This window comes from Kitasatospora sp. SC0581 (assembly GCF_048159585.1).
Taxonomy (GTDB): domain Bacteria; phylum Actinomycetota; class Actinomycetes; order Streptomycetales; family Streptomycetaceae; genus Kitasatospora.
This window is the reverse complement of sequence record NZ_JBLRWA010000044.1, coordinates 1-42,873: the sequence shown is the minus strand read 5'-3', so window position 1 is coordinate 42,873 and position 42,873 is coordinate 1. Positions and strand designations below refer to the sequence as shown.

The following is a 42,873-nucleotide window of genomic DNA, read 5'->3' as shown; positions in this document are numbered from 1 at the left end:
GACCCTCCGGGCTTCGTTCTTTCGTGTTTCCAGCTTATCAGATGTTTTCCGCTCCGTTTTCCGGAGTTTCATTCATCCGATTTGCTTTCGCCTTTCGGCGCTCCCGAACTCTATCAGAGTCTTTCGGTCCGTTTTCCCCGGTCGTTCTCGAATTCGAATCCGAATTCGAGCCCGTTTCCGAGGGGCCGTCCCGTGGGGCAACCCGGAGAACATTACGCACCGGGTCGCCCCACGTCAAACCGGCCTCAGCCGGTCTTGAGCGAGCCTCAGACCTCGACGACGACCGGCAGGATCATCGGCCGGCGGCGGTAGTTGTCCGCGACCCACTTGCCGATGGTCCGGCGGACCAGCTGCTGCACCTGACGGGGCTCCAGCACGCCGTCGCTCGCCGAGCGGTCCAGGCCCTCCTGGAGCTTGGCGACGACCGGGCCGAAGGCGTTGTCGTCGATGCCGGAGCCGCGGGCCTGGATGGTCGGGCCACCGACGATCTTGCCGTTGGTCGAGTCGACCGCGACGAAGACCGAGATGAAGCCCTCCTCGCCGAGGATCCTGCGGTCCTTGAGCGAGGCCTCGGTGATGTCGCCGACCGAGGAGCCGTCCACGTAGACGTACCCGGCCTGCACCTTGCCGACGATCCGGGCGACGCCCTTCTCCAGGTCGACGCAGACGCCGTCCTCCGCGATGACCACGCGGTTGCGCGGCACCCCGGTGGCGATGCCCAGCTCGGCGGCCGCGCGCAGGTGGCGCCACTCGCCGTGGACCGGCATCAGGTTGCGCGGCTTGCAGATGTTGAAGAAGTAGAGCAGCTCGCCGGCCGAGGCGTGGCCGGAGACGTGCACCTTGGCGTTGCCCTTGTGCACGACCTTGGCGCCCCAGCGGGTCAGGCCGTTGATCACCCGGTAGACCGCGTTCTCGTTGCCCGGGATGAGCGAGGAGGCCAGCACGACGGTGTCGCCCTCGACGATGCGGATCTGGTGGTCGCGGTTGGCCATCCGGGACAGCGCCGCCATCGGCTCGCCCTGCGAACCGGTGCAGATCAGCACGACCTCCTTGTCCGGCAGGTCGTCCAGCTGCTTGACGTCCACGACCATGTTGCCGGGGACCTTCAGGTAGCCGAGGTCGCGGGCGATGCCCATGTTGCGGACCATCGAGCGGCCGACGAAGGCGACCTTGCGCTTGTACTCGTGCGCGGCGTCCAGCACCTGCTGGATGCGGTGCACGTGGCTCGCGAAGGAGGCCACGATGATGCGCTTGTCGGCGTTCGCGAAGACGTTGCGCAGCGCCGCCGAGATGTCCCGCTCGTGCGGGATGAAGCCGGGGACCTCGGCGTTGGTGGAGTCCACCAGCAGCAGGTCCATGCCCTCCTCCGCCAGCTTGGCGAAGGTCGGCAGGTCGGTCAGGCGACCGTCCAGCGGGAGCTGGTCCATCTTGAAGTCACCGGTGGCCACGACCATGCCGGCGGGGGTGCGGACCGCGACCGCCAGGGCGTCCGGGATGGAGTGGTTGACGGCGATGAACTCGCAGTCGAAGGGGCCGATGCGCTCGCGCTCGCCCTCCTTGACCTCCAGCACGTACGGCCGGATGCGGTGTTCGGCGAGCTTGGCCTCGATCAGGGCGAGGGTCAGCTTGGAGCCGATCAGCGGGATGTCCGGGTTCTCCCGCAGGAGGAAGGGGACGGCGCCGATGTGGTCCTCGTGCCCGTGGGTGAGGACGATGCCGTCGACCTTGTCGAGACGGTCCCGGATGTAGCTGAAGTCCGGGAGGATCAGGTCCACGCCGGGCTGCTCGTCCTCGGGGAAGAGGACGCCGCAGTCGATGATCAGGATGCGGTCGCCGTACTCGAGGACCGTCATGTTGCGGCCGATCTCGCCGAGGCCGCCGAGCGGAGTGATGCGGAGGGCGCCCTCCTTCAGTGCCGGGGGCGCGCCGAGCTCGGGGTGCGGGTGGCTCAAAAGACTCTCCTCACGACGCGCGCCATATGTCCGGGGTCCTCCCCCTGGAGACATATGGCGCGCGTACTCAGTGTCGTTTTCCTACTGGGTCTGTGCTCTCGCGCCTACGGTCCGGTCCAGCGGCGGACCCGGGGAGGTCCGGCGAGCCGGGGGCGCGCACGTCCGTGTCTGCTAAAGGTGTACCCCGCCGGAGGCGAGATCCTGCTTCAACCGCTCGATCTCCTCGGGCGTCGCTCCGACCAGCGGGAGTCGCAGCGGGCCGGCGGGCAGGCCCTGGAGTTCCAGCGCGGCCTTGGCGAGGATCACGCCCTGGGTGCGGAACATACCGCTGAACACCGGCAGCAGGCGCTGGTGGATGCTCGTGGCCTTGACCACATCGCCCGCCAGGAAGGCCTCGACCATCGCCCGCAGGTCCGCCGCCACCACGTGCCCGACGACGCTGACCACACCGACGGCTCCGACGGACAGCAGCGGCAGGTTGAGGATGTCGTCGCCGGAGTACCAGGCGAGGTCGGCGCGGGCGATGGCCCAGGCCGCGGCGCCGAGGTCGCCCTTGGCGTCCTTGTTGGCGACGATCCGCGGGTGCTCGCCGAGGCGGACCAGCGTCTCGTGGCTCAGCGCGACCCCGCTGCGGCCCGGGATGTCGTACGCCATGACCGGCAGGCCGGTGGCGTCGGCGACCTCGGTGAAGTGCCGGTACAGGCCCTCCTGCGGGGGCTTGTTGTAGTACGGCGTGACGACCAGCAGGCCGTGCGCCCCGGCCGCCTCGGCCTGGCGGGCCAGCTCCACGCTGTGGTGGGTGTCGTTGGTGCCGACGCCGGCCACCACGTGGGCGCGGTCCCCGACCGCCTCGACCACGGCGCGGACCAGCTGGGCCTTCTCGGCGTCGCTGGTGGTCGGGGACTCACCGGTGGTGCCGTTGACGACGAGGCCGTCGTTGCCGGAGTCCACGAGGTGCGTGGCGAGGCGCTGGGCGCCGTCGAGGTCGAGCGCGCCGTCGGCGGTGAACGGGGTGACCATGGCGGTCAGGACCCGGCCGAACGGCGTCTGGGGGGTGGAGGTCGGAGCCATGCGTCCAAAGCTACTCGTAGGCGGTGGGGCGGTACCCATGCCGGTCCGGTGTTCGGACAGGTGCAGCGCGTCGGTGGCGCGGACGTGGGATTCCGGTGCTGCCCGCTCGGGGGTTCGGGCAGCACCGGAATCCGTGTTCACGAATGTAGGGAGCGGCTAGAAAAGCCGCAATCCAGACATGCCAGACACTCTGCCCGTATGCCTGTCGTCCCAGGTCAGGGGGCGACCCGGCCGTGCTTCTCGAAGGCCGCATGGGTGAGCGGCATGAGCCGGGCCCACTGCTCCTCCATCTGCTCGGCGACCATCTCGATCTCGCGCTGCGGGAAGGACGGCACCGCCGAGTTCTCCCGCCGGGTGCGCAGCGACAGGAAGTGCATCAGCGAACGCGAGTTGCAGGTCGCGTACATCGAGGAGAACAGGCCCACCGGCAGCACCGCGCGGGCCACCTCGCGGGCCACCCCGGCGGCCAGCATCTCTTGGTAGCGGGCGTAGGACTCGACGTACGCGGCCTCCATCGCCGCGGTCGTGGTCCGGTGCTGCTCCGGCGTGCCCTCGTGGAACTCGTACTTGCCGGGGCGGCCCTCCTGGACCAGCTTGCGCTCCTCGCCCGGGACGTAGAAGACCGGCTGGAGCTCGCGGTAGCGGCCGGACTCCTCGTTGTACGACCAGCCGCTGCGGTGCCGGTGGAACTCCCGGAACACGAAGATCGGCGCGCTGATGAAGAAGGTCATCGAGTTGTGCTCGAAGGGCGTGCCGTGCCGGTCGCGCATCAGGAAGTTGATCAGGCCCTTGGACTTCTCCGGGTCCTGCTGGAGGGCCTCCAGGGACTGCTCGCCCGCGGTCGAGACCCGGGCCGCCCAGATGACGTCCGAGTCGGCGGCGGCGCTGCGGACCAGCTCCACCGTCACGTCGCTGCGGAAGCTGGGGGCCGTCGGTTCGTCGCTCACGCGTTACTCCTTGCGGGTTCGGTGCTGTGCAGCTTGATGGCGTGCTGCATGGTCTTGCGGGCGCGCGGGGTGTCGCCGGCGTCGGCGTAGGCCACGGCGAGGCGGAACCAGACCCGCCAGTCGCCCGGCGCGTCCTGTGCCTCGGCCTGGCGGCGGGCGAACACCGCGTCGGCCGAGGCCCGGTCGATCCGCCCGCCCTTGCTGCGCTCCAGCTCGTCCACCGGCAGGCCGCCCTCGGCCTCCAGCTCGCGGGCCAGCCGCTCGCTGTCCCGGCCGAAGCGGACGGTCTGGCGCAGGAACCAGACCCCGATCACCGGGATCACGAAGGCGCAGACCCCGATGCCGATGCCGAGCGGCTTGCCGGTGGCGATCAGCTGGACGCCCTCGCCCACGCAGACCAGGGCGACCAGCAGCAGCACGCCGGACAGGACGAAGAAACCGGTACGGGAGGTCATCGGGCCCCTCCGGGGATCGGCGCGGTCCGGTTCGGCGTGCTCTGGTACGGCACGGTCTGGTTCGACACTGTCACAGGTCCAGGAAGTGTTCGAGGCCGAAAGTCAGCCCCGGCGTCCCGACGACCTTGCGCACGCCCAGCAGGATGCCCGGCATGAAGCTGCTGTGGTGCAGCGAGTCGTGCCGGATGGTGAGCGTCTCGCCGGTGTCGCCGAACATCACCTGCTGGTGCGCGAGCAGGCCGCGCAGCCGCACCGCGTGCACCGGCACCCCGTCCACGTCGGCGCCGCGCGCGCCGGGCAGGCTGTGGGTGGTCGGGTCCTGCTGCGGCGGCCGGCCGGCCTCGGCCCGGGCGGCGGCGATCAGCTGGGCGGTGCGGGTGGCCGTCCCGCTGGGGGCGTCGGCCTTGCGGTCGTGGTGCAGCTCGACCACCTCGACCGACTCGAAGTACCGGGCGGCGATCTGGGAGAACTTCATGCCGAGGATGGCGCCGATGGAGAAGTTCGGCGCGATCAGCAGGCCGAGCTCCGGGGCCTCGTCCAGCCAGCCGCGGACGGTGGCGAGCCGCTCGTCCGTCCAGCCGGTGGTGCCGGTGACCACGTGGATGCCGTGGTGCAGGCAAAAGTCCAGGTTGCCCATCACCGAGTCGGGGTGGGTCAGCTCGACGACCGCCTGGGCGCCGGCCTCGGTCAGCTCCTCCAGGTCCGACCCGCGGCCGAGGGTGGCGACCAGCTCCAGGTCCGGCGCGGCCTCCACGGCCTTGACCGCCTCGGAGCCGATCCTTCCCCTGGCGCCGATCACGGCGACACGCAGCGTCATGGCAAAAGTTCCTCTCACCTGGGATTCAGCGGATCCGGAAAAGCGGATCAGACCAGCAGATCGGCGAGCTTGGCGGCCCGCTTGTCGTTGACCGGGCCGATCAGGGCGAGCGACGGCCGGTACGCGCCCAGCACATCACGGGCCACCGCGTGGACGTCCTCCAGGGTCACCGCTGCGATGCGCTCCAGCATCTCGTTCACCGACAGGTGGTGCCCGTAGCTGAGCTCGGCCTTGCCGATCCGGTTCATCAGCGAGCCGGTGTCCTCCATGCCGAGCACGGTGGAGCCGGAGATCTGGCCGATCGCCCGGCCCAGCTCCTCCTCGGTGATGCCCTCCTCGACCACCTTGGCCAGCTCGGCGCGGCAGATCCGCAGCACCTCCTCGACCCGCTTGGGCTGGCAGCCGGCGTAGATGCCGAACAGGCCGCTGTCCGCGTAGGACGAGGAGTACGAGTAGACCGAGTACGCCAGGCCCCGCTTCTCGCGGACCTCCTGGAACAGCCGGGAGCTCATCCCACCGCCGAGGGCCGCGTTGAGCACGCCCATCGCCCAGCGGCGCTCGTCGTGCCGGGGCACCCCGGGCACGCCCAGCACCAGGTGGGCCTGCTCGGTGGAGCGGTTGAGCACCTCGACCCGGCCGGCCGTGCGCAGCGCCTTGACGCCGCGGCGGGCCTCGGCCGGCGCCGCGGTGGACGCCGCCAGCAGCGGCGCGAAGGCCTGCTCGACCTGCTTGACCACCTTGCGGTGGTCGAGGTTGCCGGCCGCGGCGACGACCAGCTGCTCGGGCCGGTAGCGGCGGCGGTAGAAGCCGGCGATCTGGTCCCGGGTGAGCGTCCTGATGGTCTCCTGGGTGCCGAGGATCGGGCGGCCGAGCGGGCCGCTGCCGAAGATCACCTTGGCGAACAGGTCGTGCACCACGTCGCCCGGGTCGTCCTCGGCCATCGCCATCTCCTCGAGGATGACGCCGCGCTCGGACTCCACGTCCTCGGTGCGGATCAGCGAGCCGGTGAGCATGTCGCAGACCACGTCGATGGCCAGCGGCAGGTCGGTGTCCAGGACCCGGGCGTAGTAGCAGGTGTTCTCCTTCGCGGTGAAGGCGTTCATCTCGCCGCCGACCGCGTCCAGGGCCGCCGAGATGTCCAGCGCGCTGCGCCGCTCGGTGCCCTTGAAGAGCAGGTGCTCCAGGTAGTGGGTGGCGCCGTTGAGCTGCGGGGTCTCGTCCCGCGAGCCGACGCCGACCCAGATGCCGAAGGTCGCGGAGCGCACCGTCGGCAGGGTCTCGGTGACGACCCGAAGGCCGCCGGGGAGCACGGTGCGGCGCACCGTGCCGGCGCCGTCGACGCCCTTGAGCAGGGTCCGGGTCGTGCCGGGACGCTGCGTTACCGCCGGGGCCTGCGCCACGGGGGGTACCTCCAGAGGAAACGCACGTGCGGATGGGCACGTACGGACGAACGCGTGGACAACGGGGTGCGGCCCGCACGCCGTGAGGCGTACGGGCCGCGGGGGTCAGCTAGCGGCGCTTCACTCGGAAGCGGCCTCGCCGCCCTCCTCGCCCTCGATGACCGGGATCAGCGAGAGCTTGCCGCGCGGGTCGATCTCGGCGATCTCGACCTGGACCTTGGCGCCGACGCCGAGGACGTCCTCGACGTTCTCGACGCGCTTGCCGCCGGCCAGCTTGCGGATCTGCGAGATGTGCAGCAGGCCGTCCTTGCCCGGCATCAGCGACACGAACGCGCCGAACGTCGTGGTCTTGACCACGGTGCCCAGGTAGCGCTCGCCGACCTCCGGCATGGTCGGGTTGGCGATCTGGTTGATCGTGGTGCGGGCGGCCTCGGCGGCCGGGCCGTCGGCGGCACCGATGTAGATGGTGCCGTCGTCCTCGATCGTGATCTCGGCGCCGGTGTCCTCCTGGATCTGGTTGATCATCTTGCCCTTGGGGCCGATGACCTCACCGATCTTGTCCACCGGGATCTTGATGGTGATGATGCGCGGCGCGTTCGGGGACATCTCGTCGGGCGAGTCGATGGCCTCGTTCATCACGTCGAGGATGTGCAGGCGGGCGTCCTTGGCCTGCTTCAGCGCGGCGGCGAGCACCGACGCCGGGATGCCGTTCAGCTTGGTGTCCAGCTGGAGGGCGGTGATGAAGTTGCGGGTACCGGCGACCTTGAAGTCCATGTCGCCGTACGCGTCCTCGGCGCCGAGGATGTCGGTCAGCGTGACGTAGTGGGTCTCGCCGTCGATCTCCTGGGAGATCAGGCCCATCGCGATACCGGCGACGGCGGCCTTCAGCGGCACACCGGCGTTCAGCAGCGACATGGTCGAGGCGCAGACCGAGCCCATCGAGGTGGAGCCGTTGGAGCTCAGCGCCTCGGAGACCTGGCGGATGGCGTACGGGAACTCCTCGCGGGTCGGCAGCACCGGCAGCAGGGCGCGCTCGGCCAGCGCGCCGTGGCCGATCTCGCGGCGCTTGGGCGAGCCCACGCGGCCGGTCTCACCGACGGAGTACGGCGGGAAGTTGTAGTTGTGCATGTAGCGGCGGCGCGTCTCCGGGGAGAGCGTGTCCAGCTGCTGCTCCATGCGCAGCATGTTCAGCGTGGTGACGCCCAGGATCTGGGTCTCGCCGCGCTCGAACAGGGCCGAGCCGTGCACCCGCGGGATGGCCTCGACCTCGGCGGCCAGGGTGCGGATGTCGGTGACGCCGCGGCCGTCGATGCGGACCTTGTCCTTGATGACGCGCTCTCGGACGACCTTCTTGGTCAGCGCGTTGTAGGCGGCGCTGATCTCCTTCTCGCGGCCCTCGAACTCGGGCAGCAGCTTCTCGGCGGCCAGCGCCTTGACGCGGTCCAGCTCGTTGTTGCGCTCCTGCTTGCCGGCGATGGTCAGCGCCTGGGCGAGCTCGTCCTTGACGGCGGCGGACAGCGCGGCGAGGACGTCGTCCTGGTAGTCCAGGAAGACCGGGAACTCGCCGGTCGGCTTGGCGGCCTGGGCGGCCAGCTGCGACTGCGCGGCGCACAGGACCTTGATGAACGGCTTCGCGGCGTCCAGGCCCGAGGCGACGATCTCCTCGGTCGGCGCCTCGGCGCCGCCCTCGACGAGCTTGATGGTCTTGTCGGTGGCCTCGGCCTCGACCATCATGATCGCGACGTCGCCGTCCGGCAGGACGCGACCGGCGACGACCATGTCGAAGACGGCCGACTCCAGCTCGCTGTGGGTCGGGAAGGCGACCCACTGGCCGTTGATCAGCGCGACGCGGACGCCACCGATCGGGCCGGAGAACGGCAGGCCCGCCAGCTGGGTGGAGGCGGAGGCGGCGTTGATCGCGACCACGTCGTACAGGTGGTCGGGGTTGAGCGCCATCACGGTGACGACGACCTGGACCTCGTTGCGCAGGCCCTTGACGAAGGACGGGCGCAGCGGGCGGTCGATCAGGCGGCAGGTGAGGATCGCGTCCTCGGAGGGCCGGCCCTCGCGACGGAAGAACGAGCCGGGGATGCGGCCCGCGGCGTACATCCGCTCCTCGACGTCCACGGTCAGCGGGAAGAAGTCGAAGTGCTCCTTCGGCTGCTTGGACGCGCTGGTGGCCGACAGCACCATGGTGTCGTCGTCCAGGTAGGCCACGGCGGAGCCGGCGGCCTGACGGGCCAGACGGCCGGTCTCGAAGCGGATGGTACGGGTGCCGAAGGAACCGTTGTCGATCACGGCCTCGGCGTAGAACACGTTCTCTTCCACCTGGAAGATCTCCTCTTTCGTACGTCTCCGGGAGAGCGTCCCCGCGTACTGCCTGCGGTGGGCCCCGGGCCCTCCTCGGGGAGGGCGGCAGTCGGGCCGGTCTTCGATCGAAGCCTCCGGAGTGCCCCGCTCGGTCTGCGGGGGTTCCGACGGCCACTACCGAGGACCGGCGCCTCACGGCTGCCGGGCCCGGAAGGGCGGTCCGCGTCTGGACGCTCTCTCGGATGCGGGCGGCTTCCGTTTGAAGCCTTCGTCCCGCGGGGGGGTTGGGTCCTTCTGCCCGGGTGGCGCGCTGGTGCGCCATCACCCGGCATGCCCACAACCCTACGGTGCAATCCTCGGCCACCTGGGGAGGTGCGCGCGAGTTGTTATCTGCGGGCGCCGCGGCTCAACGGCCGCGGCATACGCGCGAGGGGCGGCTCCCCGGTGTGGGGAGCCGCCCCCGAGCGGCGGTCTTAGCGGGCGCCACCGGCGGCACCGCGGCGGATGCCCAGGCGGTCGACGAGCGTACGGAAGCGCTCGATGTCCTTCTTGGCCAGGTACTGCAGCAGGCGGCGGCGCTGGCCGACCAGGATCAGCAGGCCACGACGCGAGTGGTGGTCGTGCTTGTGGGTCTTGAGGTGCTCGGTCAGGTCCGAGATACGACGGGAGAGCATGGCCACCTGGACCTCGGGGGAACCGGTGTCGCCCTCCTTCTGGCCGAACTCGGCGAAGATCTGCTTCTTGACGTCAGAGGCGAGAGCCACTGCAACTCCTTCAGGGTCTACCGAGCGGTCCTGGTCGACAACACAGGACTCATCGAGAACTCGGTGTCGCGGGCGCGGCCGGCGGTCGTCGACCCACGGGGGGGCGGACACACGGCTGCGCTCGAAGGCCAAGCGTACCAGTGCCGCCCACCCGGCCGTTCGGCGGTCGGGCGGGCGGCTCCGGGGACGGTTCCGGGGCCTCCGCGGGCGGCTCCGGGGGGCCTGCGGTCAGCTGGTGGCGCCGCGGACCAGCCGGTAGACGTCCAGGACGGCGAGCGCCAGCGGGACGAGCGAGATCAGGGTGAGGCTGTCCACCAGGTCCAGGATGCGCCCCCAGAACGGGGAGACCCCGAGCCGCGGCACCACCAGGGCGATCGCGGTGAGCAGCGCGGCGCCGAAGGCGATCGAGGCGGTCAGCCAGATCGTGCGCAGGTCGAGTTCGGTGGTGGAGCCGGCCGCCCGCAGGAAGAACTGCGGCGTGTGCAGGGAGAGCCCGACGATCAGCAGGCTCAGGCCGAGCAGGCCGGCCACCGTGAGGCTGAGCACCTGCGCGGTGTAGCGGAACAGCCGGGCGCGCAGCATGGTGGTCAGGCCCAGGGCGAGCGCGAGCACCTCGGGGAAGGTCTCGTCGGTGAAGCCGAGGACGGCGCAGGCGCCGACCACGACCGCGGCGCAGCCGCCGACCAGGCCGACCAGCACCTCGTGCCCGCGGCGGGCCTGGTGCGCGATCCGCTCGTACTGGACGGCCTCGGCGCGCTCGGCCTCCTCGTCGTAGTCGCGGCTGCGGGTGCGGGTCTGGCCGGGGGCGCTGAAGCCGACCGGCAGCCGGGCGAACCGGGCGGAGAGGCTGGGCAGGAAGCCGACCACGGCGACGGCGGCGACGCCGGTGACGGCGGCGATGTGCCCGGCCGGGGTCTCCGGGAGCAGGACGGCCGCGAAGGTGGCGAGCGCGCCGGCGGTGGAGACCAGGGCGGCGGCGACGAACACCGCGTCCTTCTCCGGCAGCAGGCCGGCCAGCAGTACGGAGACCACCAGGGCGGCGACGCAGCCGACCAGGAACTGGAGCCGGCCGGGGCCGTCCCCGAGGTGGGCGACGGCGATCACGCCGCTGCCGCCGATCATGGCGTGCGGCAGCGCGCCGAGGCCGAGCGCGACGGCCGCGTGGGCGTCCTGGTAGACCCGGGCGCGGACCCCGGCGAGCGCGGTGAGCACGACGGCGGTGACGCCGGCCAGCACGCCGGGCAGGCCGTGCATGTCGTGGCGCAGGTCGGAGAACCAGAGCGCGAAGCCGAGCAGGGTGAGCAGCACCCCGGCGCCGATCAGGCCGAAGCCGCGCATCAGCTCGGCGGTCCAGAACCGGCGGTCGGCCTCGACGGCGCTGGCGATCGCGTCGGCGACGTCGTCGTAGACGGCCGGCGGGAGCGACTCGGCGAAGGGGCGCAGCGCCAGCAGGTCGCCGTCGCGGACCTGCTGGGCGGCCAGCGGCAGCCCGCTGTCGAGCACCGTGCCGTCCCGGCGGACCAGGTGGAAGCCGGTGGGGGTGCCGTCGGGCTGGCTCTGGTTGGCCAGCCGCAGCACCTCGGGGTAGACGTCCGCGAGCGGGACGTCCTCGGGCAGGGCGACGTCGATCCGGCGGTCCGGGGCGACGACGGTCACCCGGCAGTAGCCGGTGGCGGCCGCGGTGCTCACGCTCCCACCCCGCTTCGCCCGGCAGGCGCTCCGCCCACTGCGCGGTGTTCGATGATGAGCTCGCTCCGCTCACTCATGCCCGCACCTCGATCCTTCGACGCACGTGGCGCTCCCCCTTGTTGACGGTGCCGAGGCCCGGCGGCGCTCGGTGTTGCTGTGGAACCGGCCCGACCGGGCCGCGAGTTGGCGCGGCGTTACCCTACCCGTTCGGTTCGTGTCCGGTGCCGGTGCGTACCGGGCCCTGGCGGGCGGTGCGGGGGCGACCGTTAGGATCGGCGCCTGCGCAGAGGTACGGGGGCTGCGCTGGGTGGGGCGTCCCCAGTCACCGGATTCCCGTACGGAGCGTGCGCAAGTCACGTGAGGGCTGATGCCGAAGTGATCGATCGACGCCGCGGGGTGGATGACACATGGGTGTGATCACGGTCAAGCGACCGGCCAGGGCGTATCCGCCCACCGTGCCGGACGAACCGGTGGAGCTGGTGAGCCCGCCCGAACTGCCCCGGCAGGGCGGCGAGGACTGGCTGATGAGCATCCTGCCGATGCTGGGCATGGGCGGATCGGCGGTGTTCTTCTTCTCGCCGGGGGCCGCCGCACCCATGAAGATCATGGGCGGTCTGATGATCGCCTCGACGGTCGGCATGGTGCTGGCGCAGATCGTCCGGGCCCGCAAGGGCGGCTCGACCGCGATGGCGGACGAGCGGCGCGACTACCTGAAGTACCTCCAGCAGACCCGCCGCCAGGTGCGCCGCACGGCGGAGCGCCAGCGCGGCGCGCTGCTGTTCCTGAACCCGGCCCCGGACCAGCTCTGGTCGATCGTCGAGGACGGCCGCCGGCTGTGGGAACGGCGCACCGGGGACGGCGACTTCGCGCAGATCCGGGTGGGCCTCGGGCCGGTGCAGCTGTCCACGCCGCTGGTGGCGCCGCAGACCGCGCCGATGGACGAGCTGGAGCCGCTGTCGGCGGCCGCGATGCACTCCTTCCTGAAGGCCCACGGCACCCTCCAGGACCTGCCGCTGGCGGTCTCGCTGCGGGCGTTCTACCACATCACGGTGTGCGGGGACCCGGACTCGGTGTACGGGAACGTGCGCGCGATGATCGCCCAACTGACCACCCTGCACTCGCCGGACGACCTGATGGTGGCGGTCGCGGCCGCGCCCGGCGCGGCCGAGGAGTGGGAGTGGACCAAGTGGCTCCCGCACAACCAGCACCGCAAGGAGGCCGACGGCGCGGGCTCGCGCCGGCTGTTCGCCGCCGACCTGGGCGACCTGGAGTACCTGCTCCAGGACGAGCTGGCCGGCCGCCAGCGCTTCGTGCGGGAGGTGGCCCCGCCGGCCGACCAGCCGCACCTGGTGGTCGTCATGGACGGCGCCGGGGTGCCGCACGACTCGCTGCTGGCGAGCCCGGAGGGCGTGCAGGGCGTGACGGTCATCGAGGTGGTGCCGGGCGAGGTCGACGAGCCCAGCGGGCACCTGATGGTGACGGTCAACGCCGAGGAGCTGGTGCTGCGCTCGGCCTCCGGCGCGACGTACACCGGCAAGCCGGACCTGCTCTCGGTGTGGCAGTCCGAGGCGCTGGCGCGGCAGTTGGCGCCGTACCGGATCTCGGCCGGCGGGGACGACGAGCCGCTGCTGTCCAACCTCGACTTCACCGACATGATGAGCTCGGGCGACCCGGGCTCCTTCGACGTGGCCCGCAGCTGGCGCCCGCGCGCCCAGCACGAGCGGATGCGGGTGCCGATCGGCGTCGGCGCCAACGGCGAGCACGTCTACCTGGACATCAAGGAGGCCGCGCTGGAGGGCATGGGCCCGCACGGCCTGTGCGTCGGCGCGACCGGCTCCGGCAAGTCGGAGCTGCTGCGCACGCTGGTGCTGGCGCTGGCGATGACCCACTCCTCGGAGATCCTGAACTTCGTCCTCGCCGACTTCAAGGGCGGTGCGACCTTCTCCGGCATGGCGGACATGCCGCACACCTCCGCGGTGATCACCAACCTGGAGGGCGAGCTCACCCTGGTCGACCGCATGCGCGACGCGATCGAGGGCGAGCTGCACCGCCGCCAGGAGCTGCTGCGCTCGGCGGGCAACTACGCCAACATCCACGAGTACGAGCGGGCCCGGGCGGCCGGCGCGGCGCTGGACCCGCTGCCCTCGCTGGTGCTGATCATCGACGAGTTCTCCGAACTCCTCAGCGCCAAGCCCGACTTCATCGAGATGTTCATCCAGATCGGCCGGATCGGCCGCTCGCTGGGCGTGCACCTGCTGCTGGCCTCGCAGCGCCTGGAGGAGGGCAAGCTGCGCGGCCTGGACACCTATCTGTCGTACCGGATCGGTCTGCGCACCTTCTCGGCCGCGGAGTCCCGGGCGGCGATCGGCGTGCCGGACGCGTACCACCTGCCGCCGGTGCCGGGTGTCGGCTACCTGAAGTTCGGCGAGGACGTGATGGACCGGTTCAAGGCCGCCTACGTCTCGGGGCCGTACCGGGCGCCGGGGCAGCAGCGGTCGACCGGCGGGCGGCGGGTCGACACCCGCCCGGTGGAGTTCACCGCCGCCTTCGTGGACCTCCCGGACCCGGTGGAGGTGGAGCTCGTCCCGCAGGCCCCGGAGCAGGACGACGCGCTGGTGGACACCGTCCTGGACGTCTTCGTCCAGCGGATGGCCGGCCAGGGCCCGGCCGCGCACCAGGTGTGGCTGCCGCCGCTGGAGGAGGCGCCGAGCATGGACCACCTGCTGCCGCCGCTGCAGGTCGTGCCGGAGCGCGGGCTGACCGCGCCCGGCTACCCGGCGGGTCGGCTGCGGGCGCCGATCGGCATCGTCGACCGGCCGCGCGAGCAGAAGACGGACATCCTGGAGGTCGACTACGCGGGGGCGGCCGGCCACGGTCTGATCGTGGGCGGCCCGCGCTCCGGCAAGTCGACCGTGGTGCGCACCATGGTGGCCTCGTTCGGCCTCACCCACACCCCGCTGGAGGTGCAGTTCTACCTGCTCGACTTCGGCGCGGGCAGCTTCCAGTCGCTGGGCGGGCTGCCGCACGTCGGCGGGGTGGCCGGGCGCCTGGACGTGGACAAGGTGCGCCGGATGGTCTCCGAGGTGCACGGGGTGCTCAACCGGCGCGAGGAGCTGTTCCGGGCCGCCGGGATCGACACCATCGCCACCTACCGGGCCCGCCGGGCGGCCGGCCGGCTGCCGGACGAGGCCTTCGGCGACGTCTTCCTGGTGATCGACGGCTGGAACACCTTCAAGCAGGAGTTCGAGGGCCTGGAGCCGGTGATCGGCGACATCGCCCAGCGCGGCCTCGGCTACGGCGTGCACCTGGTGATCACCGCGGCCCGGTACGCCGAGGTGCGCCCGGCCCTGAAGGACCTGCTGCAGAACCGGACCGAGCTGAAGCTCGGTGACGCGATGGAGTCCGAGGTCGACCGCCGGGTGGCGCAGAACGTCCCGTCGCTGGCCGGGCGCGGCATCACCCCGGAGCGGCTGCACTTCCTGTCCGGTCTGCCCCGGCTGGACGGCTCCTCCTCGGTGGAGGACCTCCAGAACGGCGTGGCCGGGCTGGTCGCCGCCGTCGACGGGGCCTGGACCGGCCCGCGCGCCCCGCAGGTGCGGATGCTGCCGGCCGTCCTGGACGGCCACGCGCTGCCGAAGGGCTTCGAGCACCCGGAGCGCGGCGTCGCCTTCGGCGTGGACGAGGCGGAGCTGGCACCGGTCTTCGTCAACTTCGAGACCGACCCGCTGTTCATCGTCTTCGGCGACACCGAGTCCGGGAAGTCGGCGGTGCTGCGGATGCTGATCAAGCAGATCACCGAGCGGTACACCCCGGACCAGGCCGGCATCGTGGTCGGCGACTACCGGCGCGCGCTGCTCGGCACCGTGCCGCCGGAGTACCTGGTGGAGTACGCGGCCGCGCAGCCGGCCATGGCGGCCATCGTGGACATGCTGCGCGGCGCCTGCTCGCGCCGCCTGCCGGGCCCGGACGTGACCGCCGAGCAGCTGCGCAACCGCAGCTGGTACAGCGGCAAGGACATGTTCGTGATCGTCGACGACTACGAGCTGGTCGCGACGAGCTCGGGCAACCCGCTGGCCCCGCTGGCCGAGTTCCTGCCGTTCGCCCGCGACATCGGCCTGCGGGTGATCGTGGCCCGCAGCGCGGGCGGCGCCGGCCGCTCGCTGTACGAACCGGTGCTGCAGCGGATGCGCGAGCTCGGCGGCCAGGGCGTGATCCTCTCCGGCAACCGGGACGAGGGCGCGCTGCTGGGGACGGTCAAGCCGCAGGCGCTGCCGCCGGGCCGCGCCGTCTTCGTGTCACGCCGCGTGACCAGCGGGCAGATGGTCCAGACGGGCTGGCTGCCGGTGGCGTAGCCGCGCCGGCCGTCACGGACGGTGAGCGAAGGGGTCGGACTCGTGGAGTCCGGCCCCTTCGGCGTCCCGGGTTCCGAAACGTTACCTAGATCTTTCCGGGCGGGGGCTGCGGTTCCCGTACCCCGCCGGGGAGTTGCCGGGCGTCTCAGGGGCACCTGGGCGTATCACCGCTCACTCGAAGTACGACCTTGGAATCGCGGTCCGCCCTCTTTGTTCACCTTCGATTCAATTGCCATGTGGCCAAAGTAACAAGTCGGACAAAGCTGGCAATGACCGAACGTGATCATCGGATCGTATGTCTATGCCGTTCACCGCAACGGATTCCGAAGCAGTTCCGGCGTTGACGCGATCAATACGCCCAAGGTTCCATGGCGGCCAGGGAGCGCCTGGAACCGGACACCGAGCAACCAGCCAGCGGAGGCGATACCGCTCCCACCCCAGCACCGCACAGAGCCGATCGGAAGCCACATGACCGACACGCTTCGCCCGCCACAGACCGTAGCCGCCCCCGCGGCCGAGGCGGCAGCGCCCCAGCAGCTCAAGCGCTCGATCGGCGTCGTGGGCGGCACCCTGCTCACGCTGTCCTGCGTCACCCCCGCCTCGACGCTCTTCGTGATCGTGCCGGAGCTGTTCTCCAGCATCGGCAGCGCCACCGCGCTGGCCATCGCGATCGGCACCGTGCTCTGCGTCGCGGTCGCGTTCTGCTACTCCGAACTCGGCACCCTGATCCCCAGCGCCGGCGGCGAGTACGCGATGGTCGGCACCCTGGCCGGGCGGCTGATGGGCTGGCTGGTCTTCGTGCTCTCCCTGATCGTGGTGATGATCGTCCCCTCGGTCATCGCCCTCGGCACCGCCGACTACCTCGCGCCCGTCCTGCACCTCGACAAGGCCATGACCGGCGCCGCCGTGATGCTGGCCGCCACCCTGGCCGGCCTGCTCGACCTGCGCGCCAACGCCTGGATCACCGGCGTCTTCCTGGTCCTGGAGGTCATCGCGGCCGGCGTGGTCTCGGTGCTCGGCTTCGCCCACACCAACAGCGACGCCCCCAGCCTGCTGCACGGCGTGGTCACCGGGGACGGCGGCGCCACCACCACGGTGAGCGTCGGCGCCATCGTCGGCGCGCTCGGCATCGCCCTGTTCATCACCCAGGGCTTCTCCACCGCCGTCTACCTGTCCGAGGAGCTGGAGAACCCGCGCCGCAACGTCTCGCGCACCGTGCTGTGGACGCTCGGCATCTCCTCCGCGATCATCCTGGTCCCGGTCGTCGCGATCACCGTGGGCGCCCCCGACCTCCAGACCTTGGCCTCCGGCGACATCTCCGGCATGGTCACCGCCTGGAGCAACTCCGCGGTCGGCACCTTCATCAGCCTCTGCGTCGCGCTGGCCATCATCAACGCCGGCATCGTCATGGTCATCCAGAACTCCCGGGTGCTGTTCGCCTCCGCCCGCGACAAGGCCTGGCCGGAGCCGGTCAACAAGGCCTTCGGCACCCTCGGCCGGTTCGGCTCGCCGTGGATCGCCACCCTGGCGGTCGGCCTGCCCGGCGCCGCGCTCTGCTTCGTCAAGGGCGAGCTGCTGAGCAACATCACCGGCGTCGCCGTCACCGGGATGTACCTGCTGGTCGCGATCGCCGCGCTGCTCTCCCGCCGCGGCCACCACAAGCACGCCTCCGCCTGGCGGATGCCGCTGTGGCCGGCCGTCCCGATCGTGCTGATCGCCGTCCTGGTCTACGTGATGACCAAGCTGGACACCGAGCCCCTGCTGTGGACCGGCGGCATCACCGCCGCCGCCACCCTCTACTGGCTGTTCTACCTGCGCCCCCGGCAGGACACCCGCTGGGTGATCAGCCTCCCCGAGGACCAGCAGGACTGACCCCCACCCCTCCCCCACACGGCGGTGCCCCGGGCCTCCCCCAGGCCCGGGGCACCGCCGTCTCCCGCGCTACTTCTTCGGCGTCCACTGCGGGCTGGTGGCGACCGCCCGCAGCTCCGCCTCGGTCAGCAGCGGATCGCCCTTCGACACCAGCGTGACCAGGACCTCCACGCCGTCCGGCCGCATCGCGTCCACGACCTGCACCCCCTTCGGGACCTTGGCCGCCGCGCCGCGTGCCAGGAGCCTCGTCCCGTCCGGCAGGGTCTCCGCGCCCTGGTACGCCTCCGGCCCCGGCCGGTCGTCGGGGGCCTTCGCCCAGTTCTCGACCGTCAGCGTCAGGGTCCCGGTCCGCCCGCCCCCGGCCAGCTCGAAGTCCGCCCGCAGGTCCCGGCTCCTGCGGTCGGTCACGGTCACCCCGGCGGGCAGCAGCCCGGTCAGGACGGACTCGCGGTCCTGCAGCGACAGGCCCGGGTCGATCGCCTCGGTGTCGACGCCGTCGAACCGGAGGGCCGCGACGACCCGGTTCCAGGACGGGTCCGTGACGACGGCCTTCAGCTGGTCCGGCGTGAGCGGCGGGTTGGGCCGACTGTCGGGCGCGTCCTTCTCCTGGGGGGAGTTCCACTCGCTGAGGCCGATCAGCCCGCCGTCCGGACGGGCCACCGAGGCGCGCCACTCCTTGGTGGTGGCCCGGTGGTCCGGGTACTCGTAGCCCTGGGTGAGCATGAGCTTCGACCCGTCCGGCAGCACGGTGACGGCGCAGGAGTCCAGCGAGGCGAGCTCGAGGTCCGTCGGGCAGGTCTGCGGCTGGACGTCCTTGGGGCGGTGCTTCTGGATGCTGAGGCCCATCAGCGACCGGCCCTGGCCGTCGTCGAACACCAGGTTGGCGTCCGCGTACATCCCCTTGTTCTCGTCGGTTCCGTGCCCCTTCGCGTCGGACACCTGGCCCTTGGGCAGCAGGGCCTGGAAGGTGGCGACCACCTCGTCCCCGGTGATCACCACCGGGGCGGAGGACTTCACCGAGGTCGGGGTGGCCGAGGCGGTGGCGCCGTCGCCGCCGGCGGTGGCCGCCGGGGCGGAGGCCGCGCTCACCGTGCCCGCGCCCCTCGCCCCCGGGAAGCCCAGGTACACCGCGCCGGTGCCCACCAGGGCCAGCGCCGCCGCCCCGCCCACCACGGCGGCGGTCGAACGGCGGCGCCAGCGGCCGCGGCCGCGCCGGTAGCCGCCCGTGACCAGGTCGGCCCGGCCGGGGCGGAAGCCTTCGCCCGTACGGGTGAGGGCATAGAGAAGATCGTCCTCGAACTTGTCCGGTTCGGACATGGGTGTTCACCGTCTCCTTGCGTCGCGGGTGGTGGTGAGAGGTACCGGGCGGTCGGCGGCCGGCCTCAGCGGGCGGCGAGCTCGGCCAGCGAGTCGCCGAGCAGGGCGCGCAGCCGGGCCAGGGCCCGGGTGGTGCGGGTACGGACGGCCCCGGAGGAGACCCGCATGGCCTCGGCGGTCTCCTCGACGCTGCGGTCCTCCCAGTAGCGCAGCACCAGGACCGCGCGGTCCTTGGGCGGCATCCGGCCGAGCGCGTCGAGGAGGGTCAGCCGCAGCGTGCGGTCGGCGTCCTGCCCCTCCGGCTCCGGCAGGGCGTCGCTGGGGCGCTCGCCGCTGGAACGGCGGCGCTGCTGGGCGAGGAAGGTGCGCACCATCACGGTGTGGGTGTAGGCCGCCGGGTTGTCGATCCGGCCGCGGCCGGTGAAGGCGCTGCGCCGCCACAGCACGTACATCCGGCTGAGGGCCTCCTGCACGAGGTCCTCGGCGTAGTGGGTGTCGCCGCTGGTGAGCAGGCAGGCCGAGCGGTACAGGTGGCCGGTCCGGCCGGAGACGAGTTCCAGGAACTCCGCGTCCTTGGCCTCCCGGCCCGCCCCGATCCACCCCATGCGCCCTGCCCCCCGCGGTCCGCCGTCCCTGACACTTCATCGATGCGGCGGGCGGGCTGCGGTGTTACAGGGGTTCCAGCGGTTCTTCGACGCGCCGGCCCGGTCGGGCCCCGAGCTGGCGGGGGTCGGGCGGGCGGGGGTCGGGCGTGAGTCGGGCGTCAGTCGGCGGACTTGCGCCGGTGGTCGCGCAGCACCGTGCCGCCGCCGATCAGCAGGGCGACCAGCAGCGCGCCGACGCCGAGGACGTACGTCGCGGTGCGGCCGTCCCGGTCGGCCTGGGTCTCGCCGAGACCCACCGGGCGCGGCACGATCGGCGCGGCGGCGAGCTGCACCGGGGCGTCCGGGGTGGGCGCGAAGGGCGCGTCGTCGGGGGCCTTGGTGACGGCCCTGACCGGGTCCACCACGCCCCAGCCGGTGAAGTTGTCCGGCTCGCGCTGGGTGCGCTGCGCGGTCTGCTCGATCCAGGCCCGCACCTGGGCCGCCTTCCAGTTCGGGTGGGCGCTCCACAGCAGCGCGGCGAGCCCGGAGACGTACGGGGCGGCGAAGCTGGTGCCGTTGTCCACGCACTGGCCGCTCCCGGGCACGGTGGACAGCATGTCGACACCGGGCGCGGCGACCTTCACGAAGCCGCCGTACTGGGAGAACGGCGCGCGCTCGTTGTTGCGGTCGGAGGCGCCGACGGCCAGCACGGTCGGGAAGGCGCCCGGGTAGGTGTCGCCCTCCTTGCCGTCGTTCCCGGTGGAGGCGACCACCACGATGTTCTTCGCCTCGGCGTAGTCGACGGCGGCCTTCAGCTCCTGGTACCCGCCGAAGCGGGCGTCGCCCGCGCCGCGCACGTCCTGGGAGATGTTGATGACCTTGACGCCGGGCTGGTCGGCCGCCTTCCTGATCGCCGTGACCAGGGTGGAGACGTCGCCGTTGCCGTCGCTGTCGTTCTGCCGGATCGAGAAGATCCTGGCGTCGGGGGCCAGTCCGACGAAACCGGTGGTCTTCCTGGGGCCGGCCGCGATGATCCCGGCCACCTTGGTGCCGTGGCCGACCGGGTCCTCGATGGACTTGCCCGGGATCGCCTCCTTGGTCTCCCGGTTGACCAGCAGGTTGGGGCCCTCGTCGACCTTTCCGCTCAGCTGCGGGTTGTTGACGTCCACTCCGGTGTCGATGACCGCGACCGTCACGCCCGCGCCGGTGGTCTTCCCGCCCTGCCACAACTCGTCCAGCAGCAGGCGCTGCAGCGACCACGGCACGGTCGGCACGTCGGGCGCCGGCTTGGGGCAGTCGCCGGCCGCGGCCAGTCCGGGCCCGCCCTCGGCGTACGCCGGGGCGGCGAGCGGGCCGCCCAGCACCGCGAGCGCGGCGAGCGCCGCGGCCGCCTTCCGGTACCCGTGTCGGGACACCCTGCCACCCCTCATGTCGTCCACCCGTGTCGCGCGTCGGGGGCGGGTGCCCGGAATCCGGGTACCCGCCCCCTGCTGTTCCCTACGGAACCCGAACGTCAGCCCCAGAGCTTGGCGTTGGCGTCCTCGGTCGTCCGGTAGCTCTGCGCGGCCTGGTCCAGCGAGGTCGCGATCTGCGTGCAGGTCTTCTGCAGGTCGGCGGCGCGGGCGTCCCACTGGGCCTGGTGGGCCTGGTAGCCCTCCTGGGCCGCACCCTGCCAGCTGGAGGCGATGCGGGTGACGTTGCCCTTGAGGTCGTTCAGCAGGTGGTCGATGCGGCTCGCCGAGGCCTTGACCTCCTCGGACGCGTGGTGAACGGTCTCGAAGTTGACGAGAATGTGGTCGGACACGTTGTCTCCCTAGACGAGGGTGCGGAGCGCCACGCGGTCAGTGGCGGGCGCTCCGCGGAGCGGTGGATCGGGACAGAACGGCGGTCGGCGCGGGTGCGACGATCAACGCGGAAGCGGTGATCAGCCCTGGGCCGAGGAGAACATCGCCTTCTGCTCCTCTTCGGTGCTCGCGTAGTGCTTGGTGGTCAGCTCGATCGCGTGCTTGATCGCGGTCAGCGACTCCTTCAGCTTCGCGATGTCCTCGTTGACCCGGTTCTGCAGGGTCGTGTAGGCGCTCGCGGCCTGGCCCTGCCAGCCGCCGGTGATGCCGGAGACCGTGCTGATCAGCTTGGTCCGCTCGGCCTCGATCTTGCCGATGGCCTCTTCGATCTGCTTGGCGAACGCCAGCATCTCCTGCGCCGTCATCGTGAACTGACCCTGAGCCATGCTCCACCGTCCCCCATGAGACAACATTTTGCGTGCACGGAGGGCCCGCGAGGGGCCCCACCGTGCCATCACCCGTGTGATGTCCAGCAGCACTGTAGTCGGCACACGCAGCTCGCCCAACACCGAGCACAGAGTAGTTACCAGACCATGACACTGCGGCCAATTCGGTTGCCGCGCTTGGCCGGTCAGGCGTTCTGCGGCTGGGCGGCGCTCTTCGCGGTCAGCGGCGGACCGGCCGGAACCAGGTTCGACCACTCCTTCGGCACCGGCAGCGGCTGGACCCCCTGGTAGCCCAACCGGGCCTGGTTGCCGCCCGGTTCCTCCTGCTGGCCGGGCTCCTGGGACGGCGCCCCGGGGGCCGGCGTGGCCGTCGGCTGCGGCGTCGGCTGCTTCGGCGGGGCGCTCTGGCCGGGCTGTGGCGAGGCCGTGGGACGCTGGCCGCCGTCACCGTTGGACGGGACGGAGTAGCGCAACCCGGTCTCGGTGATCAGGAAGTCGGTCCCGGAGCCGGCCGCCGCGTGGTCCAGCGAGCGGTAGAACAGCCCGTGACCGGGGGTCACGTACGCGGCCCCGGCGCCGTTGTTGTACGGCGCGGGGTACGTCGTCCCGGCCCAGACGCTGCGCTTGGCGGTGGCCCCGTCCGCGGCGACGCCGTCGTAGGTGCTGCACACGACCATCCGGGCGTCCTGGCGGTCCTGCCAGTTGTTCACCGGCGCACCGGTCTTCAGCGGCCAGTCCGGCGCGGTGCCCTTCAGCGCGACGTCGCCGCCCCACTGGGCGTTGTCGGCCGGGATCATCTCGTCGCTGCGCGGCTTCTTGTCCTGGTCGTACTTGTAGAGCATCTGGTACGCCGGGTTCTGCCGGATCAGCTCCGCCTGGAACGGGGTGACCAGGAACAGCTGCTCCTTGCCGACCACGTAGTGGCGGTCCTGGTAGTGCACCAGCCGGCCGACCCGGCGGTCGGCCTGGTTGCCCAGCTCCACCTTGGAGTTGGCGCCCTGGCTGTCGGCCACGCCCTCGACCTGCGGGAAGGTGATCGGGGTGGCGGTCACCAGGGTGTCCAGCCAGTCCCGCTTGACCCGCTGCGGCACCGCGTTGGGCCCGAACACCGCGGTGATCAGCGCCTTGCGCTCCTTGTCGTCCGACTGCGGGGTGCCGATCTCGTGCTTGCGGCCCTGCGCGTCGACCAGGAACACCGCCGCACCCGAGGCGGCCGGCTGACCCGCCGCCGGCGCGGCCGAGATCTGCTGCTCGTCGGCCTGCTGCACCAGCATCAGCTGGTCCGGGCCGAGCATCCGGTCCTTGGCCGCCAGCGCCGCCGCGTCCGCCCCGGCCGCCACAAACACCGCCTGGTTGACGGTCTCCTGCTTGTCGTCCGAGCCCGGGCGGTCGCACACCGCCCACTTCATCGGCTTGTTCGCGTTGTCCGTGGTCGGCAGCTTGTCCGGCGCGTACGGGATGCCGATCGTCGGCCCGTGGTTGGGGTAGCGGTCGAGCACCCCGTCGTCCACCACCACGACCTTGGCGCCCGCGGGCAGCACCAGCCGCGCCGAGGACATGTTGAGGACCTGGTGCAGCCGCTTGGTCTTGTTGTCCTGGTCGGTGAGCACCACGTACCGGGTCGTCGACTGCTTGCCCTGGATGATGTTCTTGCCGTCGTCCCACTTCACCGGCGCACTCGGCTTGAAGACCCCCCAGAGCCCGAAGCCGGCCACCACCACCGCCCCGGCCAGCACACTCGGCAGCACCGCCTTCACCGGACGCGGCGCGTCCTCGTCGCTGCCGCCGCCGGCGGGCAGCAGGAAGGCGCCCACCGTGCGCTTGCGGGCGAAGGTGTACGCGTTCAGCTCGTCCCGGCGCGATGCCATACCTCGTCGTCCCCCTAGTCAGACGTTGTCGGGCGTTGTCAGACCGACCTGCCCCGTGGTCACCCGCCGGGCACGAACCGGCGCGAACCCTCTACGATGCGGCAGCAGACGGTGAGTACGGTACGGGTACGGTCCGCGACACAGCCAGCCGGGCCGCGAGAACGGATCAGAGAGGGCCACCGGGGGATGCCAAGCCAGACCGCTCCAGGACGCCGCCGCAGTGCGGGCGGCGGGAGGGCGCGCCGGGCCGGCCGGGCGCAGCACAGCACGCCGACGGCCGAGACCGGGACGGGGACAGGACCGGGGACGGGGCCCGACCGGCCGCAGTCGACCGGCACCGGGGGCGGCGCCGCCGTCCAGGTCCGGATCAACCCCCGACCGGGGCTGCTCGGCGGGCGGTTGAAGCTCCAGCAGCTCGTCCTGGTCGAGGTCGCGGCGGCCCTGGTCGCCGTCGGCTGGACGATCAGCCGGACGGTCGCGGCCGGCTTCGGCGCCGTCGCGCTGGTGCTGCTCGTACTCGCCCTCCTCCCGGTGCGCGGCCGCACCGTCCCGGACCTGCTGCGGGTCCGCGCCGCCCTCAAGTCCCGCCGCAGGCAGGCCCGGACGCTGCTGCCGCCGGCCGGCACCGACCCGGCGCTGGCGCCCGCGCTGGAGCTCGAACCGGGGCTGCGCACCTGCACCCACGCCACCGAGGCCGAGTTCGGCGGCCGCCCGGTCCGCCGGGAGACCGGCATGGTCGGCGACGGGACCTTCCTCACCTCGGTCCTGCTCGTCCAGGCCAAGGACCAGCCGCTGCGCCCGGTGCGCACCGCGCTGCCGCTGCCGCTGGACGTGGTCTGCTCGGCGCTCACGGTGGACGACATCACCCTGGAGTCGGTGCAGCTGGTCCAGCACACCCAGCCCGCCCCCGCCCAGCACCTGCCCGAGCAGTCGCTGGCCGCCCGCGCCTACCGCGAGCTGCCGGACGGCACCTCCACCCCCGGACTGCGGCTGACCTGGGTCGCGCTCAAGCTCGACCCGGAGCGCGCGGCGACCGCCGTCCGGGCCCGCGGCGGCGGCGAGGAGGGCGCCCGCAAGGCGCTGCAGCGGGTCACCGACCAGCTGGCCGGCCGGCTCAACAGCGCGGGCTTCAACGCGACCGTGCTGGACGAGCGCGAGCTGATCGCCGCGCTGGCCATCGCCACCTGCGCCAACCCGATCGCGGTGGCCGGCCGCCAGGGCACCGGCAGCGGCGGCGGCACCACCCGCCGCACCCAGGAGGGCAACCGGTTCTGGCGGATCGACGACCGCTGGCACACCACGTACTGGATCTCCCGCTGGCCGCAGCTCAGCCGCCCCGGCGGCGCCCCCGGCCGGATCGCCGCGCCGGACCTGGTCAACCTGATCACCGGCTCGCCGGCCCTCGCCAGCACCTTCAGCCTGACCGCCGGGCACGGCACCGGCGGCTCGGTGACGGTCAGCGGGCACCTGCGGGTGACCGGGCGCAACGAGAGCGAGGTCGGCCAGGTCGGCCGCCAGGTGGAGACCCGGGCCCAGAGCGCCGGGCTCGGCCTCGTCCGGCTCGACCTGGAGCAGGCCCCCGGCATGCTCGCCACCCTGCCGCTCGGAGGGGCTTCCTGATGGCGTACCAGACCTACCCCACCGTCGGCCCGCAGCCCGGGGCCGAGCAGCGCCGGACCAGGCCGCGGATCCTGCCCGGCTTCGGACTGCGCGGCCCGCGCCGGGAGAAGCACGTCCTGGAGGCGGCCGACCTCGCGGCGCTGGCCTTCCCGGTCGGCGACGACGGCGTGGTCATCGGCGTCGACCCGCAGGGACTGCCCGCCGTGCTCGGCCTGTTCCGCCCCACCTCGTACGACCTGGTGCTCGTCGGCGGCATGTGGACCGCGCAGGTCATCGCGCTGCGGGCGGCCGCGATCGGCGCCCGGGTCGCGGTGGAGACCGCCCGCGGACAGCTGTGGGGCCCGCTGGCCCAGGCCGCCGGCGGCGGCCAGCCCTGCGTGACGGTCCACCAGGTCGGCCGGCTCGGCCCGCAGGGCGCCTCGGTGGCCTCGCCGGTCCTGGTGGTGCGCGACCTCGGCGCCCGCCCGCCGCGCAGCCGGCTCTCCGCCGCGCCCTGGCAGACCACCCTGACCCTGCTGCCCTACCTGGGCCCGAACGCCTCCCGGGTGCTGAACGCGGCCGACCTGGTCGGCGTGCAGCGGATCTCGCCGCAGGAGGCGGAACTGACCGGCCGGGTGCTCTCGCTGCCCCCGGAGGACGTGGCCGCCCTGCCCACCCTCGGCGACGACCTCACCCTGTGGGCGACCCGGATGCGGCGCCAGTACGTACGGGCCGTGGCCGGGCAGGCCGAACAACAGGTGCTCGGCGGGCCGCGCCGGATGGACTGAGCAGCGGCTCGCCGCACCGGGCGGGCCGTCGGGGAACCGAAGCCGCCTTCAACGGGGGTTGCCGTACGGCCTAGTCTTTGATGCGGCAACGGCACCGCTGAACAAGCGGCGGCGAACACGAGGGAGCCAGAAAAGTGAGCAGCGATCGGGACGGCGTCTACGTCGGCGACAACGCGGCGGAGGACGACGACGACTGGTCGGACGCGCCTGACTACACTCCCCCGTCCTGGTACGTGCAGACGGAGCCCGCTTCGGCTCCGGCCGCTGGGGCTCCGGCCGCTTCGGCTCCGGCTGCCGGGGCTCCGGCCTCGGCCGACGCCCCGGTGCCCGCCGCCGCTGCTCCGGCGCAAGCCCAGCAGGCCCCGGCGCAGCAGGCCGCTCCGGAGCAGCGGCAGGCCCAGGCTCCGGTGCCCGGCCAGGCCGCCGCCCCGGTGGCGGAGGCCGCGCCGGCCGCCGTCCCGGCCCCGACGCCCGCTGCCACGCCCACGCCCACGCCCGCCGCGCCGGTCCCGCCGGTGCAGGCCGAGGCGCAGCACGTCCCGTTCCCGGCGGCCGCCCCGGCTCCGCCGGTCGCCGAGCAGCCGCAGGCCGGTGCCCCGGCCTGGCCGACGCCGGAGGCCGCGGCGCAGCAGCCCGCGCCGCAGCCGTACCCGGCGCCCGCCCCTGCCCCCGCGCCCGTCGCGCCCGCGCAGCCGCAGAACTTCGCGCAGCCGCCCGTCCAGCAGGTCCCGCCGCAGCACCCCCAGGACCCGTCGGCTTCCTGGGACCCGCAGGCCGCGTGGGCGGCCCAGCAGGCCCAGCAGGCCCAGCAGGCCCAACAGCCGCAGCAGCCGCAGCACGCCGCCGCCCCGCAGCCCCCCGGCCCGGTGGACCCGCGCCAGGGCGGCTGGCCGCAGCCCGCCGCGTACCAGCAGCCGGTCCCGCCGCAGCCCGGCCCGCAGGCCCAGCCCGGCCCGCCGCTGCCGGGGCAGCCGCTGCCCGGCCAGCCGTGGCAGCAGCAGCCGCAGGCCCCGCAGCCCAGCGCGTTCCAGCAGGCCGCCGCCCCGCAGCAGACCGCGCACGGCGCGCCGCTGGGCTACACCGCCGCCGTCGAGCTGTCCTCGGACCGGCTGCTGCGCAGCCAGCCCAAGCAGCAGCGCCAGCAGCCGCGCTTCCAGTTCGGCGGCAAGGCCGCGGCGGCCGAGAAGGCCCGCAAGCTGGAGATCATCCGCACCCCGGTGCTGAGCTGCTACCGGATCGCCGTGATCAGCCTCAAGGGCGGCGTCGGCAAGACCACGACCACCACCGCGCTCGGCGCGACCCTGGCCAGCGAGCGCCAGGACAAGGTGATCGCGATCGACGCCAACCCGGACGCCGGCACCCTGGGCCGCCGGGTGAAGCGCCAGACCGGCGCGACCATCCGCGACCTGGTGACGGCCATCCCGCACCTGCGCAGCTACATGGACATCCGTCAGTTCACCTCGCAGGACCTGAACTCGGGCCTGGAGATCCTGGCGAACGACGTCGACCCGGCGGTCTCGACCACCTTCAACGACTCGGACTACCGCCAGGTGATCGACGTGCTGGGCCGCCAGTACCCGATCATCCTGACCGACTCCGGCACCGGCCTGCTGTACAGCGCGATGCGCGGGGTGCTGGACCTGGCCGACCAGCTGATCATCGTCTCCACCCCCAGCGTGGACGGCGCCTCCAGCGCCTCGACCACCCTGGACTGGCTCTCCGCGCACGGCTACGCGGACCTGGTCCAGCGCAGCATCACGGTGGTCTCCGGGGTGCGCGAGACCAGCAAGATGATCAAGGTCGAGGACATCGTCGCGCACTTCCAGACCCGCTGCCGCGGCGTGATCGTGGTGCCGTTCGACGAGAGCCTGGCGGCCGGCGCCGAGGTCAACCTCGACATGATGCGGCCCAAGGTCCGGGAGGCCTACTTCGAGCTGGCCACCCTGGTCGGCGAGGACATCATCCGGGCCCACCAGGCCGCCGCCGCCCAGCAGGCCGGCTGGCAGCAGCAGGCCCAGGCCGGCTACCCGCAGTCGGGCGGCCCCCAGCCGTACGCCGACCCGCAGCAGCAGCCCCAGCCGTACCCGCAGCAGGCCGGCCAGCCCGCCCCCGGGGCGCCGTGGGCCCCGCAGCCCGGCCAGGCCCCGCCGCCGCCGCCGCCCGGGTACGGCTACCCGCAGCAGCCCGCCCCCGGGGCGCCCTGGCCGCAGCAGCCGGGGCCGGGCTACGGCTACCCGCCGCCCCCGCCCCAGCAGTGACAGCGACGGAAGGGGCCCACCGACACCAGGTCGGTGGGCCCCTTCCGTCGTTCTGCGACGCCTCGGACGCCGTCGCTCGGATGCCGTCGCTCAGATGCCGTCGGTCAGCTCGCGGGCCCGCTTGACGTCGTCGGCCATCCGGTCCAGCAGCGCGTCGATGGAGTCGAACTTCTCCATCCCGCGCAGGTAGGCCAGGAAGTCCACGGCCACGTGCAGCCCGTACAGGTCCAGGCCGACCCGGTCGATGGCGTAGGCCTCGACGGTGCGGGTGGTGCCGTCGAAGGTCGGGTTGGTGCCGACCGAGATCGCCGCCGGCATCCGCTCGCCGTCGGCGGTCAGCCAGCCCGCGTACACGCCGTCCGCCGGGACCGCGCTGTGCGGCACGGTGTCGACGTTGGCGGTCGGGTAGCCCAGGTCGCGGCCGCGCTGCGCGCCGCGCACCACCACGCCCTCCACCCGGTGCGGACGGCCCAGCACCTCGTTGGCGCCGGCCATGTCCCCGGTCTCCACCAGCCGGCGGGTCAGGCTGGAGGAGAACGGCTCGCCGTCCCCGGCCGTGCCGCACACCTGGAGGTCGACCACCTCGACCTCGAAGTCGTCCGCCCGGCCCAGTTCGCCGAGCAGCTCGACGTTCCCGGCCGCCCGGTGCCCGAAGCGGAAGTTGGGGCCCTCGATGACGACCCGCGCGTGCAGCGCGTCCACCAGTACCTGCCGGACGAAGGTCTCCGGCGACTCCTGGGAGAACTCGGTGGTGAACGGCAGCACCAGCACCGCGTCCACGCCCAGCTCCGCGATCAGCTCGGCACGGCGCGGGTGCGGCGCGAGCAGCGGCGGGTGGCTGCCCGGGCGGATGACCTCGCGCGGGTGCGGGTCGAAGGTCACCACGACCGCCGGGACGCCCAGTTCGCGGGCCCGCTCGACCGCCCGCCCGATGATCAGCTGATGTCCTCGGTGCACCCCGTCGAACGAGCCGATGGTGACGACGCTGCGTCCCCAGTCCCCGGGGATCTCCTCCAGGCCACGCCAGCGCTGCACCTGACCGCTCCTTGTTCCGTACGGCGCGTACCCTCTGTACGCTCAAACGCTCAAATCCCGAACCCCTATAGCGTGCCATGCGCCTGCCCCGGCTCAGGCACCGGAATACGGGTTGAGCCCGCCGAGGGCCCCGCGGCCCGCCCGGAGACGGCCCGCTCGGCCTCCGCGGCGGCGTACTGCGGGTCCCGTCCGGCCGCCGCCAGGGCCCGCATCCGGGCCAGCCGGGGGCCGTCCGGGGCGGTCGGCGCGGCCCCGGACGGCCACCGGGCGAGCAGCCGGGCGAAGGCCGCCGACCGCCCGGCGCAGCGCACCAGCAGCTCGTCCGCGCCCGGCAGCCCGGTGCCGGCCCGGGCCAGCACCGCCCGGGCCCGGGCCGGGTTCTCGGCCGCGCAGTGCTCGGCGAGCCGCTCCACGGCGACGGTCAGCACCGCCGGGTCGGTCTCGGCGGCGAGCAGGGTGTCCAGCAGCTCGCAGCGCAGCGCGTCCGCCGCCGGGTCGGCCACCGGGACGGACAGCACCTCGGCGAACGGCCGCCGGACGGCCGCGCTGCGGGCCGCCAGCGCGGCGCCGATCAGCACCCGCAGCTCCAGCCGGTCGGCCGGGCCCGCGGCGGCGCACGCCAGCCGGCGGCCGAGGTAGTCGACGGCGACCGGGCCGGCCAGCCCCGGGTTCCCGCGCAGCAGCCCGGCGGCCAGCTCGGCGCCCCGCCGCACGGCCGCCGGGGCGGTGGCGTCGGCGAGCACCCGCAGCGTCTCGGCGGGGGCCGCGCCGGAGGCGGCCGAGCACTCGGCGAAGGCCGCCAGGACGGGTTCCGGGTCGCTCTCCAGGGCCGGGGCGAGCGCCCGCGGGGTGAGGAAGGCGTCGCCGCCGGCCCGCAGCAGGGCGAGCGCGGCCGGCAGGTGCTCGGCCCGGGTCGCCGGATCGCCGACCAGCAGCGCCAGCGCGGCCCCGTGCAGACCGGGCTCGTCCTCGCGGGCGAGCAGGGTCAGCGCGGTGTACCGCAGCAGCTCGACTCCGGCCCCGGAGGCGTACGGGGCGGTCCGCAGCGCGTGCACGGCCGCCGCGACGTGCCGTTCGGGCCGCCGGTCGTGGCTCCAGCGGTCCACCGCGCGGCAGAGCGCGGACGGCTCCTCGGCGGCGAGCACGGTGAGCAGCGCGTCCGCCCGCGGGTGCGCGGCGGCGGCCAGCGCGTCGGCCAACTCGTCCAGGGCGAGCCGCCGGTGGGCGTACAGCAGGTCGTGGGCGAGGTCGGCGACGGTGCGCCCCGGGCGGCCCGGCAGGCCGCGCGGGTCCTCGAACCAGGCGCAGAGCAGCGGGAACACCCCGACCGGGTCGGCGCGCAGCCGCTGGGCCACCACGGCGAGGAAACGCTGCCCGGGGCCGTCGGCGGCCACCAGGCTGCGCAGCAGGGCGAGTTCGGCCTCGACGGGCAGGCCGAGGCCGGTCCAGAAGGCCGGCCCGAAACGGCCGAGCCCGGCCGCCGGGAGCGCCACCGCGCCCGTCCCGCCCGCCCGTTCGGCGATCCGGGCCGCCATCTGGTCGAGCAGCGCCCGGTGTTCGGCCGGGTCCGGGCCGACGGCCAGGCCCTCGGCGAGCAACCGGGCCGCCCACCAGGCGGGTTCGCTGCCCGGCGGGCGCAGGTCCAGGGCGCGCCAGATCCGGTGCAGCCACGGGTCCAGGGCGCCGGCGCCCCAGGTCTCGGCCACCCGGCGCAGTGCGGCGGCGACCGGGCCGATCCGGTGCCGGGGGACGGCGTCCGCCCCGGCGGCCGTCTCCGCCGTCTCCGCCGCCGGGTGGCCGCCGGGCTCCGCCGGCTCGTCGGCGGGCCACGGCGGGGTGTCCTCGGCCTCGCCGAGCAGCAGCCGCAGCGCCGCGTCCAGGTCCAGGTGCCGGCCCTGCAGCCAGTCCGCGAACTCCCCGTGCGCGAAGCGGAACCCGGGCCCGGCCGGGACGAACAGGCCCTCGGCGAGCACCGCCGTGGCCCAGCCGCCCTCGACCGGGAACAGCTCCTCGAAGACGGCCCGGTCCAGCCCGCCGCCCGACCGGCCGCCGAGCATCCGCCGGGCCGCCTCGTGCACCCGCCCGGCCACCGCCGCCGCGAGCCGGCGCACCCGCCGGTGCCGCGGCCCGGCCGGCCGCACCGCGCCCCGGCGGTGGGCGCCCGGGCGGCGCGGCCGGCCGTCCTCGGCCAGCCGCTGGGCCACCCGCAGGCAGCGCAGGTCCAGGAAGGCGTCGAACAGCTCGCCGCGGCGCACCGGCCCGTCGCGCAGCCCCTGGGCCCACAGCTCCCCGGCCAGCCGGACGGCCAGCGGGTGCCCGCCGTCCCCGGCGGCGGCCGGGTGGCCCGGCGGCAGCCCGTACCGGCGGCGCACCCGCTCGGCCGCCTCGGGGGGCAGCGGGCCGAGCCGCTGCCCGGCCAGGCTCGGCCCGTCCGGGCCGCGGCCGTCCATCCGTACGGTGGGGGCGCTGCCCAGGTCGCCGTCCGGCTGCGGTTCGGCGGTACGGCGGGGGCCGGGCGTGCCGCTCCCCCAGGTCTCGGCCGCGAGCCGTTCCCAGAGCTCCTCGCCGCAGGCGGTGACCAGCCGGGCGCCGCAGCCGGTCAGCCACTGGCCGGCGCCGCGCAGCCAGCGCGCGTCCACCGCCAGCGGGGCCTCCTCGGGGCCGTCCAGGACCACCAGCAGCGGCCGGCCCGCCGCCGCGCACAGCGCCGCCACCGGCTCCGGCGCGGGCGCCGGGGTGCCGAGTCCGGCCGCGGCGGCGGCCAGCGCCCGCTCCAGCGGCTCGGCGAGCGAGCGGTCCCCGGCCCGCAGGTCGGCGCCGCGCAGCCAGAGGGTGGGCAGCGGGTGGGCGCCGCCGTGCCGGCGGGCGGCCAGCGCGGCCAGTTCGGTGGTGCGTCCGCTGCCGGGGGCGCCGACCAGCGCGGTGACGGTCGCGGCCGGCTCGTCCCCGGCGAGGCCGTCCGGCCGGTCCACCCGGTCGGCGGCCAGGTCGGCCACCCGGGCCGGCCCGGCACCGGCGGCCGTCACCTGGACGGCGGTCAGCCGCAGCACCCCGGCCAGGTTGAGCGCCGGGCCGTAGCCGGGCACCGCCGCCGCGTTGCTCGCCAGCAGCCCGGCCAGCACCCCGGCGGCCGCCGTCCCGTCCGCGGGGCCCGCTCCCACCGCCACGGCCGGCAGCGCCCCGCCGTGCCGGGGGTCGCGCAGGGCGGGCGCGGCCAGCGCGACCACCGCCCCGCTGCGGGCGTCCAGCACCGGCGAGCCGGCCGGCACCGCGACCCCGCCGACCACCGGCACGTCCAGCAGCAGCACCCCGCCCAGCCGGTGCCCGCCGTACGCCGCGCCGGTGACCCCGAGCAGCCCGCAGCGCAGCGCGACCACCCGGCCGTCCTCCCCCGCCAGCGCGGGCAGCAGCACCTCGTGCCCGGCCGCGACGGCGGCCAGCGGCAGCGGCGGCACCGGCAGCCCGCCGACCGCCTCGGTGCGCAGCAGGGCGAGCCCGTGCCCGGGCAGCGGCAGCACGGCGTCCGGGCCGAGCACCCTGGTCTGCCCGCCGGGGGTGTGCAGGACGACCCGGTCCAGTCCGGCCACGCTCTCGTGTGCCGTCAGCACGCCCCCCTGCGGGTCGGCGACGAACCCTAAGCCGTGCAGCCGCCCGTTGAGGTCGCGGATCCGCAGCAGGTACCGCCCCGGATCGCCCTCCAGAAACCCCGGCATCCCATTGCCCCCTCGACCGTCGCTCGCCCGCCGCCCGGAGCCTGCCCGCGCGGGAGGCGGTCCGACCGCGCCCGCGCCGCTCACCACGGGCGTTCACTCCGCGCGCTCCCTCGTGCGGGTGAAAGGGGGTCCGGAAACGGGAAAGCCCCCGTCGGGACGATTCCCGACGGGGGCTCCGAACAGCGGGGGCGTCAGCCGACGAAGACCGCGACCGGCTTCGCCTGCCCGCCCTTCTCCTCGACCAGCGCGAGGAAGCGCCCGTCCGGCCCGAACACCGCGATCGGCCCGTCCACGCCCATCCCGGGCGCCTTCAGCCGGGCGCCGTGCGACAGCTTCTCCGCCGAGGCCTCGTCCAGGTCCCAGCGCGGGAAGGCGGCCGCCGCGGCCTCGCCGATCGGCAGCACCTCGAGACCCTTGGCGGACTCGCCGGTGACGTCGGCCTCCAGCTGCTCCAGGGTGCGCGCCGACTCCACCCCGTACGGCCCGACCCTGGTGCGCCGCAGCGCGGTCAGGTGCCCGCCGACGCCCAGCCCGGCGCCCAGGTCCCGGGCCAGCGCCCGGATGTAGGTGCCGGAGGAGCACTCGACGGTGACGTCCAGGTCGATCACCGGCGTGCCGTCCTCGGCGACCGCCGCGCGCTGCCCGTGCACGGTGAAGGAGTGGATCGTGGTCGGCCGGGCCGCGAGCTCGAACTCCTCGCCCTCGCGCACCCGCGCGTACGAGCGCTTGCCGTCGATCTTGATCGCGCTGACCTTGGACGGCACCTGCATGATCTCGCCGGTGAGCGCCGCGATCCCGGCGTCGATCGCCTCCCGGGTGACGGCGTCGGCCGGGGCCGAGGCGGTGACCTCGCCCTCGCGGTCGTCGGTGACGGTGGTCTGGCCGAGCCGGATGGTCGCCTCGTAGGTCTTGGCGGTGAGCATCAGGTGGCCGAGCAGCCGGGTGGCCCGCTCGACGCCGATCACCAGGACGCCGGTGGCCATCGGGTCCAGGGTGCCGGCGTGCCCGACCTTCCGGGTCCCGGCCAGCCACCGCAGCTTGGCGACGACCCCGTGCGACGTGATGCCCTCAGGCTTGTCGACGATCACCAGGCCGTCCGGGCCGGTGCCTTTGCGCTTCATCGGGTTCTTTCTCTCAACAACAACAGCAGAGATGATCAACGTACCGGTCGCAGGGCGCCCCGGAACCGCTCGACCACCGCGGCCACGTCCTGCCGGACGCTGAATCCGGCCGCGAAGACGTGCCCCCCGCCGCCCAGTTCGGCACAGGCCGCGGCGACGTCCACCGCGCCCTTGGAACGCGAGGAGCCGCGCAGCGTGCCGTCCGGGTCCTGCTTGAGCACCAGCGCCACCTCGGCCTCGGCCGGGCGGCGCAGGATGTCGATCAGCCCCTCGATCTCCTCGACCGTGACGCTGAACAGCGCGAGGTCCTGGTACGGCACCCAGGTCCACACCAGGCCCAGCCCGTCCGCCGCCTCCGGCTCGTAGACGGCCCGGTCGAGCGCGCCCGCGAGCACCTTGAGGTAGCCGAAGGAGGAGGTGTCCCACAGCTGCCGGGCGATCAGGTCGTGCCGGATGCCGGTGGCCAGCAGCCGGGCGGCCAGCTCATGGGTGGCGGGCGTGGTGGCCCGGTACTTGAACGAACCGGTGTCGGTGGCGACACCGGTGTAGAGGCAGGTGGCCAGCTCCTGGTCCAGCTCCACGCCGAGCCGGCGCAGCAGTTCGTCGACCAGCACGGCGGTGGCCGGCGCGGTCGGGTCGATCAGCTGGTGGGTGCCGAAGCCCGGGTTGGAGGCGTGGTGGTCGAGCACCACCAGGACGGGCGCGGCGAAGGCCTTGGCGTGCAGCAGGCCGAGCCTGCTCTCCGCGGCCACGTCGAAGCAGAGCACCAGTTCCGGCACGTCCGGCACCTCGACGGCCGGCACGATCAGCTCCTGGCCGGGCAGGAAGGCCAGCGACTCGGGCACGACCTGCGGGTCGTCGCCGAAGGAGACCCGCACCTGCTTGCCGAGCGCGCGCAGCGCCAGCGCCGCCGCCAGCGAGGAGCCCAGCGCGTCGCCGTCCGGGCAGATGTGGCAGATCAGGTCGATCGAACGGGCCCGCCCGATCTCCGCCACCACCTGCTGCCAGAGCAGCTCGAACCCGCTCTCCTCGGCGCGCGGGCCCGGAAGCGCCACGAGGGCACCCTCCACCGTGCTGGTGGAGGACGCCCCCGTGGTCGATCCGGCTCGCGAGGCGGCCTGCGCCGGCTCACCCGCCATGACTACTCGTCCTCGTCGTCACGCTCGGCCGCCGGAACCCGGTACGGGTCCGCCTCGCCGGCGTAGCTCGCCCCCGCGGCCCGGGTGCGCACGGCGGCGTCCGAGTTGCGGGCCCGGTCGAGCAGGTCGTCGATGTTCCGGGCGTTGTCCGGCAGCGCGTCCGCGACGAAGGTCAGCGTCGGGGTGAAGCGCACCCCGATCTTGCCGACCTCGGAGCGGATCACGCCCTTGGCGCTCTCCAGCGCGGCCGCGGTGGCCTCGCGCTCGGTCTCGTCACCGAAGACGGTGTAGAAGACGGTGGCCTCGCGCAGGTCCCCGGTCACCCGGGTGTCGGTGATGGTCACGAACCCCAGTCGGGGGTCCTTGATCCGCCGCTCCAGGGTCTGGGCGACGACCACCTGGATGCGGTCGGCGAGCTTGCGCGCCCTAGCGGTGTCGGTCACGTTGCCTCCTCGTGCAATGGGCCCGGTACCCGGGAGAACTGCGCACCCGTCGGGGCCCACGCCCCAAAGTACCGGCCCGCGCCCGGCCTTGCGGGCGCTCTCGGTCCTGATCCGTGTGAGAACGGCGACTTCCGTCGGCCGGCTCCACGGTCCTCATTCGTCGTCGTCGTTGTGGTACCGCCGCCTCGCGGAGAGGAGCTGTACCTCGGGGCGGCCGGCGACCAACCGCTCACAGCTGTCCAGGACCTCGGTGACGTACCCGGCTTCGCCGGAGACCACCGCGAGGCCGATCTCGACCCGGCGGTGCAGGTCCTGGTTCCCGGTCTCGGCAGCGCACACGCTGTACTTGCGCTGCAGTTCGGCCACGATGGGCCGCACGATCGAACGCTTCTCCTTGAGCGAGTGGACGTCGCCCAGCAGCAGGTCGAAGGTGAGTGTTCCCACGAACATGTATGACAGGTCTCGCCGACCTGGAAGGCCTCGGGGAGCAGCCCGGAAACGGGCTGGCGCCACTGTGTGACTACCCCGGACCCTACACAGCGAGACCGGGGCCGGTCGACGGAAATACCACCCGTCGACCGGCCCCGGCTGACACCGACTAGGCGCGCGGCTTCTCGCGCATCTCGTAGGTCTCGATGATGTCCTCGACCTTGATGTCGTTGAACGACCCCAGGGTGACACCGGCCTCGAAGCCCTCGCGGACCTCGGTCGCGTCGTCCTTGAAGCGGCGCAGACCCTCGATGGTGAGGCTCTCCGCCACGACCTTGCCATCGCGGATGAGGCGGGCCTTGGCGTTGCGGCGGATGATGCCGTCGCGGACCAGGACACCGGCGATGTTGCCGAACTTGGAGGAGCGGAAGACCTCGCGGATCTCCGCGGCGCCGAGGCGCACCTCCTCGTACTCCGGCTTGAGCATGCCCTTGAGGGCGTTCTCGATCTCCTCGATCGCCTGGTAGATGACCGAGTAGTACCGGACGTCCACGCCTTCCTTGTCGGCCGCGGCGCGCGCACGGCCTTCGGCGCGCACGTTGAAGCCGATGATGATGGCGTCCGAGCCCATCGCCAGGTCCACGTCGGACTCGGTGATGGCACCCACACCGCGGTGCAGGACCCGGAGCTCGACCTCCTCGCCCACGTCCAGCTTGACGAGGGCGTCCTCGAGGGCCTCGACCGAACCGGAGACGTCACCCTTGATGATGAGGTTGAGCTGCTCGATGGAGCCGGCGGCGATGGCCTTGTCCAGGTCCTCCAGGGACACCCGGACCCGACGCTGCGCGAAGGCGGCGTTGCGGTCGCGGGCCGAGCGCTTCTCGGCGATCTGACGGGCGGTGCGGTCCTCGTCGACGACGATGAAGCTGTCGCCGGCGCGGGGCACCGAGGTCAGACCGAGCAGCAGCACCGGACGGGACGGGCCCGCCTCGGCGAGGTTGTTGCCGTTCTCGTCCAGCATGGCGCGGACGCGGCCGTAGGCGTCGCCCACGACGATCGAGTCACCGACGCGGAGGGTACCGCGCTGGACCAGGACGGTCGCCATGGCGCCGCGGCCCTTGTCCAGGTGGGCTTCGATCGCAATACCCTGCGCGTCCTGCTCGGGGTTGGCCCGCAGGTCCAGCGAGGCGTCCGCGGTCAGGACCACGGCCTCCAGCAGCTGGTCGATGTTCAGGCCCTGGCGCGCGGAGATGTCGACGAACATGGTGTCGCCGCCGTACTCCTCGGCCACCAGGCCGAACTCGGTCAGCTGACCGCGGACCTTGGTCGGGTCGGCGCCCTCGACGTCGATCTTGTTGACGGCGACCACGATCGGCACACCCGCGGCCTTGGCGTGGTTCAGCGCCTCGACCGTCTGCGGCATGACACCGTCGTTGGCCGCGACCACCAGGATCGCGATGTCGGTGGACTTGGCACCACGGGCACGCATGGCGGAGAACGCCTCGTGACCCGGGGTGTCGAGGAAGGTGATCGGGCGCTCTTCGCCGTTCACCATCGTCGCCACCTGGTAGGCACCGATGTGCTGGGTGATGCCACCGGCCTCGCCGGCCACCACGTTGGACTTGCGGATCGCGTCCAGCAGGCGGGTCTTACCGTGGTCGACGTGACCCATGACGGTGACGACCGGCGGACGCGGGGCCAGCTGGTCCTCGTCGCCCTCGTTGGCACCGAAGTCGATGTCGAACGACTCCAGCAGCTCGCGGTCCTCGTCGTCCCGGCTGACGATCTCCAGCTGGAAGCCCATCTCGCCGGCCAGCAGCTCGAGGGTCGCGTCGGAGACCGACTGGGTCGCGGTGACCATCTCACCGAGGTTGAACATGACGGAGACGAGCGCGGCCGGGTTGGCGTTGATCTTCTCCGCGAAGTCCATCAGCGAGGCGCCGCTCGACAGGCGAACGGTCTGGCCGTTGCCGCGAGGCAGCATCACACCGCCGACGGACGGGGCCTGCATGGCCTCGTACTCCTGGCGCTTCGCCCGCTTCGACTTGCGACCGCGAGCCGGGCGACCGCCCGGGCCACGACCGAAGGCACCCTGCGTGCCACCACGGGCACCCGGGCCACCGGGACGACCGCCGAAGCCGCCGGGACGGGGGCCGAAGCCGCCGCCACCACCGGGGGCGCCGCCACCCGGACGCGGACCGCCGAAGCCGCCGCCACCGGCCGGACGCGAGCCCGGACCGGCCGGACGACCCTGGAAGCCGGGACGGGCACCGCCGGCGCCGCCCGGACCACCCGGACGACCGCCGGGGCCACCGGGACCACGGCCACCGGGGCCCGGACGCGGGCCGGCCGGACGCTGCGGCATCATGCCCGGGTTCGGGCGCGGCATGCCGGACGGGGACGGCGCGCCGGGGCGCGGACCGGCCGGACGCGGCATGCCGTCGGGACGCGGAGCGCCACCGGGACGGGGGGCACCGGCACCCGGGGCACCGGCGGGACGCGGACGGTCGCCACCGGGACGCGGCGCACCGGCACCCGGGGCACCGGCGGGACGCGGACGGTCGCCGCCCGGACGCGGACGGTCGCCACCCTGGGCACCACCCGGACGCGGAGCACCGCCCTGACCACCCTGACGGCGGTCGCCGGGGCGGCCCATGCCGGTGGCGCTACCCGAGGTGAACGGGTTGTTGCCCGGACGCGGACCGGCCGGACGCGGGCCCGGACGGGCACCGCCGGAGGCCTGGCCACCACTCGGGCGCGGGGCCTGGGCGGCGGGACGCGGGGCCTCGGCCGGAGCCGGCGAGGAGAACTCGGCCGCGGGCGCGGCCGGAGCCGCCGGAGCGGCGGGACGCGCGGCCGGGCGCGGGCCCGGAGTCGGCGCGCCCGGCTTCGGGGCACCCGCTCCGGCCGCGGGGGCCGCAGGGGCGGCGGCCGGCGCGGAAGGCGCGGCGGCAGCCGGGGTCGGACGGGGACCAGGGGTCGCGCTGGGGCGCGGACCCGGGGTCGGAGCGCCCGGCTTCGGGGCACCCGAGCCGGCTGCGGGGGAGGGCGCCGCGGGCTTCCGCGGGCCCGGCTTGGCAGCGGAACCACCACCGGTGGGGGCCACACCAAGCGCGTCAGTCAACTTGCGTACGACCGGCGCCTCGATCGTCGAGGACGCCGAACGGACGAACTCGCCGAGCTCGGTGAGCTTGGCCATGACGGCCTTGCTCTCCAAGCCAAGCTCCTTGGCGAGTTCATAAACCCGGACCTTAGCCACTTCACTCCTGTCTATGAGTCCGGGGGTCTCGTCCGCCGGACTGTCGCTACTTCATGGGCGTACCCATCGCGTACTCATCGCGTACTCATCGAGAGCTCATCGCAATCTCGACCTACTTCCACATCGCGAGGTACCTGACTGGTGGCACGGCGCGCGGCTGCCCGAGCGCTGTGCTTGTTGCGGTGGTTCTCCGCCGCGCGAGCGGCGAGTGTCGCGGGAGGCCGCCCGGCTAGGGGGCTCCGCCCACCAGCTCCCCGATGAACCCGCGGAGCCGCTCGGTGTCGAGCGCGCCCTGGAGCCGGAAGGCCCGGGGGAACGCCCGACGGCGGACCGCGAGGTCGAGGCAGGCCGGATCGGGGTGCAGGTGAGCTCCCCGGCCCGGGAGTGCGCCGCGGGGATCAGGGACGCACTCGCCCTCGACCGCCGTGACACGCAACAGCTGGTGCTTGGCCGCTCGCTTGCGGCAGCCCACGCAGGTGCGTTCCGGGCGTGCTCGGACATGCGTCCGGCCAGACGAAGGCAAGTCTACCCCTCCGAAGCGACATGGCGCCGCCCCGCCGATCCCGGAGGACCGGCAGGGGCGCACACGACAACGATGATTACCGGGCCTGCGATTCCTCGGCGGGGACCTCGGTGTCCGGCCGGATGTCGATCCGCCACCCGGTCAGGCGCGCGGCCAGGCGGGCGTTCTGCCCCTCCTTGCCGATCGCCAGCGACAGCTGGTAGTCCGGCACGATCACCCGGGCGGAACGCTGGGCGGCGTCCACGATCTCCACGCTGGTCACCCGTGCGGGCGACAGGGCGGCGGCCACCATCTCCCGGGGGTCCTCGGACCAGTCGACGATGTCGATCTTCTCGCCGTGCAGCTCGCCCATCACGGCGCGCACCCGGGAGCCCATCGGGCCGATGCAGGCGCCCTTGGCGTTCAGGCCCTGGCGGCGCGACCAGACCGCGATCTTGGTCCGGTGGCCAGCCTCACGGGCGATCGCCGCGATCTCCACGCTGCCGTCCGCGATCTCCGGGACCTCCAGCGCGAACAGCTTCTTCACCAGGCTGGGGTGGGTGCGCGACAGCGTCACCGAGGCCCCGCGCACGCCGCGGCGCACGGCCACCACGTAGCACTTCAGGCGGGTGCCGTGCCGGTAGTCCTCGCCCGGGACCTGCTCCTGCGGCGGCAGGATGGCCTCCAGCTTGCCGATGTCGACCAGCACGTTCTTCGGGTCGTTGCCCTGCTGGACGACACCGGTGACGATGTCGCCCTCCTTGCCCGCGTACTCACCGAAGGTCTGGTCGTCCGCGGCGTCGCGCAGGCGCTGCATCATCACCTGGATGCCGATGCTGGACGCGATCCGGCCGAAGCCGCTCGGGGTGTCGTCGAACTCCTTCGGCTCGACGCCCTCGTCCAGCTCCGCCGGGTCCTCCATCGCCCACACGGTGACGTGGCCGCTCTTGCGGTCCAGGTTCACCCGGGCCCGCCGGCGCGAGCCCTCGGTGCGGTGGTACGCGGTGAGGAGGGCGGACTCGATGGACTCGACCAGCAGGTCGAAGGGGATGTTCTTCTCGTTGACCAGCGTGCGCAGGGCACTCATGTCGATGTCCACGGCTACGCCTCCTCGTCTTTCGTCACGTTCGTCATGGTCGTACGGCACCGGGGGTTCACTCGGCGCCGTCCTCCCCCTCGTCGAAGTCCGCGGCCTCGTCCAGGAGCTCGTCGTCCTTGCGGTTGAACTCGACCTGGACGCGCGCCCGGGCCACCTCCGCGTACGCCAGACGGCGCTCCTTCGGACGGCCGCGTCCCTTCACCGGCTGCACCTCGACCAGTGCGCCGTCCTCGTCGGCCTCCAGCACCCGGGCGACGATCTCCCCGCCGTCCTCCAGGTGGATCTTGGCCAGCCGACCCTCGGCGCGCTGCCAGTGCCGGGGCAGGACCAGCGGACGCTCCGCACCCGGCGAGCCGACCTCCAGCAGGTACGCGTCGTCCCCCATCAGGTCCGACTCGTCCAGGGCCTCACCGACCACCCGGCTGAACTCGGCGATGGCGTCCATGTCCACGCCGCCGTCGGTGTCGACGTCGATCTGCACCTGCCGACGGCTGCCCGCCCGGGTGACCCTGACGTCCTCCAGATCCAGTCCGGCCTGCTCGGCCAGCGGCTCCAGCAACGCTCGCAGCCGGTCGGTGTGGGTGGTGCTCATCCGGGTGGACTCCTCGGCCGCGTCTGCTGTTGTCAGAAGGTCGCCCCGCGCCCCCGGTGTGCCACACCGGGTCACGGCAGCTCGGCCCAAAGCCTATCCGGTCAAGCCCCCAACCACCGATTCCGGACCTCCGCCGACCACGCCCACGCCACCCACTGCGAGCAAGCTCACACTCGGCACGGCATCCCCGAACCGCACCCGGGAACGTGGGGATTCTGTAATCATTCACGCCAACGAGGGCAGGCGGGGAGGCCGTCCTCCCGTACCCGCCCGGAGTGATCCCGATGCAGCCGCCCAGCCGACGGACCTTCCTGGCCCTCGGACTGCTCACCACCCTCACCGCCTGCACCGCCGACCCCCACGGCGCCCACCCGGCCGGCCCCACCCCACCCCGCGACCTCGACACCCCGGCCCGCCTGCGCGCAATCGCCGACACCGACCTCCTGCTCGGCGCCTACGACAGCCTGCTCACCGCCCCGGGCGCCCAGACCGCCCTGCTCCAACCGCTGCGCGACAACACCGCCCGGCACCGCGCCACCCTCGCCCAGGGCCTGCCGAGCGCGAGCCCCTCCCCCACCGGCCCCCCGTCCCGCGCCCTCCCCACCCTCCCCGAGCTGGCCCTCATGGAGCACCGGACCGCCGAGTCGCACCTCCAGGGCCTCGACGAGGTCAGCCCGCCCCTCGCCCGCCTGCTCGCCTCCGTCTCCGCCGGCAACGCCCTGCACGCCGCGGCCCTCGGCGACCAGACCCCCGTCAAAACCCCCGACGGCACCACCACCGCCGGCAGCACCACCGCCGAACGCGCCGCCGACGCCAACGCCGCCGTCCCCGCCCTCCAAGCCGCCCTCAGCGCCGAACACGCCGCCGTCTACGGCTACGGCGTGGTCGGCGCCCACCTCCCCGACGACCCCCAGCGCACCACCGCCCGCACCACCCACGCCGCCCACCAGGCCCAACGCGACGCCTGGCAACGCCTCCTCACCTCCGTCACCGCCGCCCCCACCCCCGCCGCCGCCGGCTACCAGCTCCCCTTCCCCGTCACCTCCCCCACCGACGCCGCCAAACTCGCCGTCCACCTGGAAACCCGCCTGACCACCACCTACGCCGACCTGCTCCTCACCCTCCCCACCCCCTACCGCCCCTTCGCCGCCACCGCCCTCCGCGAAGCCACCCTCCGCGCCCACACCTGGGGCGCCCCCACCCCCACCCTCCCGGGCATCCCCACCTGACACCCCCCTCAGCGGGCGCGCCGGGCGAACGCCCGCGCG

General features: G+C 73.4%; 31 protein-coding genes. 6 read left to right on the top strand and 25 right to left on the bottom strand.

Annotated elements, in window-relative coordinates:
• Positions 1-266: 266 nt before the first annotated feature.
• The 9 genes from ACLWS4_RS35625 to eccD all read right to left on the bottom strand — a co-directional run bounded on the left by ACLWS4_RS35625 (position 267) and on the right by eccD (position 11,405).
• A complete protein-coding gene (locus ACLWS4_RS35625) occupies positions 267-1,952 on the bottom strand; it encodes a ribonuclease J (protein WP_049651675.1) in 1,686 nt (561 codons plus the stop codon).
• A 171-nt stretch (positions 1,953-2,123) separates the two neighbouring features.
• On the bottom strand, positions 2,124-3,023 hold the full coding sequence (dapA, locus tag ACLWS4_RS35620; protein ID WP_049651676.1) for a 4-hydroxy-tetrahydrodipicolinate synthase: 900 nt from the start codon (positions 3,021-3,023) through the stop codon (positions 2,124-2,126).
• 215 nt (positions 3,024-3,238) lie between these two features.
• Positions 3,239-3,970, bottom strand: a complete 732-nt coding sequence (gene thyX, locus ACLWS4_RS35615) for an FAD-dependent thymidylate synthase (protein ID WP_049651677.1) — start codon at positions 3,968-3,970, stop codon at positions 3,239-3,241.
• On the bottom strand, positions 3,967-4,425 hold the full coding sequence (locus tag ACLWS4_RS35610) for a tetratricopeptide repeat protein (protein WP_049651678.1): 459 nt from the start codon (positions 4,423-4,425) through the stop codon (positions 3,967-3,969). Before ACLWS4_RS35610 ends, thyX begins: the two co-directional genes overlap by 4 nt.
• A 70-nt stretch (positions 4,426-4,495) precedes the next feature.
• Positions 4,496-5,242: a 4-hydroxy-tetrahydrodipicolinate reductase gene (gene dapB / locus ACLWS4_RS35605; RefSeq protein WP_074006413.1), complete on the bottom strand. Its 747-nt coding sequence runs from the start codon at positions 5,240-5,242 to the stop codon at positions 4,496-4,498.
• Between the two features lie 47 nt (positions 5,243-5,289).
• The gene (locus ACLWS4_RS35600) at positions 5,290-6,642 is read right to left on the bottom strand and encodes a M16 family metallopeptidase (RefSeq protein WP_234348371.1); all 1,353 of its coding nucleotides are present in this window, start codon (positions 6,640-6,642) and stop codon (positions 5,290-5,292) included.
• 120 nt (positions 6,643-6,762) lie between these two features.
• A complete protein-coding gene (locus ACLWS4_RS35595; protein WP_049651681.1) occupies positions 6,763-8,970 on the bottom strand; it encodes a polyribonucleotide nucleotidyltransferase in 2,208 nt (735 codons plus the stop codon).
• A gap of 455 nt (positions 8,971-9,425) precedes the next feature.
• On the bottom strand, positions 9,426-9,716 hold the full coding sequence (gene rpsO, locus ACLWS4_RS35590) for a 30S ribosomal protein S15 (protein ID WP_031072625.1): 291 nt from the start codon (positions 9,714-9,716) through the stop codon (positions 9,426-9,428).
• Positions 9,717-9,944: 228 nt separating this feature from the next.
• Entirely contained in the window at positions 9,945-11,405 is a 1,461-nt protein-coding gene (gene eccD / locus ACLWS4_RS35585; protein WP_049651682.1) for a type VII secretion integral membrane protein EccD, read from the bottom strand.
• Positions 11,406-11,812: 407 nt separating this feature from the next.
• Here eccD and eccCa point away from each other — a divergent pair, with 407 nt between their 5' ends.
• Both eccCa and ACLWS4_RS35575 read left to right on the top strand, forming a co-directional pair.
• The gene (gene eccCa / locus ACLWS4_RS35580; RefSeq protein ID WP_416876306.1) at positions 11,813-15,757 is read left to right on the top strand and encodes a type VII secretion protein EccCa; all 3,945 of its coding nucleotides are present in this window, start codon (positions 11,813-11,815) and stop codon (positions 15,755-15,757) included.
• Positions 15,758-16,225: 468 nt separating this feature from the next.
• The gene (locus ACLWS4_RS35575) at positions 16,226-17,629 is read left to right on the top strand and encodes an APC family permease (RefSeq protein WP_416876305.1); all 1,404 of its coding nucleotides are present in this window, start codon (positions 16,226-16,228) and stop codon (positions 17,627-17,629) included.
• Between the two features lie 69 nt (positions 17,630-17,698).
• Here ACLWS4_RS35575 and ACLWS4_RS35570 read toward each other — a convergent pair whose 3' ends face one another.
• The 6 genes from ACLWS4_RS35570 to ACLWS4_RS35545 form a co-directional block, all read right to left on the bottom strand.
• Positions 17,699-18,946, bottom strand: coding sequence for a hypothetical protein (locus ACLWS4_RS35570; RefSeq protein ID WP_416876304.1), 1,248 nt, complete (start codon positions 18,944-18,946; stop codon positions 17,699-17,701).
• Between the two features lie 65 nt (positions 18,947-19,011).
• Positions 19,012-19,551 carry a SigE family RNA polymerase sigma factor gene (locus tag ACLWS4_RS35565; protein WP_117487808.1) on the bottom strand — a complete coding sequence of 180 codons (540 nt, stop codon included), beginning with the start codon at positions 19,549-19,551 and terminating at the stop codon, positions 19,012-19,014.
• 158 nt (positions 19,552-19,709) lie between these two features.
• The gene (mycP, locus tag ACLWS4_RS35560; RefSeq protein WP_387830935.1) at positions 19,710-20,960 is read right to left on the bottom strand and encodes a type VII secretion-associated serine protease mycosin; all 1,251 of its coding nucleotides are present in this window, start codon (positions 20,958-20,960) and stop codon (positions 19,710-19,712) included.
• 83 nt (positions 20,961-21,043) lie between these two features.
• Positions 21,044-21,334 (bottom strand): WXG100 family type VII secretion target, encoded by a 291-nt coding sequence (locus ACLWS4_RS35555; RefSeq protein ID WP_049657362.1) that lies wholly within the window; start codon positions 21,332-21,334, stop codon positions 21,044-21,046.
• Between the two features lie 120 nt (positions 21,335-21,454).
• Positions 21,455-21,760, bottom strand: coding sequence for a WXG100 family type VII secretion target (locus ACLWS4_RS35550; RefSeq protein WP_063780319.1), 306 nt, complete (start codon positions 21,758-21,760; stop codon positions 21,455-21,457).
• 185 nt (positions 21,761-21,945) lie between these two features.
• Entirely contained in the window at positions 21,946-23,628 is a 1,683-nt protein-coding gene (locus ACLWS4_RS35545; RefSeq protein ID WP_387976654.1) for a type VII secretion protein EccB, read from the bottom strand.
• A gap of 186 nt (positions 23,629-23,814) precedes the next feature.
• On the opposite strand from ACLWS4_RS35545, the gene eccE reads away from it, so the two are divergent.
• The 3 genes from eccE (at position 23,815) to ACLWS4_RS35530 (ending at position 28,273) form a co-directional block, all read left to right on the top strand.
• Positions 23,815-25,248: a type VII secretion protein EccE gene (eccE, locus tag ACLWS4_RS35540; protein ID WP_416876303.1), complete on the top strand. Its 1,434-nt coding sequence runs from the start codon at positions 23,815-23,817 to the stop codon at positions 25,246-25,248.
• Positions 25,248-26,015: a hypothetical protein gene (locus ACLWS4_RS35535; RefSeq protein WP_049657368.1), complete on the top strand. Its 768-nt coding sequence runs from the start codon at positions 25,248-25,250 to the stop codon at positions 26,013-26,015. Before eccE ends, ACLWS4_RS35535 begins: the two co-directional genes overlap by 1 nt.
• 134 nt (positions 26,016-26,149) lie before the next feature.
• The gene (locus ACLWS4_RS35530; protein WP_416876302.1) at positions 26,150-28,273 is read left to right on the top strand and encodes a MinD/ParA family ATP-binding protein; all 2,124 of its coding nucleotides are present in this window, start codon (positions 26,150-26,152) and stop codon (positions 28,271-28,273) included.
• Between the two features lie 90 nt (positions 28,274-28,363).
• Here the strand turns inward: ACLWS4_RS35530 and ACLWS4_RS35525 are convergent, their stop codons facing one another.
• From ACLWS4_RS35525 to rimP, 10 genes are all read right to left on the bottom strand, one after another.
• Positions 28,364-29,308, bottom strand: coding sequence for a bifunctional riboflavin kinase/FAD synthetase (locus ACLWS4_RS35525; RefSeq protein ID WP_416876301.1), 945 nt, complete (start codon positions 29,306-29,308; stop codon positions 28,364-28,366).
• 65 nt (positions 29,309-29,373) lie between these two features.
• On the bottom strand, positions 29,374-33,021 hold the full coding sequence (locus tag ACLWS4_RS35520; protein WP_416876300.1) for a serine protease: 3,648 nt from the start codon (positions 33,019-33,021) through the stop codon (positions 29,374-29,376).
• 191 nt (positions 33,022-33,212) lie between these two features.
• Positions 33,213-34,142, bottom strand: coding sequence for a tRNA pseudouridine(55) synthase TruB (gene truB, locus ACLWS4_RS35515; protein ID WP_074006405.1), 930 nt, complete (start codon positions 34,140-34,142; stop codon positions 33,213-33,215).
• A gap of 35 nt (positions 34,143-34,177) precedes the next feature.
• Complete coding sequence (locus tag ACLWS4_RS35510) at positions 34,178-35,281, bottom strand: DHH family phosphoesterase (protein ID WP_079272940.1); 1,104 nt, start codon at positions 35,279-35,281, stop codon at positions 34,178-34,180.
• A 2-nt stretch (positions 35,282-35,283) separates the two neighbouring features.
• Positions 35,284-35,724, bottom strand: a complete 441-nt coding sequence (gene rbfA, locus ACLWS4_RS35505; RefSeq protein ID WP_049658664.1) for a 30S ribosome-binding factor RbfA — start codon at positions 35,722-35,724, stop codon at positions 35,284-35,286.
• A gap of 153 nt (positions 35,725-35,877) precedes the next feature.
• Positions 35,878-36,174, bottom strand: a complete 297-nt coding sequence (locus ACLWS4_RS35500; protein ID WP_416876299.1) for a DUF503 domain-containing protein — start codon at positions 36,172-36,174, stop codon at positions 35,878-35,880.
• Positions 36,175-36,322: 148 nt separating this feature from the next.
• A complete protein-coding gene (infB, locus tag ACLWS4_RS35495; protein ID WP_380744638.1) occupies positions 36,323-39,412 on the bottom strand; it encodes a translation initiation factor IF-2 in 3,090 nt (1,029 codons plus the stop codon).
• Positions 39,413-39,641: 229 nt separating this feature from the next.
• On the bottom strand, positions 39,642-39,935 hold the full coding sequence (locus ACLWS4_RS35490; RefSeq protein WP_074006403.1) for a YlxR family protein: 294 nt from the start codon (positions 39,933-39,935) through the stop codon (positions 39,642-39,644).
• Between the two features lie 76 nt (positions 39,936-40,011).
• Positions 40,012-41,013, bottom strand: coding sequence for a transcription termination factor NusA (nusA, locus tag ACLWS4_RS35485; RefSeq protein ID WP_049659751.1), 1,002 nt, complete (start codon positions 41,011-41,013; stop codon positions 40,012-40,014).
• Positions 41,014-41,068: 55 nt separating this feature from the next.
• Complete coding sequence (gene rimP, locus ACLWS4_RS35480; RefSeq protein ID WP_074006402.1) at positions 41,069-41,605, bottom strand: ribosome maturation factor RimP; 537 nt, start codon at positions 41,603-41,605, stop codon at positions 41,069-41,071.
• A 284-nt stretch (positions 41,606-41,889) separates the two neighbouring features.
• Between rimP and ACLWS4_RS35475 the strand changes: the two genes are divergently transcribed.
• Positions 41,890-42,834, top strand: a complete 945-nt coding sequence (locus ACLWS4_RS35475) for a ferritin-like domain-containing protein (RefSeq protein ID WP_416876298.1) — start codon at positions 41,890-41,892, stop codon at positions 42,832-42,834.
• The last annotated feature ends 39 nt before the right edge of the window (positions 42,835-42,873 follow it).

Excerpts from the sequence above, each read along its gene's own strand:
- dapA (WP_049651676.1), bottom strand. The coding sequence starts at position 3,023 with ATGGCTCCGACCTCCACCCCCCAGACGCCGTTCGGCCGGGTCCTGACC.
- ACLWS4_RS35610 (WP_049651678.1), bottom strand. The coding sequence starts at position 4,425 with ATGACCTCCCGTACCGGTTTCTTCGTCCTGTCCGGCGTGCTGCTGCTG.
- dapB (WP_074006413.1), bottom strand. The coding sequence starts at position 5,242 with ATGACGCTGCGTGTCGCCGTGATCGGCGCCAGGGGAAGGATCGGCTCC.
- eccCa (WP_416876306.1), top strand. The coding sequence starts at position 11,813 with ATGGGTGTGATCACGGTCAAGCGACCGGCCAGGGCGTATCCGCCCACC.
- ACLWS4_RS35575 (WP_416876305.1), top strand. The coding sequence starts at position 16,226 with ATGACCGACACGCTTCGCCCGCCACAGACCGTAGCCGCCCCCGCGGCC.
- ACLWS4_RS35570 (WP_416876304.1), bottom strand. The coding sequence starts at position 18,946 with ATGTCCGAACCGGACAAGTTCGAGGACGATCTTCTCTATGCCCTCACC.
- ACLWS4_RS35565 (WP_117487808.1), bottom strand. The coding sequence starts at position 19,551 with ATGGGGTGGATCGGGGCGGGCCGGGAGGCCAAGGACGCGGAGTTCCTG.
- mycP (WP_387830935.1), bottom strand. The coding sequence starts at position 20,960 with ATGAGGGGTGGCAGGGTGTCCCGACACGGGTACCGGAAGGCGGCCGCG.
- ACLWS4_RS35550 (WP_063780319.1), bottom strand. The coding sequence starts at position 21,760 with ATGGCTCAGGGTCAGTTCACGATGACGGCGCAGGAGATGCTGGCGTTC.
- ACLWS4_RS35545 (WP_387976654.1), bottom strand. The coding sequence starts at position 23,628 with ATGGCATCGCGCCGGGACGAGCTGAACGCGTACACCTTCGCCCGCAAG.
- eccE (WP_416876303.1), top strand. The coding sequence starts at position 23,815 with ATGCCAAGCCAGACCGCTCCAGGACGCCGCCGCAGTGCGGGCGGCGGG.
- ACLWS4_RS35535 (WP_049657368.1), top strand. The coding sequence starts at position 25,248 with ATGGCGTACCAGACCTACCCCACCGTCGGCCCGCAGCCCGGGGCCGAG.
- ACLWS4_RS35520 (WP_416876300.1), bottom strand. The coding sequence starts at position 33,021 with ATGCCGGGGTTTCTGGAGGGCGATCCGGGGCGGTACCTGCTGCGGATC.
- truB (WP_074006405.1), bottom strand. The coding sequence starts at position 34,142 with ATGAAGCGCAAAGGCACCGGCCCGGACGGCCTGGTGATCGTCGACAAG.
- ACLWS4_RS35510 (WP_079272940.1), bottom strand. The coding sequence starts at position 35,281 with ATGGCGGGTGAGCCGGCGCAGGCCGCCTCGCGAGCCGGATCGACCACG.
- ACLWS4_RS35500 (WP_416876299.1), bottom strand. The coding sequence starts at position 36,174 with ATGTTCGTGGGAACACTCACCTTCGACCTGCTGCTGGGCGACGTCCAC.
- rimP (WP_074006402.1), bottom strand. The coding sequence starts at position 41,605 with ATGAGCACCACCCACACCGACCGGCTGCGAGCGTTGCTGGAGCCGCTG.
- ACLWS4_RS35475 (WP_416876298.1), top strand. The coding sequence starts at position 41,890 with ATGCAGCCGCCCAGCCGACGGACCTTCCTGGCCCTCGGACTGCTCACC.